The sequence below is a fragment of the Streptomyces sp. NPDC058525 genome (genome assembly GCF_042719495.1).
Lineage (GTDB): Bacteria > Actinomycetota > Actinomycetes > Streptomycetales > Streptomycetaceae > Streptomyces.
Genome location: NZ_JBHXNP010000014.1, coordinates 1 through 57671, shown reverse-complemented (window position 1 = coordinate 57671; position 57671 = coordinate 1). Strand labels below are relative to the sequence as shown.

42 protein-coding genes (1 of these 42 running past the window's edge) are annotated in these 57671 nt (G+C 71.7%); 31 read left to right on the top strand and 11 right to left on the bottom strand.

Annotation, left to right across the window (positions count from 1 at the left end; all coding sequences use genetic code 11):
- On the top strand, nucleotides 1-739 hold the 3' portion of the coding sequence (locus tag ACFWP3_RS10150) for a hypothetical protein (RefSeq protein ID WP_384218345.1). The gene continues 587 nt to the left of window position 1, outside the view; 739 of the gene's 1326 nt are visible here — the last part of the coding sequence; its start codon lies off the left edge, out of view; it ends in the stop codon at nucleotides 737-739.
- 17 nt (nucleotides 740-756) lie between these two features.
- Here the strand turns inward: ACFWP3_RS10150 and ACFWP3_RS10145 are convergent, their stop codons facing one another.
- The 4 genes from ACFWP3_RS10145 to ACFWP3_RS10130 form a co-directional block, all read right to left on the bottom strand.
- The gene (locus tag ACFWP3_RS10145) at nucleotides 757-966 is read right to left on the bottom strand and encodes a hypothetical protein (protein WP_384218342.1); all 210 of its coding nucleotides are present in this window, start codon (nucleotides 964-966) and stop codon (nucleotides 757-759) included.
- The gene (locus ACFWP3_RS10140) at nucleotides 959-1168 is read right to left on the bottom strand and encodes a hypothetical protein (RefSeq protein WP_384218340.1); all 210 of its coding nucleotides are present in this window, start codon (nucleotides 1166-1168) and stop codon (nucleotides 959-961) included. Before ACFWP3_RS10140 ends, ACFWP3_RS10145 begins: the two co-directional genes overlap by 8 nt.
- A gap of 162 nt (nucleotides 1169-1330) precedes the next feature.
- Nucleotides 1331-2062: a GntR family transcriptional regulator gene (locus ACFWP3_RS10135; protein ID WP_384218337.1), complete on the bottom strand. Its 732-nt coding sequence runs from the start codon at nucleotides 2060-2062 to the stop codon at nucleotides 1331-1333.
- Between the two features lie 170 nt (nucleotides 2063-2232).
- Nucleotides 2233-5472 carry an FG-GAP-like repeat-containing protein gene (locus ACFWP3_RS10130; RefSeq protein WP_384218335.1) on the bottom strand — a complete coding sequence of 1080 codons (3240 nt, stop codon included), beginning with the start codon at nucleotides 5470-5472 and terminating at the stop codon, nucleotides 2233-2235.
- Between the two features lie 467 nt (nucleotides 5473-5939).
- Here ACFWP3_RS10130 and ACFWP3_RS10125 point away from each other — a divergent pair, with 467 nt between their 5' ends.
- From ACFWP3_RS10125 to ACFWP3_RS10075, 11 genes are all read left to right on the top strand, one after another.
- Nucleotides 5940-13328 carry a ricin-type beta-trefoil lectin domain protein gene (locus ACFWP3_RS10125; protein WP_384218332.1) on the top strand — a complete coding sequence of 2463 codons (7389 nt, stop codon included), beginning with the start codon at nucleotides 5940-5942 and terminating at the stop codon, nucleotides 13326-13328.
- Nucleotides 13329-13363: 35 nt separating this feature from the next.
- Nucleotides 13364-13789, top strand: a complete 426-nt coding sequence (locus tag ACFWP3_RS10120; protein WP_384218330.1) for a hypothetical protein — start codon at nucleotides 13364-13366, stop codon at nucleotides 13787-13789.
- 630 nt (nucleotides 13790-14419) lie between these two features.
- Nucleotides 14420-15922, top strand: coding sequence for an AMP-binding protein (locus ACFWP3_RS10115; RefSeq protein ID WP_384218327.1), 1503 nt, complete (start codon nucleotides 14420-14422; stop codon nucleotides 15920-15922).
- Between the two features lies 1 nt (nucleotide 15923).
- Entirely contained in the window at nucleotides 15924-16187 is a 264-nt protein-coding gene (locus ACFWP3_RS10110; RefSeq protein ID WP_384218325.1) for an acyl carrier protein, read from the top strand.
- 2 nt (nucleotides 16188-16189) lie between these two features.
- Nucleotides 16190-17260, top strand: coding sequence for an anthranilate phosphoribosyltransferase (locus ACFWP3_RS10105; RefSeq protein ID WP_384218322.1), 1071 nt, complete (start codon nucleotides 16190-16192; stop codon nucleotides 17258-17260).
- A complete protein-coding gene (gene trpA, locus ACFWP3_RS10100) occupies nucleotides 17253-18101 on the top strand; it encodes a tryptophan synthase subunit alpha (RefSeq protein WP_384218320.1) in 849 nt (282 codons plus the stop codon). Before ACFWP3_RS10105 ends, trpA begins: the two co-directional genes overlap by 8 nt.
- Nucleotides 18098-18472, top strand: a complete 375-nt coding sequence (locus tag ACFWP3_RS10095; protein WP_361762034.1) for an ectoine synthase — start codon at nucleotides 18098-18100, stop codon at nucleotides 18470-18472. The genes trpA and ACFWP3_RS10095 overlap by 4 nt, the downstream gene beginning before the upstream one ends.
- Nucleotides 18473-18481: 9 nt before the next feature.
- A complete protein-coding gene (locus ACFWP3_RS10090) occupies nucleotides 18482-19621 on the top strand; it encodes an acyl-CoA dehydrogenase family protein (RefSeq protein ID WP_384218317.1) in 1140 nt (379 codons plus the stop codon).
- Nucleotides 19622-19679: 58 nt separating this feature from the next.
- Nucleotides 19680-20381 carry a transglutaminase family protein gene (locus ACFWP3_RS10085; protein ID WP_384218315.1) on the top strand — a complete coding sequence of 234 codons (702 nt, stop codon included), beginning with the start codon at nucleotides 19680-19682 and terminating at the stop codon, nucleotides 20379-20381.
- A complete protein-coding gene (locus tag ACFWP3_RS10080) occupies nucleotides 20381-21046 on the top strand; it encodes an N-(5'-phosphoribosyl)anthranilate isomerase (RefSeq protein WP_384218312.1) in 666 nt (221 codons plus the stop codon). Before ACFWP3_RS10085 ends, ACFWP3_RS10080 begins: the two co-directional genes overlap by 1 nt.
- The gene (locus ACFWP3_RS10075; protein ID WP_384218311.1) at nucleotides 21043-21732 is read left to right on the top strand and encodes an indole-3-glycerol-phosphate synthase; all 690 of its coding nucleotides are present in this window, start codon (nucleotides 21043-21045) and stop codon (nucleotides 21730-21732) included. The genes ACFWP3_RS10080 and ACFWP3_RS10075 overlap by 4 nt, the downstream gene beginning before the upstream one ends.
- A gap of 67 nt (nucleotides 21733-21799) precedes the next feature.
- On the opposite strand, the gene ACFWP3_RS10070 is transcribed toward ACFWP3_RS10075, so the two are convergent.
- On the bottom strand, nucleotides 21800-22408 hold the full coding sequence (locus ACFWP3_RS10070) for a hypothetical protein (RefSeq protein ID WP_384218308.1): 609 nt from the start codon (nucleotides 22406-22408) through the stop codon (nucleotides 21800-21802).
- A 171-nt stretch (nucleotides 22409-22579) separates the two neighbouring features.
- Between ACFWP3_RS10070 and ACFWP3_RS10065 the strand changes: the two genes are divergently transcribed.
- From ACFWP3_RS10065 to ACFWP3_RS10045, 5 genes are all read left to right on the top strand, one after another.
- Nucleotides 22580-23398 carry a TetR/AcrR family transcriptional regulator gene (locus ACFWP3_RS10065; RefSeq protein WP_384218306.1) on the top strand — a complete coding sequence of 273 codons (819 nt, stop codon included), beginning with the start codon at nucleotides 22580-22582 and terminating at the stop codon, nucleotides 23396-23398.
- Between the two features lie 175 nt (nucleotides 23399-23573).
- Nucleotides 23574-24401, top strand: a complete 828-nt coding sequence (locus ACFWP3_RS10060) for an NAD(P)H-binding protein (RefSeq protein WP_384218303.1) — start codon at nucleotides 23574-23576, stop codon at nucleotides 24399-24401.
- A complete protein-coding gene (locus tag ACFWP3_RS10055) occupies nucleotides 24398-25480 on the top strand; it encodes a zinc-binding dehydrogenase (protein WP_384218301.1) in 1083 nt (360 codons plus the stop codon). Before ACFWP3_RS10060 ends, ACFWP3_RS10055 begins: the two co-directional genes overlap by 4 nt.
- Before the next feature lie 38 nt (nucleotides 25481-25518).
- On the top strand, nucleotides 25519-25986 hold the full coding sequence (locus ACFWP3_RS10050; protein WP_384218299.1) for an ester cyclase: 468 nt from the start codon (nucleotides 25519-25521) through the stop codon (nucleotides 25984-25986).
- Nucleotides 25983-26912 carry an MBL fold metallo-hydrolase gene (locus ACFWP3_RS10045; protein WP_384218296.1) on the top strand — a complete coding sequence of 310 codons (930 nt, stop codon included), beginning with the start codon at nucleotides 25983-25985 and terminating at the stop codon, nucleotides 26910-26912. Before ACFWP3_RS10050 ends, ACFWP3_RS10045 begins: the two co-directional genes overlap by 4 nt.
- A gap of 113 nt (nucleotides 26913-27025) precedes the next feature.
- Here ACFWP3_RS10045 and ACFWP3_RS10040 read toward each other — a convergent pair whose 3' ends face one another.
- The 3 genes from ACFWP3_RS10040 to ACFWP3_RS10030 are packed head-to-tail and all read right to left on the bottom strand — an operon-like array spanning nucleotide 27026 to nucleotide 29202.
- Nucleotides 27026-27895 (bottom strand): NmrA/HSCARG family protein, encoded by an 870-nt coding sequence (locus tag ACFWP3_RS10040; RefSeq protein WP_384218293.1) that lies wholly within the window; start codon nucleotides 27893-27895, stop codon nucleotides 27026-27028.
- Between the two features lie 31 nt (nucleotides 27896-27926).
- Nucleotides 27927-28766: an SDR family oxidoreductase gene (locus ACFWP3_RS10035; protein ID WP_384218291.1), complete on the bottom strand. Its 840-nt coding sequence runs from the start codon at nucleotides 28764-28766 to the stop codon at nucleotides 27927-27929.
- A gap of 1 nt (nucleotide 28767) precedes the next feature.
- Nucleotides 28768-29202 carry a SnoaL/DnrD family polyketide biosynthesis methyl ester cyclase gene (locus ACFWP3_RS10030; protein ID WP_384218289.1) on the bottom strand — a complete coding sequence of 145 codons (435 nt, stop codon included), beginning with the start codon at nucleotides 29200-29202 and terminating at the stop codon, nucleotides 28768-28770.
- A gap of 256 nt (nucleotides 29203-29458) precedes the next feature.
- Between ACFWP3_RS10030 and ACFWP3_RS10025 the strand changes: the two genes are divergently transcribed.
- Complete coding sequence (locus ACFWP3_RS10025) at nucleotides 29459-30334, top strand: class I SAM-dependent methyltransferase (RefSeq protein ID WP_384218286.1); 876 nt, start codon at nucleotides 29459-29461, stop codon at nucleotides 30332-30334.
- 76 nt (nucleotides 30335-30410) lie between these two features.
- Here the strand turns inward: ACFWP3_RS10025 and ACFWP3_RS10020 are convergent, their stop codons facing one another.
- The 3 genes from ACFWP3_RS10020 to ACFWP3_RS10010 form a co-directional block, all read right to left on the bottom strand.
- Nucleotides 30411-31178, bottom strand: coding sequence for an SDR family NAD(P)-dependent oxidoreductase (locus ACFWP3_RS10020; RefSeq protein ID WP_384218284.1), 768 nt, complete (start codon nucleotides 31176-31178; stop codon nucleotides 30411-30413).
- A 4-nt stretch (nucleotides 31179-31182) separates the two neighbouring features.
- Complete coding sequence (locus ACFWP3_RS10015; RefSeq protein WP_384218282.1) at nucleotides 31183-32259, bottom strand: serine hydrolase domain-containing protein; 1077 nt, start codon at nucleotides 32257-32259, stop codon at nucleotides 31183-31185.
- Nucleotides 32260-32389: 130 nt separating this feature from the next.
- Entirely contained in the window at nucleotides 32390-32842 is a 453-nt protein-coding gene (locus tag ACFWP3_RS10010; RefSeq protein WP_384218280.1) for a nuclear transport factor 2 family protein, read from the bottom strand.
- Nucleotides 32843-33023: 181 nt separating this feature from the next.
- Between ACFWP3_RS10010 and fabG the strand changes: the two genes are divergently transcribed.
- The 13 genes from fabG (at nucleotide 33024) to ACFWP3_RS09945 (ending at nucleotide 57513) form a co-directional block, all read left to right on the top strand.
- Nucleotides 33024-33809 (top strand): 3-oxoacyl-ACP reductase FabG, encoded by a 786-nt coding sequence (gene fabG, locus ACFWP3_RS10005; RefSeq protein WP_384218277.1) that lies wholly within the window; start codon nucleotides 33024-33026, stop codon nucleotides 33807-33809.
- Between the two features lie 23 nt (nucleotides 33810-33832).
- On the top strand, nucleotides 33833-34795 hold the full coding sequence (locus ACFWP3_RS10000) for an aromatase/cyclase (RefSeq protein WP_384218275.1): 963 nt from the start codon (nucleotides 33833-33835) through the stop codon (nucleotides 34793-34795).
- 246 nt (nucleotides 34796-35041) lie between these two features.
- Nucleotides 35042-37546: an FkbM family methyltransferase gene (locus ACFWP3_RS09995; protein WP_384218272.1), complete on the top strand. Its 2505-nt coding sequence runs from the start codon at nucleotides 35042-35044 to the stop codon at nucleotides 37544-37546.
- Nucleotides 37547-37562: 16 nt separating this feature from the next.
- The gene (locus ACFWP3_RS09990; protein WP_215143814.1) at nucleotides 37563-38414 is read left to right on the top strand and encodes a 3-hydroxyacyl-CoA dehydrogenase family protein; all 852 of its coding nucleotides are present in this window, start codon (nucleotides 37563-37565) and stop codon (nucleotides 38412-38414) included.
- Between the two features lie 94 nt (nucleotides 38415-38508).
- Entirely contained in the window at nucleotides 38509-38763 is a 255-nt protein-coding gene (locus ACFWP3_RS09985; protein ID WP_069924400.1) for an acyl carrier protein, read from the top strand.
- Between the two features lie 21 nt (nucleotides 38764-38784).
- Nucleotides 38785-39963, top strand: a complete 1179-nt coding sequence (locus ACFWP3_RS09980) for an acyl-CoA dehydrogenase family protein (RefSeq protein ID WP_384218269.1) — start codon at nucleotides 38785-38787, stop codon at nucleotides 39961-39963.
- A gap of 3 nt (nucleotides 39964-39966) precedes the next feature.
- Nucleotides 39967-41070 carry an HAD-IIIC family phosphatase gene (locus tag ACFWP3_RS09975; protein ID WP_384218266.1) on the top strand — a complete coding sequence of 368 codons (1104 nt, stop codon included), beginning with the start codon at nucleotides 39967-39969 and terminating at the stop codon, nucleotides 41068-41070.
- A 63-nt stretch (nucleotides 41071-41133) separates the two neighbouring features.
- Nucleotides 41134-52911 carry an amino acid adenylation domain-containing protein gene (locus ACFWP3_RS09970; protein ID WP_384218264.1) on the top strand — a complete coding sequence of 3926 codons (11778 nt, stop codon included), beginning with the start codon at nucleotides 41134-41136 and terminating at the stop codon, nucleotides 52909-52911.
- Nucleotides 52904-53758 carry an alpha/beta fold hydrolase gene (locus tag ACFWP3_RS09965; RefSeq protein ID WP_384218261.1) on the top strand — a complete coding sequence of 285 codons (855 nt, stop codon included), beginning with the start codon at nucleotides 52904-52906 and terminating at the stop codon, nucleotides 53756-53758. The genes ACFWP3_RS09970 and ACFWP3_RS09965 overlap by 8 nt, the downstream gene beginning before the upstream one ends.
- Before the next feature lie 15 nt (nucleotides 53759-53773).
- The gene (locus ACFWP3_RS09960; RefSeq protein ID WP_384218259.1) at nucleotides 53774-55072 is read left to right on the top strand and encodes a cytochrome P450; all 1299 of its coding nucleotides are present in this window, start codon (nucleotides 53774-53776) and stop codon (nucleotides 55070-55072) included.
- The gene (locus ACFWP3_RS09955; protein ID WP_384218257.1) at nucleotides 55069-55623 is read left to right on the top strand and encodes an antibiotic biosynthesis monooxygenase; all 555 of its coding nucleotides are present in this window, start codon (nucleotides 55069-55071) and stop codon (nucleotides 55621-55623) included. Before ACFWP3_RS09960 ends, ACFWP3_RS09955 begins: the two co-directional genes overlap by 4 nt.
- Before the next feature lie 67 nt (nucleotides 55624-55690).
- On the top strand, nucleotides 55691-56203 hold the full coding sequence (locus ACFWP3_RS09950; protein WP_384218255.1) for a DinB family protein: 513 nt from the start codon (nucleotides 55691-55693) through the stop codon (nucleotides 56201-56203).
- A 125-nt stretch (nucleotides 56204-56328) separates the two neighbouring features.
- Complete coding sequence (locus ACFWP3_RS09945; protein ID WP_384218252.1) at nucleotides 56329-57513, top strand: macrolide family glycosyltransferase; 1185 nt, start codon at nucleotides 56329-56331, stop codon at nucleotides 57511-57513.
- Nucleotides 57514-57671: the final 158 nt, after the last annotated feature.

Sequence of the window (57671 nt, the reverse complement as noted above, 5' to 3'; positions counted from 1 at the left end):
GATGTCGATGGACGAGTCCGAGGACCCGGAAGACGACGGCGGCGAAGGGGACGGGGAGGACGGGGACTCCGGCGCGGCACCCGACACCGCGGGCCCGCCGCTGCGCGGCACCCCCGCCGCCGAGGCCTACGCCCGCCCCGCCGTGCCCCTGCCCCCGCTGCCGCCGATGCCCGCGCCCGCCACCCCGGCCGAGGACGCCGAGGCGGTCACCGGGATCGCCGCGGACCCGCTGGAGCGCCTGGTCGCCGACGCCGCCGTACGGGCCCGCGCCCTGCTCGCGTACACCCACGGCATCACCGCCGAGCCGCCCGCCCCCCTGGACCCGTGGCAGGACACCGTACGGCTCGCCGCCACCCACCCCGACCCGCGGGTGCCCGAACGGCTGCGCGCGGCCTCGGACCGGGCGGCCGAACTGGAGCGGGCCGCACAGGCCTGGCGCCACGGCGGCGCGGCCGGCCTGCGCACGCTGGAGGAGGCCTGGGATCCGCCGGCCCAGGAGACCGCGCGGGCCCGTACGGCCCTGGCGGCCGCCTGGGAGGGCGAGGAACTGCCCGGGCTGGAGGTGTCCGGCAACCACTGGACGCTGACCGGCCGCGGCCTCCAGCTGCGGCGCGGCCGGGACGGGCGCTGGTACCCGTACCGCGAGCGCGCGGGCCAGTGGTGGCCGGCCGGACCGCCCGACACCGAACAGGCCCTGGTCCTCGCCGGACTCCTGGAGGAGGACACGGCCCGAGAATAGATCCGCAAACTCGCGCATCAGGCCGGCTCGACGTTGCTAACAGCGGTGGAAATCTCGCGGCCGGAGGAGACACGGATGTAGGCGAGTTCGACCCAGTGCTCATGAACGACCGAGTCCGACACGTTTTCGTTGACGACCGCCATCAGCTCGCCCTCGGCACCGGAGGCGATGTCGCGCACCTGCCGATGGAGCAGCCGGTGCGGAACGTACTCGTACCGCTCACTCATCGGTCTGTGCCTCGCCGCTGGTGATGAAGCGTTCGAAGCCGACCAGCGCACGGTCAAGGAGTTCGGCGCTGGGCTGACGCACTGCGGCGATGCCGACGCCCGGGGTGTCCGGGGTGTCGAGGCCCAGTACGGCGCGGGCGGAGCGTTCACGGCCCGGGGGGTAGGCGGGCCTGGGCGGTGAGTCGCACTTGAGGTCGGGCATGGCGATCCCTCTGTCACTCGGTGTACCGCTGACGTAGCAGCCTGCACATGAATGGTCCACCGGTGGACCAGTCAGGTCAAGAGGGGTGCACGAAAGAGGCCCCCGCTGTTTCGGACGCTGATGGTGCGTCCGAAACAGCGGGGGCCTCCCAGCGGAACGAGATCACTCGCCCATCGTGTACTCCTCCGTCCGCGCCCAGCGCCCCGCAGGATTCACGCCCACCTCGTACGCCAGCACCTCACCCTGCGCGTCATACACCGCATGCCGGACCTCGGATACCGCCTCCGGGCCCTCCATCTGCAACAGGGCCAGTTCCGCATCCGTCGCCAGCCGCGCCGTCCACCAGTCCCGCCCCGTGTGCGGCACCCGCCCGGTCTGCATCTCGACATATCGCGTGGTGCCCTCACGTACCCGCTCGCGCGTCAGCAGCCGGGGCGCCGCCTGCCCCACCGCCATCGTGAACCAGCTCGTCGACGTGGCGACCGGCCGCTCACCCTCGAACGTCACGCGATCGCGGCGCACCACCGGCTCGCCCGCTTCGATCCCGAGGCCGGCGGCCACGTCGTCTGGGGCCGGTACGGTCTCAGCGCCGACGATCTCGGCGTACTCGCCTGCGGTATAGATCTGGCCCGTGGCCAGGGCGGTGGCGTAGCGCTCACCCGCGCTGCGAGCAAGTGGTGTGCGCTCGCGGACGGTAGAGCCGGTGCCCTGGCGGGTCTCCACCAGACCTTCCTGTCGCAGTACATCCAAGGCCTTGACGACGGTGGAGCGGGAGACGCTCCAGCGCTCCGTCAGTTCACGCTCCGACGGGAGGGCGGCGCCGGGTGCCAACTCGCCGCGGACGATGCGGCCTCGGAGGTCGGCGGCGATCTGGTCGTACTTGGGCAGTGCCATTGGCTATCCCCATGACTAGTGGACTGGTCCAGTGGTCATGCTGTGCCCTGACGCGCGTAGAGGTCAAGCCCCCGCCGGACGCACTAAAGCCTTTGCGCCTGATTCGAGAAGAGGCCGGCCGGAGATCCCGGCCGGCCTCTTGACGCTTGGTTTGACGGTGTGACAGACGGCTATCCGATGGTGAGGAACTCGTTCCATTTGTCTTCGTCGCGGCCGGAGGCGGGGCCGAGGGTGGCGGTGCCGCCCTGGTACAGCCACTGGTTGCCGAGGTTGTCGACCGCCCAGATGTCGGGGATGCCGTCGCCGGTGGCGTCGGCTGTGCCGAGGATCATGGGGATGGCGGTGCGGCCCCAGCCGGTGGTGGCGTAGGTGTAGTCCACCCCGCCTGCTGCGTTGGCTGACGCGGCGAGGGAGGCGAGGTCGACGCCGCCGTTGGTGCCCGGCTTGCCCTTGCGCAGGAGGATTCCGGCGTTCGCGTTGGCGTTGTCGCGGAAGAGGAGGTCGGGGACCTTGTCTCCGGAGACGTCACGGACGCCGATGAGGTCGCGCGGTGCCCAAACCACGCCGGCCATCTTGGTGTGGCTGGTGAAGCTGGATCCGGTGTAGCCGGAGAACGCCCAGAGACTGTCGGCGTCGAGGGCGAACATGTCGGCCAGGCCGTCGCCGTCGACGTCCTCGGTGACGATGATCTGCCGGAACGTCGCCGGGTCGGGTGCGCCGGGCGGCAGGAGGATTTCCGTGCGACGGGCCACGTCGAACTGTCCGGTGCCGATGCCCGGGTAGATGTACAGCTTGCCGTCGGGCATCCGGGCGATGAGGTCGGTCAGCCCGTCGCCGGGGAACCAGTCCGTGGAGTGCCCGATGAGCGCCGGCTTGCCGTTGGCGCCGGTCTTCCAGTAGCCGGCAGCGACGGGCAGGCCGTCCTGGACGGCGCCGGGGATGTGGACGTCGGTGTCCCCCGTGGCGTCGCCGCCGTACGTGCGGAGGTTGCCCTCCTTGTCGATGGCGAACAGGTCAGGGTGGCCGTCGCCGGTGGCGTCGCCGGGCTTGTCCAGGCCGGCCCGGGGGCTGACCAGGAACTTGTAGGTGGTCTGGGGGGAGACGTTTCCGTACTTGTTGACGGTACGGACGTAGAGGATGTTGGGCCCGGCCGTATCGACCTGGAGCACGACGGAAGCCTTGTCCGCGCCGTTCAGGGTCAGCTCGGCCTTCTTGTCGAAGAGGGGCCGGTTCAGGCTGTACTGGTACTCGCGGATATCCGCGACTTTCGCGCCATTGCCGCTGAACAGGACTCTCTGGCCAGGTGTGCCGGCCGGGTTCGCGCTCCACTCGGTGTGGTTGTCGCCGGGTTCCGGGAAATCGGCGGAGGAGACGGCAGGATTGGGCGGGACGACGTGGCTGACGGTGAAGGTGCACCAGCCACCGCCCCCGGAGTCGTTGGGTCCGCTGCCGGATCCCCACCCGTCCTTGTCACGGACGCGGGACAGCCACTGGTAGGTGACGCCCGAATCAAAGTCATCCAGGGGTACTTCGTGGAAGACGACGCCGTCGCTGTTGGGCTCATGCCAGTCGTTGTAGACCTGGGCGCCCGTGACGGTGTTCCAAACCTCGATCTGGACCTTGTCGATGGTGTCGAGGCCGTCGCGGTCGCTGGCCTTGACCTGGAAGGTGATGTTCGTCTTGCCGATACCGGTGCCCGGGCTCGTCGTCAGGCAGCGGCCGCCGGGAGTGGTCTGCATGTTCGCCGCGGTCGGGGTGTCCGGCGGGTGGTTGTACTTGACCTCGATGTACGGGGCGGTCTCGCCATTGGCGATGAACTTCTTCCAGTACCAGGAATCCGACTCGTTCGGCGCGGCGAAGCCGAGGGACAGGGCGCCCCAGCCGCTGGCGGCTGCCTCGGCGACCAGGCCCTTGATGTCGGGGGCGATCCAGTTGTCCGGGCAGGAACTGTTGTAGCCGTAGCCGGCGAGCTCGGTGGCGACCTTGCGGTTCCAGTAGGTGCCGTTGTTGGTGCTGTTCCAGGTACTCGAGGAGGTGATGTAGGGGGTCGAGTAGATGTCCATCGGCTTCTGCTCGCACGACCACGAGTACGTCTGCAGGGCGCGGACGCTGGCGGAGATGATGCCGGCGCCGTGGAGCGAACCGCCGAAGTCGAAGTTGAAGATGGAGCGGGAGGTGCCGCCGGTGGTGGACTCGTAGCCGACGCGCGCTTCGTTGGTGCCGCTCGCGTTGTAGTTCTGCCCGTTGTAGAAGCTCGAGTTGCCCTCGGTCTTGTAGAGCAGGGTCCAGGAGTGCTTGTGGCCCTTGAAGGAGGGGTCGATGAACACCGGGTACACCGTCTCCGGCGCGGTCAGCAGACCGCTGTCGGGGGTGATGGCCAGGGTGTTCTCGGTGAGGGCGGGCTTGGCGGGCTTCAGACGCGCGCCTTCCGCACCGGCCAGCCCGGACAGGCCGAGGGTGGGGTGCTGTGCGGCCTTCTCGGTGGGCTGCCAGGCGGGCTCGTTGTCGGTGGTGGCGACCTTGCCGCTGGAGTCCCACATCATCGGGGTCGGCGAACCGGCGACTTCCTCGTCCTGCGCGTTGCGTGCGCTGACCGCACCGGATTCCGCGTCGAGGCGGAAGGTGAGGTCGGGTGAGGCGAGCCGGTACTTCAGCTGGCCGAGCAGCGGGTCGGCGGCGGCCTGGCGGTCCTTGACGACCAGGACATGCGAGTAGCCGCCGTCCTGCGCGGTCATCACCAGATCGACTCCGGGGCGCACGTTCTCGTACAGGGCGCGCGGGCCGTCGATGACGGGTTCGGGGAGGGTTCCGGGCCAGGAGACGACGATGTCGTGGCCGGCGGTGTTCAGCCGGACCAGCTCAGTCCACACCTCACCCGGCGTGTCCTGCCGCAGCGCGACACGGGTGACCGAGCGAGAAGCCCGCTGGCCGCCTGCGTCGGCGGCGTGCTGCTTGGATCCGGCGCTGAAGACGACTCGGCCGTTGACGGCCTTCGCCGCGTACCCGGCCTCCACCCTGTGGAGGGTGGTGTCGATCGGCTTCCAACCACCGTCGACCTGCGCACGGACGGCGGAGCTGAAGACCTGCTTGCGGTACGTACCGTCAGGCCGCGCCCAGGTCGTGGTGTTCGCACTGCGGGCGGCCGTGACCTCGACCTCCTTGCCGGAGGCCGCGGCCAGACGCCGGGCTTCCGGCTCGGCGATCGGCGCCTGCTCGGCCTGACGGGCCTTCGGCTTCTCGTCCCCCGCCACGTGCACGCCGACCGGCAGCGCTACCGCCGCGGCGAGGAGGGCGGCCAGACCGCCCAGCGTCCGGCGGCGTCTGAACCAGCGCGTTACCGGAACGGCGGCAACTTCCTTTTCCGGAGATCTAGTTGGCGGACTTTCGTCCACGGATTCGCTGACAGACACAGGCGTACTTCTCCCCCCTCGGGCACACAACTCAGCAGCCCTCGGTACTCACAAATCGAATTTCGGCCACAGGCCGAGCAACACATGAAAGGCCGACTCCCCAGCAGGCCCTTTCACGCATATGGGTGCGAGCCGAGCATGAACCATCCCACCGACATCTGCACCCCCTAAACCTGCCCCCCACCCATGCGGTTCGGTGCTATTTGCAGTGATTGCCCCACCCTATGTGGCAGGTAAGGTGAGAAAGCCCACACCGGATATCGGAACCGTTGGTTTTCAGGCTCACCGGCCGCAGAATCAGCTGCTAATTGTCAGTTTCCTGCCGGTCGTGTGCCCTCGGCCGCGACGGCAGAGCGTGGGGGGTCCACATGTCGCCGTTCACGGCGAATTTCCGCCTGCCCGGAAACAGAAAGGCACGCGCGAAACGCGCGCGCCTCGCCGGGCGCACCGGCATCACACTCTCCGTGGTGCTGAGCGCAACACTCTTGCCCGTCCAAGCCTGGGCAGCGCCACCAGGCGACCGCACCGGCGTCGCCCTGCCAGGCCTCCAGAAGGACCTGAAGGCGAAGCGCGACGAGGTCGCCTCCGCGCAGCTGGAAGGGTGGCTGGGGGATCCGCCTACGCTGCCTGACCCCTATGCGCCGACCGCAGTGGCGCTGCCGGCGGGTGGCTCCGGCAGTGTCGCGCTGGCCGCTGGTGCCGAGTTCACCCAGGTGGGCACGCTGCCCGTCAGCATCGGCAAGGTCGAGAACACGGGTACCGCTCCGTCGGGGACCTGGTCGGCTGCGGTCTCGGACCGCGCCACGACCGAGGCCGCAGGCATCGACGGCGCCATGATCAAGATCACGCCCCCGGCCGACGCGGTGAACCCGGTCGACGTCGCGCTGGACTACTCGAAGTTCGAAGACCTGTACGGCACCGAGTGGTCCTCGCGCCTGAAGCTTCGGCAGTTCCCTGCCTGCTTCCTCGACGTGCCCCGGCCTGCCGGATGCGACGTGTCCACGGACGTCCCCAGCTCGAACGAACCCGGCAAGAAGCGCGTCATCGCAACCCTGAACCCGGCCGCGGCTCCTGTTCAGGGCATGCACACGATGACCGGTGGCAGTGCCCAGACGGTGCTGGTCGCCTCAGACAGCGGGGCGGGTGCCGGCGGTACGTACAAGGCCACGTCGCTGTCCGCTTCCGGGAACTGGACGGCCGGCGGCAGCGGGGGCGGGTTCTCCTGGACCTACCCGCTGACCGTGCCGCCCGCCCCGGCAGGCCCGACCCCTTCGATCGCGTTCTCGTACTCGTCCCAGTCGGTGGACGGCAGGACGTCGGTGACCAACGGGCAGGCGTCATGGATCGGGGACGGCTGGGACTACAGCCCGGGCTTCATCGAGCGCCGCTATCGCACGTGCTCCGAGGACCTGAAGGCCTCGTCCAAGGGCAAGCCGAACAACGACAACACCACGGACAAGAAGAAGGGCGACCTGTGCTGGGCCGGTGACAACGTCGTCCTCTCCCTGAACGGGTCGACGACCGAACTCGTCCGCGACACGGCGACCGGCAAGTGGGTTCCCGCCTCCGACGACGGCTCACGGGTCGAACTCAAGTCCGGCGGCGGCAACGGCAACGGCGCGCGCAACGACGAGTACTGGGTCGTCACCACCCGCGACGGCATGCGCTACCACTACGGCCGCCACAACGTGGGCACCCACGGCGACGGCACCTCACCGCAGAACGTCACCGACTCCGTCTTCACCGTCCCGGTCTTCGGCAACCACCCCGACGAACCCTGCTACACCACGGTGTACGCGAACTCCTCCTGCCAGCAGGCATGGCGCTGGAACCTCGACTACGTCGAGGACGTCCACGGCAACGCCATGATCATCGACTGGAAGAAGGAAGAGAACCGCTACGCTAAGAACGAGAAGTACGAGGACAAGGACGCCACCAAGGTCGGCTACACCCGAGGCGGCTACCCGGTCCGCATCCTCTACGGCCTGCGCGCCAACAACCTCAACGGACCCCCGGCCGGCCGCGTCGAGTTCGGCGTGGAGCAGCGGTGCTTCGCGGAGGTCTCCAACTGCGACGACGCCCAGTTCGGCACCAAGAACGCGCTCGGGTGGTGGGACACCCCCAGCTCCCTGCACTGCAAGATGGCCGCCACTCGCTGCGACATCGCCTCGCCGACCTTCTGGTCGCGCATGCGCCTGAAGACCGTCACCACTCACGGTCAGCGCACCGAGGGCTCCACAGCCCTGACCAAGGTCGACCAGTGGGCGCTGAAGCAGTCACTGCCCAAGCACCGCAGCGACACCAGCCCCCCGCTGTGGCTGGACTCCATCACCCGCACCGGCTACAGCCCCTCGAACAGCGAGATCGGCGAGACGCTTCCCGAGGTGTCCTTCATTGCCAACGGCAAGGACATGCCCAACCGCGTCGTCAAGCCCAAGGACCCGGTAACCGGCAAGCCCGACGCCGCCCCGGACTTCGACCGTCTCCGGGTGGAGACGATCCGCACCGAGACCGGCGGCGACATCCACGTCACCTACTCCGCCCCCTGCGACCTCGGCACCACGATCCCGGATCCGGCGAAGAACACCAGCCGCTGCTTCCCGGTCCGCTGGTCGCCGGACCCGGACCTGGCGCCGGAGAAGACACCCACGGAGGTGTTCAACAAGTACGTCGTGGAGCGCGTGGCCGAGAGGGACCGCGTCGCCCAGCAGCCGGATGTCGTCACCACGTACACCTACGAGGGCGGCGCGGCCTGGGCGAAGGACGACGACGAGCTCTGCAAGCCGGAACTGCGTACCTACAGCCAGTGGCGCGGCTACGGCAGTGTTCTCACCACAACGGGCAAGACCGAGAACGAGGGCAAGTCCACCGCGACCGAGCAGTCCCAGACCCACACCCGCTACTTCCGCGGCCTGTCCACCGCTGGGAACACGGTCACTGTCAAGGACTCCACCGGCACCGACCTCGGCGAGGACAAGCCCCGCTATCAGGGCCAGGTCGCCGAGACCATCACCTACAGCAAGGCTGGCGACAGGGCCGAAGACCGCCGCGTCGAGAACCGCCACATCACCCGGCCCTTGGACTCCGGCGCACCCACTGCGAGCCGCGCCAGAATCGACGACGCGGGGCGAAAGGTCGAGGCGTACCGCGCGGGCGTCGAGTACACCGAGGAGATCCAGGCTGTCAGCGGCGGCAAGTCACGGATGGTGCGCACCGACCATACCTACGACGCCGCCTACGGCCTGCCGCAGACCACGCAGACCGCGGTCAAGGAAAGGACCGGAAGCGGCGCCTGGACCTTGGTCAAGCAGGCCTGCAGCAAGCCCACCTACGTCCACAACACCGCGAGCAACCTGATCGGCCTGCCCGCCGAAGTCAGTGAGACGACCGGCGACTGCACGGAAGCCGGGATCAAGGCCGGAACCGTCCTGAGCGCCGCCCGTACCTCCTACGACGCAGTCAACGCCTTCGGCACCGCCCCCACCAAGGGCCTGCCGTACCAGGTCGACAGCCTCGACGGGGCGGGCACCGGCTGGATCACTTCCGGGCGCAGCGAGTACGACGCGCTCGGCCGCACGATCAAGACGTACGACGCGCTCGGCAACCCGTCGACCACGACGTTCAACCCCGCGACCGGACCCGCGTTCACGGTCACGGCGACCAATGCTCTCGGGCACACGGTGAGCACGAAGCTGGATCCCGCCCGCGGCAGTGTCCTCGAGGCGACCGACGCGAACGGCCGCAAGGTCACCACCGCCTACGACGAGCTCGGCCGCAGCACCAAGGTCTGGACCCCGTCGCAGAAGCCCGCCGACAGCCCGGCCTACACGTTCGACTACCAGATCGAGGCGGAGAAGAAGCCGGCCGTCACCACCCGTGCGCTGAAGGACGACGGCACCTACAGCACCTCGATCGCGATCTACGACGGCCTCCTGCGGCCCCGCCAGACCCAGACCGAAGGCCCGGGCGGCGTACGCGTCATCACCGACACCCTCCACTCCGCGAACGGAACCGTCGAGCAGACCAACAACGCCTACCTCGCCGAAGGCGCCCTGGACACGGAACTCTTCGTCCCCGCCTCAAACACCGAAGTCCACAACTCCACCCGGACCGCCTACGACGGCCTCGGCCGCGCCATACGCACCACCACCGTCGAGAAGGGCACGGACAAGCACTCCGCCACCACCCAGTACGGCGGCGACTGGACCCTCACACGCAGCGCCATGTCCGCCACCGGGGCGACGCCGCTGCCCGGCAGCCGCGCGGTCAAGACGAGCACCGACGCCCTGAACCGCACCACGATGGTCGAGCACTACACCTCCACGGCCGCCACGGACGTCGACCCATCGGTGGCCAACAATCCCGCGACGACCAAGACCCGGTACGAGTACGACGCCCGGGGCAAGCTCGCCAAGGTCACCGACCCCGCCGGCAACAACTGGACCTACGCCTACGACACCCGCGGCCGGATGACCTCATCCACCGACCCCGACATGGGCAGCAGCACGTTCGCCTACAACAACCTCGACCAGCAGATCACGGCCACCAACGTCTACGGGCTCGCCCAGCACACCAAGTACGACGCACTGGGCCGCAAGACCGAACTGCGCAACGACAACCCCACCACCGGGTGGCTCGTCGCCACCTGGACCTACGACACCCTCCCCGGTGCCAAGGGCCAGCCCGTCTCCGCCACCCGCAACTGGGGCGAAGGCCGCTTCTACAGCAGCGAGGTCACCGGCTACGACAGCGAGTACCGGCCCACCGGCTCGAAAATCACCATCCCCGACCTGCCGAACGCCCAGACCACCAAGGGCCTGGCCGGCACCTACGCCTACAGCACCACCTACACACCCACCGGCAAGGTCCAGTCGACGACCCTCCCGGCCACCGCCGGCGGTCTCGCGGCCGAGAAGCTGATCACCCGGTACAACAAGGACGGCATGGTGCAGACCATGTCCGGGCTGACTTGGTACACCGCCGACACCGTCTACAGCCCCTTCGGCGAGGTCCTGCGCACGGCCACCGGCAACGCACCCCACCGCGTGTGGACCACCAACACCCACGACCCCCACACCGGCCGGGTCACCACAGCCGAAAGCCACCGCGAAACCCGCGACCCGTACTCCCAGTCCCACCTCCTGTCGTCCCTCACCTACACCTACGACACGGTCGGCAACCCGACCTCCATCACCGACGCCCAGCCCGACACCCGACCCACCGCCACCAAGGACTCACCGCTCCTGGTGGACCGCCAGTGCTACACGTACGACAACGTCGGCCAGCTCACCCGAGCCTGGACGGGCAAAACCGCAGGCTGCCCCACCAGCCCCGCAGGCCCCGCCCGCTCCGACATCGGATCCGCCCTCCCGGTTGACGCCTACTGGCAGGACTACGAGTTCGACACGATCGGAAACCGCACCAAGCTCACCGACCGCGACCCCGCCGACAGCAACCTCGACGACGTCACCGGCTACACCTACGGCGTCGACATCGGCGGGCCCCAGCCGTCACCGAAGAAGCAGCCCCACGCCCTGACCAAGGTCAACAAGACCACCAAGACCGCCGGCTCCACCATCGACTCCCTGTCGGCGTACACCTACGACCAGGCCGGCAACACCAAGACCCGGACCATCGACGGCGACACCCAGACCCTGAACTGGGACCGCAGCAGCAAACTCCAGTCCGCCACCACCCCCGGCTCCATCGGCTCCGTCGCCGTCACCGGTCTGGCCGGCAAATGCCTCGACGTCCAGGACGGCCAGACCGCCGACGGCACCCCCGTCCAGCTCCTGACCTGCAACGAGACCAAGCCCCAGCAATGGCGCATCACCGGCGACACCATCCAGGCCCTGGGCAAGTGCCTCACCGCCGACGGCAACAAGGCACGCCTGCACCCGTGTGACGGCAGGACCACCCAGAAGTTCACCTACAACGCCACCCACAAGTCCCTGGTCACCGGCACCAACCAGTGCCTGACCGTCCCCAATGACAACCCGGCCGACGGCAACGACCTCGACCTCTACCCCTGCGCCAGCCCCGCCCCCACCACCGCCCAGCAGTGGAACTTCGGCAACACCACCAGCTACCTCTACGACGCCTCCGGCAACCGCGTCCTCCAGGACACCGGCAGCTCACGCACCCTCTACCTCGGTGAAACCGAGATCACCGTCAACAAAGCCGGCCAAGCCCTCGACACCGTCCGCTACTACAGCAGCCCCGGCGCCCCCACCACCATCCGCCGCACCAACGGCAAAGCCACCGGCCACACCCTGTCCCAACAACTGGCCGACCACCACAACACCGCCACCACCAGCGTCGAACAAAAGGACGGCCAGGCCGTCATCCGTCGGAAGACCGACCCGTACGGGAACCCCCGCGGCACCCAGCCCCCGAACTGGCCCGGCGACCGCACCTTCCTCGGCGTCGGCACTGACGACAGCACGACCGGGCTCACCCACATCGGCGCCCGTGAATACGAACCCCAAACCGGCCGCTTCATCACTGTCGACCCCATCATCGACATCACCGACCCCCTCCAGATGAACGGCTACACCTACGCCAACGGCAACCCCATCACCAACTGGGACCCGAGCGGCCTCAAAAGCGAAGAATGCGGCACCCTCTACAACTGCAACGGCAACACCGTCATCACCGCATCCAACGCCAACGAGATCGAGTACTCGAACTGGGGCGGGCAGTCTAGTCAACGACGGTACTACCAGACACATGCGCCGGCCCGATTCAACATAAAGAAGCAACTTGGCAAAAACCTGATCCAGGGATATAAGGACAAGCAAAAGAAGAAGCAGAAACCGAAGGTCACTTCCACCTTCGTCGATCAAGCCTTCTACGGAATCATCAGCAGCGTCGCACACGCGTCATCGCTATTCGGCGGCGTGCTGGGGGATGGTGACTGCTGGAATGGCGGCGCTGGCGCTCCCGGGTGTGACTACGGCGGCTCATTCGACAACTGGATTGCCGGCCAAGGCGTCAACACCGAAGCAGATGCGTACCAAATCCCTGGGTTCCTTGGTGCACTCTGGGCACACGGAAAGACCGGAGCCGGAGGAGGTCCCGGCTTGCTCCGCGGCAAGGGAGGTTGCAACAGCTTCATAGCGGGCACCGAGGTCCAATTGGCAGACGGAACCAGCAAGCCCATCGAGGAGCTGAAGACCGGCGACGAAGTACTCGCCACTGACCCCGAAACCGGTGAAACCGGGGCCAAAGCAGTCACAGCCACTATCTTCACTGAAGATGATAAAGAGTATGTAGACCTCGTCATCCAGACCGCTGACGGCGTCAACACCATCACCACAACCGACCACCACCCGTTCTGGTCCGAATCGGACCAGTCCTGGAAGGACGCCGGAGAGCTCACACCCGGCACCACCCTCCGCGCGGACGATGGCTCACAAGCAGTCATCGCCCAGACCCGCACGTACCGAACCGCGAACGAAACCCACAACCTCACTGTCGCCGACCTCCACACGTACTATGTGCTGGCGGGCCGGACCCCGGTTCTCGTACACAATACGACTCCCATTCCGCCCACTCCTCCAGGCGTCATATACCTGAGGACTGATTTGATTACCGGCGAGGAGTATGTCGGTCAAGCAAAGAGTTGGGATCGATACTTGAAGCGCCAGCGTGAGCATGCGAAGGACTATCCCAACAAATCGTTCACATTTGAAGTCCTCGGCAGGGCAAACCCTGGGCAAGATCTTGACGTCCTAGAGGAGAGCTGGATGCGCGCCGGCGGCGGGAAAAAGGCCGTGCCTGGAAGTGTTCTTGAGAACAGTCGAGTGCAGATGAATGATACCCGCTACAAAGCTGCCGGAGGGACCGTATGCTAGGGAAATATAGAAACGGCGATATTATCGCCATCTCGGTGACCGGCCGGCAGATTGCCTTGGCGCAGGTAATCGAGAAGCTGCGCGGGAATGTGCTGCTAGCAGTGTTCTCCGATCTCCTGAATGTCGACGACTCTCGCGACACGGAGCTACTCGAACTCGGCACGCCAATCTTCCTTCTGGAGACCATGGACATCCGAATCAAGGACGGCACGTGGCCAATCATCGGGAATCAAGAAGTGGTTAACGGGATTCCGACTCCCGAATACAAGGTTTGGGTTGAGCCGCCTGGAGAATACCGAATTCAGGATGTGCATGGAAATTTGGGAGCCTCGATTTCTCCGGAGCGGGCGAGCGGGATGAAGCTCCAGAAATCATTTTCTCCTGCCGTCGTCGAAGCGGCCCTCCGTGGATTCCATGGGCTCGGCCCATGGCGCCCGGCTTTTGACGAGCTGGCATTCTGACCCGTAGGTCAGGATTTTCGCGGCTTATGCCGCAGGGATCGCACCGCTGAAGCCCTACTGCAAGGGCGTGTGGCAGGGCTTCAGCGGTGGCGGCAAGGTCATCACCGACTTCGCCGCGGTGCCGCCTTGACGCGCACCACCTCCGCCGGCTGCGCCGTCCAGACCGATCACGTGGCGTCGACAGCGCGGACCTGAGCTCAAGAGAGGTCGGGCGTTGGCGGTGCTGTTGATCCGAAAACCCTTGGTCTACCCCGTCCGCGGAAGCATCACTGCAGGTCACGGTGCTTCAGCAAGGAACTCGAAGAGTTTCGGTTCAATAGGGATCGTCGCAACACGTGATCACTGACGTGTGGTGGAAAGAAGTTTTGCGTCGGCGGCCGTTCAGTTCGGCTGCGACCGCAGCCAGGTGTTCACGGCTGTGAACCGAGTGGTCGGTGCCCTTGGGTGCCTCTGTGTTTGTCAAGCCCGCGGGCCTGGGTCCGCTGCACCCTCGACGAGAGCCCTTTGAGTTTCTGATCAATAGCCCCACCTGCGAACGGGCCGCCAGCGGGACTCCGATGATCCTCCAGTCGCCGAAACCACGATCGGGACGAGAGGTTCGATCGTGAGGACCGGAAGGAGTCCAGGCCCGTGAAGAGCGCCGGTACCACGGCCGTCCGCGCAGCCCGCTCCCTCGCCGACGGCATCCTCGACCAGGCCCGGCGCCGCCCCGGGGCGCCCGCGCTGGTGTGGCGCGGCCAGGAGATCGGCTACGGCGCCCTGCTGCACCGGGCGGACGCCGAGCGGGCCCGGCTCGCGCGCGTCCCGGCCGGCGCACCGCTGGGCGTGTCCGCCGTCAAGACTCCGGCGGTCATCGCCCTCGTACTGGCCGCCCTGCTGGAGCGGCGCCCCGTACTGCTGTCCTCGCCGCAGCTCGGCGCCGAGGTCACCGCGCGGCTGTACGCCCAGGCGGGCGTGGAGCACGTCCTCGCCCCGCTCGACGAGCCCTTCGAGGAGTCCGGTGCCGGGCCGCGGTTCGCCGACGCCGCGCCGCTCTCGGACGGCGCTCCCGCTCTGCTGCTGACCACGTCCGGCTCCACCGGCACCCCCAAGATCGTGCCGCTGTCGGCGGGAGCCGTCCACCGGTTCACCCGGTGGGCCGCCGACTCCTTCGGCATCGGCCCCGGCACCACGGTCCTCAACCACGCACCGCTCAACTTCGACCTGTGCCTGCTCGACGTGTGGGCCACGCTCGCCCACGGCGGGCGCGTCGTGCTCACCGACACCGACCGGGCCGCCCAGGGCGGCTACCTGCTGGACCTGCTGCTGCGCCACCGGCCCGAGATCGTCCAGGCCGTCCCCCTCTTCTACCGGCTGCTCGCCGATGCCGCCCGCGAGCGCGGCACGGCCGTACCCGGCGTACGGCACGCGCTGTCCACCGGCGACGCCCTGCCCGCACCGCTGCGCGCGGAGCTGCCCGGGCTGCTGCCCGGCGCCCGGCTGTACAACCTCTACGGCTGCACGGAGACCAACGACAGCCTCCTGTACGAGCTGACCGGCGCCGAGGACCCCGCCCTGCCGCTCCCGCTCGGCTCCCCGCTGCCCGGCGTCGGCGCCCTGCTCGTCGACGCCGAGCAGGGGGTGCTCCACGGCCCCGGCACCGGCGAGCTCTATGTCAGCACCCCCTTCCAGACCGAGGGCTACCTCGGCGCCGCGGCCGGCTCGGCCGTGTTCACCGGCCATCCGGCCGGCGCCGACGGCCGCCGCTGGTTCCGCAGCGGCGACCTCGTGACCCGCGACGGCGACGGCACGCTGCGGCTGGCCGGCCGCACCGACTTCCAGGTGAAGGTGCGCGGCGTGCGGATCAACCCGCAGGAGACCGAGCACGTCCTGCTCGAACACCCCGGAGTCCTCGAGGCGGCCGTCGTCGCCCTGCCCGACCCGGTGGCCGGGCGGCTGCTGCACGCGGTGGCCCGCCGGGCGCCCGGCTCCGGCCTCAACAGCCTCACCCTGCGCGGGCACCTGGCCCGGGGCCTGCCCCGCGCCGCCGTCCCCTCGGTCCTGCGGATCACCGACGCCCCGCTGCCCCGGACCTCGACCGGCAAGGTCGACCGCGACCAGGTCGCCCGAACCCACTTCACCAAGGAGAACTGACATGTCACGCATCCAGGCCATCCAGGAATTCATGGTCCGCGAGTTCCTGCCGGACGTTCCGGCCGGCGAGCTGGACGCGGACCTCGACCTCCTGGAGAACGGCGTGGTCGACAGCCTCGGCCTGCTCAAGGTGATCGCGTGGTTGGAGGAGGTCCACCACATCAACACCGACGAGTTCGACCTGGACCCGGAGTTCTTCCGGTCGGTCGCGGCCATCGACGAGTTCATCACGGACGCGTCCCGGCAGCAGGCGGAGGCCGCGTAACCATGCACGACGCCGTCGCCGCCGTCATCGGGCAGGACCGGCCGGTGGACCTGCCCCTGTGGCGCTCGTTCTGGGACGCCCTGCACGAGCGCGGAGCCCAGCACGAGCGGGGGCTGCGCCGGGGCGAGGCCATCGCCCTGCTCGCCTCGCTCTCCACCGCGATGCCCGGCCGCACCACCCTGACCGCGCTGCTCGACTCGCTCGCCGAACGCCGCCCGGGCCACAGGGGCCGCGCGGGGACCGGCCCGGGCGCCTTCGACGGCGCGGTCAACATCGTCGGCACCGGCGGCGGCCCGGCCACCTTCAACATCTCCACCGCGGCCGCGCTGGTCGCCGCCGCGGCCGGCACCCCCGTCGTCAAGACGGGCTCGCGCGCCTACACCTCCTCGATGGGCTCCGTCGACCTGCTGGAACGCCTCGGCATCCCGCTCACCCGCTCGTACGAGGAGACCCACGAGACGCTGGAGGGCTGCGGCATCGCCTTCGCCGGACCCTTCGTCTACCCGGCGGAACTGGCCCTGCTGGCCCGCACCGTCCTGCCCCTCGACATCCGCGGGCTCGGCCGCTGCATCAACGCGCTCGGCCCTTTCCTCGCCGACATGCCGGTCTCCGCGCAGGTCACCGGCGTCTCCGACGCACGCCTCGCGCCCGCGCTGCGCACCGCCGCCGCGCACACCGCCCGCACGGCCCGGCGCCGGGTGTGGCTGGCCGCCAACGACCCGGGCGCCGACGAGCTCCTCGGCTGCGCCGCCAACCGGGTCCACTCCTACGAGCCCGGCGGCGAGGACGAGTTCACCCTCGAGCCGGCCCTGCTCGGGCTGCGCCCCGGCACCCTGGAGGGCCTGCGCCCGCGCGGCGCCGACCCGGTGGCGTACTTCCTCGCCGTCCTCGGCGGCGAGGGGACCCGCGACGCCGAGGACACGGTCTGCCTCAACGCCGCCGCCCTCACCGTCGCCGCACACACCACCGGCGACTGGCACGAGGCACTGGCCCGCGCCCGGGCGGTGATCCACGACGGGGGCGCGCTCGCGCTGCTGGAGCGGCTGCGGACCCGGGCGGCCGTCCATGCCTGAGCCGGACGCCTTCTTCGCCCGCCGCCGGCCCGGCCGGCCCGGCCTCGCGGTCTTCCTCAACGCCGGGGACCCGCCGCTGGAGCGGCTGCCCGAACTCGCCGCGATGCTCGACGAGAACGAGGTCGACTGCCTGGAACTGGCCGTCCCGTTCCCCGACTCCGTCACCGACGGCCCCGTCGTGCGCCGCTCCGCCGACCGGGCCCTGGCCACCGGGGCCGGCCTGGAGCAGACCCTGGCCGCGGTGGCCCGGATCCGCCCGGGCCTGCGCCGGCTGAAGATCGCGCTGCTCGCCGACTGGAGCCACACCGTACGGGGCACCGCGGCCGAGGACTTCGCGGCCGCCGTACGCGACGCCGGCTGCGACGGGCTGCTGCTGCACGGCGTACCGCCGCGGCTGCGCACCGCCCACTACGAGGCCGCGCACCGGGCCGGGCTGCCCCTGGTCACCACCTGCTACGCGGTCTCGGGCCCCGAGGCCGTGGCCGAGGCGGCCCGGCACGCCACCGCCTACCTCTACCTGGTCGCCCACTACGGGCGCAGCGGCACCTCCGCCGCCCCCGACCCCGCCCGGCTCTCCCGGGCGCTGGCCACTCTGCGCGCCGCGAGCGACGCCCCCGTCGCCGTCGGCTTCGGGGTCAAGACGGCCGGGGACATCGCGCACCTGGCCGGCCTGGGCGCCGACGCCGCCGTGGTCGGCAGCGCCGGGGTGGCCCGTATCGAAGCGGCTCTCACCCAGGGCCGCGACCCCGTCGAGGAGTTCGCCTCCTTCGTACGGGAACTGCGCACGGCCGGCGGGACCGTCCGCCTGCCCGACCCAGACGCAAAGGAGACCCACTCATGATCGTCCGCAAGCTCGACGAGGTTCCCACCGTCGACTGGGGCAACGGCCTCAGCCGCCGCTTCCTCACCCAGCAGGACGGGGTCGGCTACACCGTCACCGACACCATCGTGCGCGCGGGCACCAAGTCCCGCCTGGAGTACCGCAACCACATGGAGAGCTGCTACTGCATCGAGGGCAGCGGCGAGGTCATCGACACCGCCGGCAACTCCCACCCCATCACCCCGGGCACCCTCTACGCGCTCGACCGCCACGACGCCCACTGGCTGGTCGCCTCCCCGCACGAGGACCTGCGCCTGGTCTGCATGTTCACGCCCGCCCTGCGCGGCGACGAGGTCCACAACCTGGACTCCGCCGAGTACTCCCACTACTGAGCCGGGCCGATGACCAACTGGACCGCGGACCAGCAGGCCCTGCGCGACGGCCTGGCGCCCTGGCTGGAGAAGCTGAGCGCCGGGCACGTCGAACGGGACGCCGAGGCGGCCTTCTCCCGGGAGAACTGGGCGGCCGTGGCGCAGACCGGCATCCTGGGCCTGCCCTTCGACGAACGGTGGGGAGGCCTGGGCCAGTCCCTGCTCACCACCATGTACGTACTGGAGGGGCTCGGCGAGGGCTGCCGGGACGCCGGCCTGAACTTCTCGGTGTGCACGCACATCGTCTCCACCGGGGTGCCGCTGCACCGCTTCGGCTCCCCGGAGCTCAAGGACCGCTTCCTGCCGGGCATCTGCTCGGGCGAGCTGATCGGCGCGCACGCCATCAGCGAGCCGGACAGCGGCTCCGACGCGCTGGCCATGCGGACCCGCGCGGTGCGCGACGGCGACCACTTCGTGCTGAACGGCAGCAAGGCCTTCGTCAGCAACGGGCCGGTCGCCGACCTGCTGACCGTGTACGCCCGCACCAGCGACCGCCCGGGCCCGCTCAGCATCACCGCGTTCCTGGTGGAGCGCGACACCCCGGGCCTGACCGTCGGCGGCCCGATCGCCAAGATGGGCCTGCGCACCTCGCCGCTGAGCGAGCTGTACTTCGACGACTGCCGGATACCCGCCTCGCAGGTCGTCGGGCGGGTCGGCGGCGGGTTCCTGGTCCTCGACCACGTGATGCGCTGGGAGATCCTGTGCTCCTTCGTGATCAACGCGGGGGAGATGCGGCACCGGGTCGCGCGCTGCGTCGAGTACGCCCGCGGCCGCACCCAGTTCGGGCAGCCCATCGGCTCGTACCAGGCGGTGTCCCACAAGATCGTGGACATGGAGGTCGGCGTGGAGACGGCCCGCCACTGGCTGTACGCGACCGCCGGGAAGATGGCGGCGGGCGAGAACGTCACCCGCGACATCGCCATGGCCAAGCTGGTCACCAGCGAGGCCAACGTCGCCTCCGCGCTGAACGCCGTACAGATCTTCGGCGGCAACGGCTACATGGCCGAGTACGGCATCGAGAAGGAGCTGCGCAACGCGGTCGCCGGGACCATCTACTCCGGCACCTCGGAGATCCAGCGCAACCGCATCGCCTCCCTCCTCGGCCTGTGACCCGGGCCGCGCCCGGCGCAGGCAGCCCCCGCCCCCGCAACGGAAGCAGAGTCCACCCATGAGCACGACCACGAGCCTCGCGACCGGGCACGCCACGCTCGCCGAGACCGAGTTCATCGACCACCGCTCGCCCGAGGTCCGCGAGTTCGTGGCGCGCGCCGTGCCGGCCGACGCCGCCACGCCCACCGCCCGCGCGGTCGCGCTGTACTACGCGGTGCGCGACAAGATCCGCTACGAGGTCTACGGGGCGGACCTGTCCCGCACCGGGCTGAAGGCCAGCAGCGTGGCCACCGCCCGCTCCGGGATGTGCCTGCACAAGTCGGTGCTGTACACGGCCGGGCTGCGCTCGCTGGGGATCCCCGCGCGCCTGGTGCTGACCGACGTGCGCAACCACCTCGCGTCCGACCGCCTCAAGGAGCTGCTGGGCGGCGACGTCTTCCACCAGCACTGCCTGACCTCGGTGCGGCTGGAGAACGGCTGGGTCAAGGCCACCCCGGTGTTCAACAAGACGCTGTGCCGGCTCTACGGGATGGCCCCGCTCGACTTCGACGGCTCGGCCGACAGCCTGCACCACCCCTTCGACCTCCAGGGCAGGCGCCAGATGGAGTTCCTGCGCTTCCACGGGGAGTTCGACGACCTCCCGTACGAGGCGGTACTGGCCGACCTGCGGGCCGGCCACCCCGGGCTGATCGGCCCCGACGGCACGGCGTTCGCCTCGGGCTCGCTGGTGCGCGACGCGCGGCGGACGGCGGCGGCGTAGTGCTCGTCAAGTTCTGCGGGGCCACCACCGCGGCCGAGATCGGCGACATGGCCGAGGCCGGCGCGGACCTGGTCGGGCTCTGGTACCGGGTGCCGGGCGGGCCCGCGGAGCTGGGCTCACGGCAGCTGGCCGAGCTGGCCGCCGCCGCCCACGAGCGGGGCACGGCCCCGGTGCTGGTCACCTTCGCCACCGATCCCGCGCCGCTGCTGGCGGCGGTCGCCGCGGCCGCGATCCCCTGGGTCCAGCTGCACGGCTACCAGCCGCCCTCGGTGGTGCGCGCGCTGCGCCGGGACGGGCCGCCCGGGCTGAAGATCGCCAAGGTGCTCCACCTGAAGGACGGCGCGTGCATCGAGCGCGGGCTGACCGCCGCGTACGAACGGGCCGGCGCCGACTGCTTCCTGTACGACGCGGTCGCGTCCGACGGCCGGATCGGCAGCACCGCCCGCACCCTGGACGACGGCGCCGTCACCGCGCTGGCCGACCGCACCGGCCTGCCGTTCCTGCTGGCCGGCGGCCTGCACGCGGGCAACCGGGACGCGTTCGCGGGAGCGGTGGCGCACCCCCGCTTCCTCGGCATCGACGTCGACTCGGCGGCCCGGGCGGCCGGCGGCCTGCTGGACCCGGACCGCGCCGCGGCCGTCGCCCGATCCTGGAGAACCCGATGACCGCCTTCACCGACGCACTCGCCGCGGCCCGCCGCCCCCTGGTCATGGAGGTCAAACGGCAGGACGCCGACGGCCGGGACCTGACCCGGGGACGCTCGGTCGCCGAGATCGTCCGCGGCTACGAGGAGGCGGGCGCGCCCTGCGTCTCGGTCGTCACCGGCCGCTGGTTCGGCGGCACCGAGGACCTGCTGGCCGAGGTCGCCGCACTCACCGCGCTCCCGCTGCTGCGCAAGGACTTCCTGACCAGCCGCCGCCAGCTCGAGCGCAGCCGCGACCTGGGCGCCTCCGCCGTCCTGCTGACCGCCAAGGTGCTCCCGGCGGGCTCGCTGGCCCGCCTCACCGACCACGCCCTGGACTGCGGCCTGACCCCGTTCGTGGAGGTGGCCGACGCCGCCGAGGCGGCCGCCGTGCACCGCGGCGAGCAGTGCGTGGTCGCCGTCAACAACAAGGACATCGCCACGCGCGAGCGCCTCCCGGGCGACGTGGACCGCGGCGCGGCCCTGCTGCCCGCCGTACTGCGCACGGGCACCCGCTTCCCGGTCAGCGCCAGCGCCATCGACACCCCGACCCGCGCGGCCGCCCTCCTCCACCAGGGCTTCGCCGCCCTCCTGATGGGCACCACCCTCCTGACCACCCCAAGCCTCCCGACGTGGTGCACCGCTTTCGACGAGGCCCGCACCCGCTGACGCACCGCTGCCCCTGACACCGCATGGTGTCAGGGGCAGCGTCAGCAGCAGCGCGAGCCGGCCCGGATCAGGCGTTCCTGGGGCGCCGCCCCGCCGGCTGGGCCGCCTTGCCGCGGGAGGTTCGGCCCCAGGGCTTGTAGACCGAGACCACCGCGGCCACCGTGAGCAGGACGAACAGGGCGGGCACGCTCCAGGCCAGGAAGTCGCCTGCGGCGCCCGGGTCCGGGGCGCCGCCGCCGGCCGTGGCCGTGCGCTCGCTGGCCTCCATGACCGTCGGGTGGATCACGAACCAGGCGAAGAACGTCATGAAGAGGGTGATGACCCACTTGACGATGATCCACCAGTGCAGCAGCAGGCCCCACTTGGTCCCGCACGACAGCAGGATGCCGGTGATCGCGGCGGCGAGGCTGAAGACGGTCACGCTCGTGTCGTCGAAGACGTACATCGCGTAGTAGACGCCCTTGGCGATCGCCGCGTCCTCCGTGGTCACGCCCATGACGGCGAGCACCACCATGGACAGGGAGAGGCCGACCCAGCCGACCGAGGTCACCACGTGGATGGCCAGGGTCAGCTTGCGGGCGCCCCTGCCCAGTTCGAACTTCTTGCCCTTCGGGCGGGGAGTGGTCTCGCGCGCCGTCTCGGGGGCAGCGGCGCCGTGGTCGGTGGTGGAGGACAAGGGCGGCTCTCTCTCTGCTGCGTATGGGAAAGTCACTGCCGCGGCCGCCGCGGGGGAATGACCACCGCGGCAGTGACTCTGTACACCGTACAGAGTGAATCTGTACGGTGTACAGAGTTACCTCTTCAGGAAGGGGCTAAACCAGCCATGGGCAGAGAAGTTGGCCGAAAGATGGACCCTGCGCGGACGTTGGCCCTGCTGTGGCGCTCCCGCGACACCGACCCGGCGGCCGCCCCCGCCCGCCCGGCCCCCGGACCCCGCCAGCAGCTGACCGTCGACCGCGTCGTGCGGGCCGCGATCGGGCTGGCCGACGCCGAAGGGCTGGAGGCGCTGTCGATGCGCAAGGTGGCCGAGCCGCTGGGCGTCTCGACCATGTCGATCTACACGTACGTCCCGGGCCGCGCCGAGCTCGTCAACTGCATGCTCGACGAGGTCCTCGGCGAATCGCCCTCCCTCGCGGGCGCCGCCCACTGGCGCGAGGCCCTGGAGACCTACGCCCGCGGCAGCCGGGACATCGCCCGCCGCCACCCCTGGGTACCGCCCCTCTTCTCCTCCCGGATGCTGATGGGCCCTCACGAGACGGCCGTCTGGGACGCGGTGCTCGGCGCCGTCGCCACCACCGGCCTGCCCGAGAAGGACATGCTCACCGTCGTGCACCTGGTCAACGGCTACGTCCGCGGCGCCGCCCAGCAGTCGGCCGACGCCGAGGGCGACGAACGCCGCTCCGGGCTCAGCTACGAGGAGTGGTACGAGCAGAGCGGCCCGCTGCTGGAGCGGCTGATCCCCTTCGACCACTACCCCCACCTCACCCGTGTGTGGCTGTCCGGGGTCTTCGAGGAGCCCGGCGCGGGCCTCGGCGCCGACGAGGGCTTCGAGTTCGGCCTGCAACGCGTCCTCGACGGCATCGAACAGTACGTCGACCAGCGGGTGCCGCAGCCCTCGCGGAGCGGCCCTCGCGGAACCGGAACGACCGGTACCAGCACACCCTAGCCACGGACCGGCCCCCGCGCGGACGCCCTCGACCCGCCCTCCAAGCCCCCTCCAAGAACCCTCCAGAACCCCGCCCGAGGCTGGCAGCACAACCGACGGAGACACCCGGGGCGACCGGGTGCGAACAGGGTGGAGCAGACGAGTGACAGTTCTGGTGACAGGAGCCACGGGTTCCGTGGGCCGCCACGTGGTCGGCCGCCTCGTCTCCGCGGGAGTGCCGGTACGTGCGCTCACCCGCACCCCCGCCACCGCGGGACTGCCGGACGCCGTCGAGGTCTTCGAGGGCGACCTCGACCGGCCCGAGACGCTGCGCGCCGCGCTGGCCGGCGTCGAGCGCCTCTACCTCTTCCCGGTCCCCGAGACCGCCCGCGAGGTCGTCGCCGCGGCCAAGGAGGCCGGGGTCCGCAGGATCGTCGTGCTCTCCTCGTCCTCCGTGCTCGACACCTCCGGCGACAACCACAGCGGTGAGCACCACCGCGCCGTGGAACGCGCCGTCGAGGAGTCCGGCATCGAGTGGACCTTCGTGCGCCCGGACGAGTTCGCCACCAACGTGCTGTGGAAGTGGGCCCACTCCATCCGCACCGAGGACGTCGTCCGCACCCCGTACGGCAACGCCCCGCGCGTGCTGATCCACGAGGCCGACGTCGCCGCCGTCGCGGCGGCCGCACTGCTCGAGGACGGCCACGCCGGCCAGGCCTACGTGCTCACCGGCCCCGAGGCCGTCACCCAGGCCGACCAGGTCGCGCAGATCGCCGAGGCCATCGGCCGCCCGGTCGCCTTCCAGGAGATCACCCCCGACCAGGCCCGCCACTTCATGGGCCAGGCCATGCCCGCCCCGGTCGTCGAGATGGTCCTCGGCTACCTCGCGGACGCCGTCGCCAACCCGCCCGTGCCGGTCGACACCGTCGAGAAGGTCACCGGGCGCCCTGCGCTGACCTTCGCCCGCTGGGCCGCCGACCACGCCGCCGACTTCGCGCCGCTCGCCCAGGAGGCGGCCGCATGAGCACCGCCTCCGCCGAGCGCACCGCTGCCGCCGCCGCCCCGGCGGCGCCGGCGGCGGGCGCCGCCGAGGCCAACGTCCTGGTGCGGATGACCGGCAGCGGCGAGCCCGAGCAGCACATCGCCCGCGCCGAGGGCCCCCGCCCGACCGCGGGCAAGGGCAAGGTCGTCGTCGAGGTCGAGGCCGCCGGCGTCTCCTACGCCGAGGTGCAGATGCTCCAGCACCTGCACCCCTTCCCGCCCAAGTTCCCCTTCGTGCCCGGCTACGACCTCGTCGGCACGGTCACCGAGGTCGGCCCGGGCGTCACCGGCTGGAAGAAGGGCGACCGGATCGCCGCCATGCCCCGGCAGGGCGCCTGGCAGCGGTACGTCGAACTGCCCGCCAAGACCCTGGCCCAGGCGCCCGCGGAACTGGACGCGGCCGTGGCCGTCTCGCTGGTGACCAACGGGGTCACCGCCTACCAGATGCTGCACCGCCTGACGAAGCTCACCGCCGGCCAGACCGTCCTCGTGCACGGCGCCAGCGGCGGCGTGGGCGCGCTGCTCACGCAGCTCGCCGTCCACCACGGCCTGCGCGTCATCGGCACCGCCTCGCCCGCGAAGCACGACACCGTACGGGAGTTCGGCGCCGAGCCGCTCGACTACCGCACCCCCGACCTCGCCGCGGCCGTGCGCCTGCTCGCCCCGCGCGGCGTCGACGCCGTCTTCGACCACATCGGCGGCTCCGGACTGGACGTGGCCTGGAAGGTGCTCGTCGAGGGCGGCACCCTCGTCTCCTTCGACTCCTCCGTCGCCGGGTACCGGCCCGGCCAGTGGTTCCGGCCGCACGTCCCGGCCCTGCGCCGCACGGTGGCCCGCTGGTTCACCCGCCACCTCGGCCTGACCGGCGGACGCCGCATGTCGATGTACTACGTGAAGCCCGGCAAGGACTTCAACACCGACTACGCCGAGCTCTGCCGGCTGACCGCCGAGGGCGTGCTGCGACCGCAGATCGCCGGCCGCCACCCGCTGGGCGGCGCCGCCGCCGCGGTCCGGGCCCTGCTCGACGGCGCCACCGTCGGCAAGCACGTCCTCGTCCCCTGACCACTCCCCGTACGCGTACCCACAGAAGGAATCCGGCCATGTCCCTCACCCTGACCGAGCCCACCGCCGGCGCCACCGCCACGCAGAGCGTCCAGGACCGCAACAAGCAGATCGCGCTCGACTGCGCCGCCGCCTGGAACCGCTGGGACCTGGACGGCATCCTCAAGCACTGGTCCCCGGAGATCCGGCACTTCTCCGAGGACCGGCCCGTCGACACCCAGCAGATGATCGGCGCCATGCAGGGCGGCCTCGCCGCCTTCCCCGACCTCCACCTGGACGTCAAGAGCGCCGTCTCCGAGGGCGACCGTGTCATCCTGCGCATCACGGTGACCGCGACCCACCTCGGCCAGTTCTTCGACAAGGCCCCCACCGGCAAGAAGGTCACCTGGTTCATGCTCGAGGAGCTCCGCTTCGACGAGGCAGGCCTGATCATCGAGCACTACGACGTCTTCAACTACCTTCCGATGCTGAAGGAGCTGGAGTTCGTCCCGGCGGACGTGATGTGACCTTGACTCCCCTCGCCACCGACGCGCGGGCCGTCACCACGGAGATCGCGGACGGCGTGTTCGCGTACGTGCAGGGCGACGGCGGCTGGTGCCTGAACAACGCGGGCCTGGTCGCCGGCGGGAACGGGCAGAGCCTGCTCGTCGACACCGTCGCCACCGAGCGGCGCGCCCGCGACCTGCGCGCCGAGGTGCTGCGGCTCGTCCCCGGGCCGCCGCGCGCCCTGGTCAACACGCACTTCCACGGCGACCACACCTTCGGGAACTACCTCTTCCCCGAGGCCGTGGTCATCGCCCACGAGCAGACCCGCACCATGATGGACCTGGCCGGACTGCACCTGACCGGCCTGTGGCCGGACGTCTGCTGGGGCGACCTGGAGCTCGCGCTGCCCGACGTCACCTACCGCGACGCGCTGACCCTGCACATCGGCGGCGTACGGGCCGAACTGCTGCACCTGGGACCGGCCGCGCACACCACCAACGACACCGCCGTGTGGCTGCCGGAGCAGCGGGTGCTGTTCGCCGGCGACCTGGTGATGTCGAACACCGCCCCGTTCTGCCTGATGGGCTCCGTCTCCGGGTCCCTCGCCGCGATGGAGCGGCTGCGCGCCCTGGGCGCCGAGACCGTCGTCCCCGGCCACGGCCCGGTCGGCGGACCCGAGCTCATCGACGCCAACGAGGCCTACTTCCGCTGGATCGCCGAGACCGCCCGGAGCGGGGCGGCGGCCGGCCTGACCCCGCTCGAACTCGCCGCCGAAGCGCAGCCGGGCCCCTTCGCGGACCTGCTCGACGCGGAACGGCTCGTACCGAACCTGCACCGGGCGTACGCCGAGCTGGCCGGGGCCGCCCCCGGGGCCCCGCTCGACGGCGGCGCCCTCTTCCGGGAGATGGCCGAGTTCAACGGCGGGCTGCCCGCCTGCCACGCCTGATCCTCCCGCGCCACGGGAACGCCCGCGGGGCCGCAGCCGCTGATCGCGGCTCCGGCCCCGCAGGTGTTTCCCGCCTCGTCCTTCCGCCCGTACGCCCGCACGCGTACGCCCGGTCAGGCCGAGGGGACCTCGATGCCCTTCAGGTACGTCGCGAACGACTGAAGGGCCGGGTGCTCGGCCCGCAGCGCGGCGATGTCCGCCTCGTAGCCGTGGTACTGGAACCACTCGAACATCAGGGCGATCTCGGGCCCGTTGGGGATGTACGGGTTGTTCGCGACCGCGTCCAGCGGGATCTCCTCGAAGCGCGCCGGCAGACCGCTGCGCTCCGCGAAGGCCTGCGCCACCTCGGTCGCGGTCAGCTCGTCGCCCGCGATCTCCACGGCGCGGCCGGCGTACTGCTCCGGCTTGTCGAAGGCCTCGGCGGCGAAGAAGCCGATGTCGTCGACGGCGATGAACTGCACCCGGGTGTCCGGCTTCAGCGCCAGCTGCACCACCAGCGTGCCGTCGACCACCTGCGGGCCGTGCGCCGCGAAGTTGTCCATGAAGAACGTCGGGCGCAGCACCGTCAGCGGCATGCCCTTGCTCTCCAGGTACCGCTCGATGCCCCGCTTGGAGTCGAAGTGCGGGATGCCGCTGTGCCGTTCGGCGCCGCCCACCGAGCTGTAGACCACGTGGCCGATGCCGGCCGCCTTCGCGGCCCGGGCCAGCGCGCGGCCCTGGCGGACCTCGCCGCCGAGCCCGGCCGGAGTCATGAAGTTCTGCACGGAGAACAGTCCGTGGAAGCCCTCCAGCGCCGGTCGCAGCGAGGCCTCGTCGTCGAGGTCGCCGCGGACCAGGTTCACGCCGAGCTCGGCCAGCGCCCGCGCCGGCTCCGACTCCGGGTTGCGCACCAGCGCCGACACGGAACGGCCGCGCCGCACCAGCTCGCGGGCCACGGCGCCGCCCTGCAGACCGGTCGCTCCGGTCACCAGGATGTCAGTCATCTCAATCCCCCTGAGGTTCGGTTCCGGCTGTTCAGCCGAAGAGGGCCGCGTTCTCCACGGCCCATTCGCGGTAGGGGCGCGGCTCGCGCCCGGTCAGGTCGCGCACCGCGGTCGTGGGCTTGGCCCACGGCACCTCGGGGCTGTGCAGGGCCGCGACGTTGGTCTCGGCGGCGGGACGGTCGCCGGTGATCCCGGTGAACACCTCCACCACCTCGTCGGCGGGTGCCACCGAGAAGTCCAGCTCCCGGCCCAGCACCTCGCCCAGGATCCGCGCCTGCTCCTCGGAGCTGAGCGTCTCGGGACCGGTGAGCAGGTACGAGCGGCCGGTGTGGCCCTCCTCGGTCAGCGCGACCACGGCGACCGAGGCGATGTCGTACTCGTCGATCGGGGCGCCGGGGTTGTTGCCGATCCAGCAGCGCACCGCGCTGTCCTCGCGCACCGTCCTGATCCACCAGGAGGTGTTGGCGTGGAACGGGCCGGGGCGCAGGAAGGTCCACGGCACGCCGGACTCCTCGATCGCCACCTCGGCGGCCCGGTGCTCGTCGGCGATGCCGTGCGGCAGCGGGTGCTCGATGCCGCCCGAGGAGAGCAGCACGATCTTGGAGGTGCCGGCCGCGCGGGCCGCGGCGGCGACGTTGGCCGCCTCCCCGCCCACGTCGCCCGAGAGCACCACCAGTGCGGCGCTCACCCCGTCGAACGCCGCGGTGAGCGATTCGGGGTCGGCGGGGCTGCCCGCCACGACCTCGACGCCCTCCGGGAGGTTCGCCTCCTCGGGGGTACGGCTGAGGGCGCGGACCGGGTGGCCCAGCGCGAGCAGCTGGTCGACGGCCTCGCGGCCGACCTTGCCGGTGGCTCCGGTGATCAGCAGCACGTCAGTCCCTCCAGCCCTGCGGCTCGGGCCACGGGGAGCCGAGCTGACGGTAGGTGCCCTGGTAGTCGGGCCAGTCGCGGTGGTCGCGGATCTTGCCGTCGACGAAGCGGATCAGGTGGATCTGCTCGCCGGAGAACACCCGGCCGGTGGGGGCCATGCCGACGAGCTCGCCCACGTGGCGGCCGTACAGCACGAGGTAGGCGCGCACCCAGTCGCCCTGCTCCTCCAGGTGCACGGTCTCCAGGCGCGCCTCCTCGGAGAAGGTCATCCGCAGCCACTTGACGGCCATCGCGAAGGAGTCGGGGCCGCGCAGGTCCATGTGCTCCATGGCCGCCGGATTGAGGTAATCCGGGTGAATGTATTCCGCCACGTCCGCGGTATTTCCGGTGTTGTACGCCTCGACCATCCGGCGTACCGCGTCTATCTGGGCGCTCATCGAATTCCCTCCACGGAATTTCTCCAGCTGTGCGGTTCCCGTGCAATCTTGCTGCGCAAGACCGTGGCCGGACAAGCTCTGGATTTCCGAAAAGTCCCCACCGCCAGTGGTTTTCGAAGCATTCCGGAAAAGAATTCAACGGCCTCCGCACCAGGCGTCGAGCAGGTCTCGAAGAAAGCTCCACCGCCACCCGGGGCGCCCCCCGGACGATGGGTGCGCATGGCCGAACGGCCGCCCGACCACCCCGGAGCTGAATGTGGAAACCGCCACTGCCACCGACACCTACAAGACGAAGGTCACCGCTGCCTTCAACGGGGCGGCGGCCACCTACGACCGCCTCGGCGTGGAGTTCTTCACCCCCATGGGCAGCCGGCTCGTCGAGCTGGCCGCGCCCGGCCCGGGGGAGCGGGTGCTGGACATCGGCTGCGGCCTGGGGGCCACCCTGCTGCCCGCCGCGCGGCTGGTCGCCCCGGCCGGCACCGCGCTGGGCATCGACATCGCCGACGCGATGATCGAGGAGGCGGGCCGCGAGGCGCAGCGCCAGGGCATCGACAACGTCGAACTGCGCGTGATGGACGGCGAGCACCCCGACCTGCCGGCCCGCTCCTTCGACCTGGCGCTCGGCAGCTACAGCGTCATCTTCCTGCCCGACGCGCGCGCCGCGCTGGCCCGCTACGCGCAGCTGCTCGCCGACGGCGGCCGGATCGCCTTCACCAGCCCGGTCTTCACCCGCGACACCTTCCCCTTCCTGCCGCCGCTGTTCACGCCGCTGATCCCGTTCGAGCTGCTCCAGCACCTGCCGGAGGCCTGGCACCCCGAGCAGCTCCACCGCCAGCTGCACTCCTGGCTCGAGGACCCGCGCGACCTGACCGCGGCGCTGGAGAAGGCGGGCTTCACGGACGTCGAGATCACCGACGAGCCGGTCCTGATGACGGCCGAGTCCGGCGAGGCCTGGGTCAACTGGTCGCACACGCAGGGCATGCGGCTGCTGTGGCAGCACCTGCCGCAGGAGGAGGCGGCCGCCCTGCGCGAGCGCCTGATCACCGCCCTGGACGCGCTGCGCGCCGCCGACGGCGGCCCGGTCGTCATCGAGGTGCCGGTCCGCTACGTCACCGCCACCGTCGCCCGCTGACGGGCGCGGCCAACACGGCGGAAGGGGCCGCCCGCGCAGTGCGCGGGCGGCCCCTTCCTCGCGTCCAGCGGTGCCGTCAGGTCACCGACAGGGCGCCGTCCACCGCCAGTACCGTGCCGTTGGCGTACACCGCCTCCGGACGGGTCAGCTGGACGATCCACCAGGCGATGTCCTCGGGACGGCCGACCCGGCCCGAGGGGATCTGCCCGGCCACCTGCTCCAGGAAGCCGCGGTACGCCTCCTCGGGCATCCCGGCCCGGACGCCGACGCCGGTGTCCACGACGCCCGGCGCGATGCCGACGGAGCGGATGCCGCGCGGCGCGAGCTCCACGGCCCAGGTGCGGGTGAGGAAGTCGAGCGCGACCTTGGCCATGCCGTAGACGGAGTTCTCCGGCCAGGCGCGGCGGCCCAGCGAGCCCGCCGAGCTGACGTTGACGACCACGCCCTTGGTCGCCTCCAGGGCGTCCAGGGCGGCCTGGGTGAGGAACACCGGCGCGATCAGGTTCGTGCCGAGCTGGGCGCGCACGGAGTCCCGCTCCAGCCCGTCCAGGGCGGCGAAGCCGGTCACGGCCGCGTTGTTGACCAGCACGTCGAGCCGGCCGAACTCGCGCAGCGCGGTCTCGACGATCAGCCGCGGCGCGTCGTGGTCGTGGATGTCAGCGACGAGCACGCGGATGCGCTCGTGGCCGTCCGCGGTCTCCTTCAGCGTGGCCTCGCTGCGGCCGACGACCAGTACGTGTGCGCCGTCCTCGGCGAAGGCGCGGGCGGTTGCCGCGCCGATGCCCGTACCGCCGCCGGTGACGACGACGGCCTTCGTGACGGAAGCGTGGATGTCCTGGCTCATCGGCTCAGAAGCCCAGCGCGATGTTGACGCCGCGGATGACGGCCTGCTCCGCCTCGTGGCCGAAGTCCTTGTCGCCGATGGTGAACGACAGCTGGACGCGGTGCTTGAGGTCGCGGGTGGTGGCCGCGAAGGTGGCGTAGCCGGGGATGCCGGCGCCGTGGCCCCACAGGTCGAGGTCGCCGTCGTTCTCCAGCTTCATGATGCCGAGGCCGTAGCCGATGCCCATCGGCAGGTTCTCGATCATCTCCGGCGGGAGGGGCGTGGTCATCTCGGTGAACTCCGCCTCGGCCAGCAGCTTGCCGCTGAACAGGGCCGAGAAGAAGGTGTCGAGGTCACGGGTGGTCGAGATGATCTCGCCCGCGCAGCCGGCCTCCGACGGGTTCATCAGCGTGACGTCCTCGGGACGGCCGCCGATCGTCATGTAGCCGCGGGCGTGCGGCTCCGGGATGTTCGGGTCGTCGCCCGGCAGGACCGTCTCGGTCAGCTCCAGCGGCTCCAGGACCCGCTCGGTGATCTCGGTGCGGTACGAGCGGCCGGTGACCTTCTCGATGAGCAGGCCGACGATGAAGTAGTTCGTGTTGCAGTACGCGAACTTGCTGCCCGGCTCGAACTCCAGCGGCTTGGCCGCGGCGATGGCGATCAGGTCGGTCGGCTCGTAGTGCTTGTAGCGCTCGGTCAGGAAGCGGTCGCCCGGCTTCTGGAACGAGTCCATGTAGTTGTACAGGCCGCTGGTGTGCTGCATGAGGTTGCGGATGGTGATCTTCTCACCGTACGGCAGCAGGCCCGGCAGGTAGCTCTCGACCGTGTTGTCGAGGACGATCTTGCCCTCGGCGACGAGCTGGAGCACCACGACCGAGACGAACGGCTTGGTGATGCAGGAGATGCGGAAGCGCCCGTTCTCCGGCACCGGGCGGTCGGAGCCCAGCTCGGCGATGCCCGACGTCACGACGAAGGCGTCGTCCCCTCCGGCGACCCGGAACTGGACTCCGGCGGCGCCGGCCTCGACGAGGCGGTCCGCTGCGCCCTGCACAGCCGTCTGAAGGGCCGAGACCTCCGGCCGGGCGATCGTCGTCTGCGACATTTCGGCAAACCTCCAAGGTGGCACTTCGGTTGGGATGCGGTGGTCGTGGAAGGCGCTGACGCGTCCCACATACGCCCCAGAGCCTGCTCATGGGGGATGGAGGTACGGCGGGGCGCGGCTGGAGTGCGGGTCAGGCCAGGTCGTCGCGGGTCACCCGGCGGGTCGCGACCTGCAGGGCGCCCTCGACGCGGACCAGGACGTCCTCGCAGACGCACACCCGGTGCACCTGGGAGTCGCCGCCGATGACGGAGGCGTAGACGATCGCGTACGAGCGGACGTCCACGGTGCCGTCGGGCCGCTCGGAGACGTCGAACATGCCGATGAAGTGTCGGTGGCGCTGGCCGGCCTCGGCGAGCTGGGCGGCGGTGCGGCTGGTCGCGGCGACCAGGCCCGGACGGCCGCGCACCGGCTCCGGCAGCGTGGGCACGTCGAAGGTGGCGTCCTCGGTGAAGGTCTCGGCCCAGCGCTGGGACTCGCCGAGGTCCAGCAGCTGCATCTGGTGGGCGTAGAACTGCTGGACCTCGGCGTACAGGGCGCCGAAGGCCGCGGCGGCCTGCTGTCCGATGCCGGCCTGGATGGTCATGGAGGACTCCGATCTGGTGGGTGCGCCCACCCTTGCCGCCGCGGGTCGAGCGGGATTCGAAGACGTCTCGAACCGGCCGCCGGGCCGGACCGGCCGCGACCCCTCCTCAAGCGGGGTTCGTGCGGGCGTCAAGGGGTCCAGGACACGGTCGGAGCATCAACGCCGTTCTGGAGGTACACCGATGACGACAGAGACGAAGCCGGTAGCCCTGGTCACCGGGGGTACGAGCGGGATCGGGCTGGCCGTGGTCCGCGATCTCGCCCGCCGCGGACACCGCGTCTTCCTCTGCGCTCGCACCGAGCAGCAGGTCAAGCAGACGGTCGAGGACCTGCGCGCCGAGGGCCTGGAGGTCGAGGGATCCGCCGCGGACGTCCGCGACGCCGACTCCGTCAAGGCGCTGGTCGCCGCCGCCGTCAAGACCTTCGGACCGATCTCCGTCCTCGTCAACAACGCCGGCCGCAGCGGCGGCGGTCCGACCGCCGACCTCACCGACGAGCTCTGGTACGACGTCATCCAGACCAACCTCAACAGCGTCTTCCTGCTGACCCGCGAGGTCCTCAAGAACGGCGGCCTCGAGGGCGCCTCGTACGGCCGGATCATCAACATCGCCTCCACCGCGGGCAAGCAGGGCGTCGTCCTCGGCGCGCCCTACTCCGCCTCCAAGCACGGCGTCGTCGGCTTCACCAAGTCCCTCGGCAACGAGCTCGCCCCCACCGGCATCACCGTCAACGCGGTCTGCCCCGGATACGTCGAGACCCCGATGGCGCAGCGCGTGCGCACCGGCTACGCGACCGCGTACGACACCTCCGAGGAGCAGATCATGCAGAAGTTCACCTCGAAGATCCCGCTCGGCCGCTACTCCACCCCCGAAGAGGTCGCCGGCCTGGTCGGCTACCTGACCACCGACGTGGCCTCGTCCATCACCTCGCAGGCGCTCAACGTCTGCGGCGGCCTCGGCAACTTCTGATCCGGAAAGCAGGAACTCCTACGATGTCCGCTGAGCGTGTGCACCGCACGACGCACGAGGTGACCGTCGCCGCCCCCGCCGGAGTGGTCTACGGCCTGATCGCCGACGCGGCCAAGTGGCCGCTGTACTTCCCGCCCAACGTCCACGTCGAGCAGCTGGAGTCCGACGGCTCCCGCGAGCACCTGCGCATGTGGGCCACCGCCAACGGCCAGATCAAGTCGTGGACCTCGCGGCGCACCCTGGACGTGGCGCAGCGCCGCATCGAGTTCCGCCAGGAGGTGCCCGCCTCCCCGCTGGAGTCGATGGGCGGAACCTGGATCGTCGAACCGCGCGGCGCCGCCGCCTGCCGGCTGGTCCTGCTGCACGACTTCACCGTCGCCGGTGACGACGCCGACTCCGTCGCCTGGGTGGAGAGCGCCACCGACACCAACAGCCGCGCCGAGCTCGGCAACATCAAGCAGCTCGCCGAGGGCTGGGAGCGCCTCGACGACCTGGTGATGTCCTTCGAGGACTCGGTACGCGTGGACGGCCCGGCCGAGCACGTCTACGAGTTCCTGCACCGCGTCCAGGACTGGCCCACGCTGGTCCCGCACGTCTCGCGCCTGGACCTGACCGAGCCCGAGCCGGGCGTGCAGATCATGTCCATGGACACGCTGACCGCCGACGGCAGCGCGCACACTACCGAGTCGGTCCGCGTCTGCTTCCCGCACGCCCGGCGCATCGTCTACAAGCAGACGGCGACCCCGCTGCTGATGTCGGCGCACACCGGCGAGTGGTCGCTCGTCGAGGACGAGACCGGAGTGACCGTCACCTCGCAGCACAGCGTCGTGCTGCGCGAGGAGAACATCACCCGCGTCCTGGGCCCCGAGGCCGGCATCGCCGAATGCCGCCGCTACGTCCGCGAGGCGCTCGGCCGCAACAGCACGGCGACCCTCAACCTCGCCAAGGCCCACGCCGAGTCCCGGGTCCCGTCCCGCGCCGCCTAGTCCCCCCGGCCGCGTCCACCGCTGCTCCGGCTCTGCTCCGGCTCTGCTCAAGCAGTCCTGGCCAGGCTGGTCACGACGGAATCCTCGGACAGATACCAGGGCGGCACGCGGGCGCTCCTCACACATGTGCAGCCCCGGTCACCCAGGCCGGGGTTGCTTTGCGTGCACCTGCGGCACCCGCTGTTTTGGCCTGAGCGGCCCTACCCCGGCCGCTCGCCCGGTTTTCCGACACACCCAAGGAGAGGTATGACCCCCAACACGATCACCGCCGAGGAGAGGCACGAAGCGGCAGGTCCGCCGACCGGTCCGCTCCCGTTCCACCTCGACCTGGTCAGCGGGACCAACGGTGCCTCCCTCGACGCGGGACTCGCCGCCCTCAAGGGCGCGGCCGCCGCCCCGGCCGCCGCCCCGGTGACCCGGCGCTCCGTCGGCGCGGGCGCCGGCTCCGGCGCGCACCGCGGCGCCGTCCTGACGGGCCCCGAGGGCCCGGCCGAGCTGGGTGCCAAGGAGACCGGCGCCACCGCCGCGCCGCTGGCCTTCCTCTTCCCGGGCCTGGGCGACCACTACCTGGGCATGGGCCGCGACCTGTACCGCGACTTCCCGGTCTTCCGCGCCGAGGTCGACCGCTGCGCCGAACTGCTCGCCCCCGACCTCGGCCTGGACATCCGCGAGGTGATCTTCCCGGCCGGTGCCGGGCAGGCCGCCGAGCAGCCGGCCGGCGACGGCGCGAAGGCGCCCGCCATGGACCTGCGCCGCATGCTCGGCCGCGACAGCGGTCCGGTCAGCGCCGAGGAGCGCCGGCTGAACGCCACGAAGCTGGCCCAGCCCGCCCTCTTCGTCATCGAGTACGCCCTCGCCGGACTGTGGCGCAGCTGGGGCGCCCGCCCCGCCGTCCTGACCGGCTACAGCCTGGGCGAGTACGTGGCCGCGACGCTGGCCGGGGTGCTCTCCCTCAAGGACGCGCTGACCCTGGTCGCCCGCCGTGCCGCGCTCATCGACGCGCTGCCGCAGGGCGCCATGCTCGCCGTCATGCTGCCGGAGCAGGACGTACGGGCCCTGCTCGGACCGAACCTGTCGCTGTCGGCCGTCAACGGCGACGCGTTCTGCGTGGTCGCGGGCCCCGAGCAGGACATCGCCGCGCTGGAGGCCTCCCTGCGCACGCGCGAGGTCGTCAACCGCCGCGTCACCACCACCCACGCCTTCCACTCCACGATGATGGAGCCGATCGCCGACGAGCTGACCGCGCTCGCGCGGACCCTGACGCTCAACGCGCCGAGCATCCCGTACGTCTCGAACGTCACCGGCGAGCTCATCACCGACGAGCAGGCCACCGACCCGCGCTACTGGGCCCGCCACCTCGTCAGCCCGGTCCGCTTCGCCGACGGCCTGCGCGCCATCGGCGAGGAGCACGTCCTGCTGGAGGCCGGCCCGGGCCAGACCCTGGCCAGCCTCGCCACCGAGGTTCGCGGCGTCGGCAACGGCGCCGTCATCGCCTCGATGCGCCACCCGCTGGAGCGCCGCTCCGACACCGCCGTCGCCCTCAAGGCTCTGGGCCGGCTGTGGCTGGCCGGCGGGGCCGTGGACTGGACGGTCCACCCCGCCCAGGACCTCGCGACCGACGGCGTCACCGCCCCGGCCCCGGCCGCGGCCGCCGCCGCGGGCGAGCCCGGCGCCACCGAGCAGGAGCTGCACGCGCTGTGGGCCCGGCTGCTGAAGACCGAGGAGCAGCTCCCGCGGGACGTCTCCTTCTTCGAGCTCGGCGGCAACTCGCTGCTGGCCACCCGCCTGATCCTGCGCATCACCCGCGCCTTCTCCGTCGAGCCGACGCTGCGCCAGATCTACGAGTGGGCCACGCTCGCGCGGACCGCGACCGCCATCGACGCGCTGCGCGAGGGCCGGGACCCGCAGGAGGCGCTGGCCGGGGACGGATCCGGCTCCTCGCACACCGGAAGCTCCCTCGCCCGCTTCCGGCTCCCCAACGGCCTGATGGTCTCCCACCAGAACGAGGCCGAGACCCTCCACTTCTACGAGGACATCTTCGACCACCGCGTCTACGCCAAGAACGGGATCACCCTCCCCGACGGCGCGACCGTCGTCGACGTCGGCGGCAACATCGGCCTCTTCACGCTCTTCGCGCACTACGAGGCCAAGGACGTGACCGTCTACACCTTCGAGCCGGCCCCGCCGCTGTTCGAGCTGCTCAGCCGCAACGTCGCCGAACACGGCGCCGACGCCCGCCTGTTCAACATCGGCATCTCCGACACCGAGTCCGAGGCCCGGTTCACCTTCTACCCGCGCAGCTCCGGCATGTCCTCCTTCCACCCCGACGAGGCGGAGGAGAAGCACAACCTGCGCACGATCATCGCCAACCAGCGCGAGGCCGGCGGGGACGAGGCGGCCGACCAGCTCGCCGAGTACACCGAAGAGCTGATGGACGTGCGCTTCGAGGCCATCGAGTTCACCGCGAAGCTGCGCCCGCTGAGCGCGGTCATCCGCGAGCAGAACATCGAGCGCATCGACCTCATCAAGATCGACGTGCAGAAGAGCGAGCGCCAGGTCATCGACGGCATCGCCGACGAGGACTGGCCCAAGATCCAGCAGATGGTGCTGGAGGCGCACGACGCCGACGGCGAGGTCGCCCGGCTCGTGGCGCTCCTGGAGAGCCGCGGCTTCACCGCGCACGCCGAGCAGGACGAGCTGTACGCCGGCACGGACATCCACAACATCTACGCCGTTCGCGGCGCACGCTGAACGGAGTCGACCACCAATGGAATTCACGACAGCAGGAGTCGTCGGAGCCGGCGTCATGGGCGTCGGCGTCGCGCAGAACCTCGCCCAGACCGGCCACCGCGTCGTCCTGGTCGACGTCTCCGAGGAGATCCTTGAGAACGCGCGCAAGGAGCTGCGCAGCAGCCTGCGGGCCTTCGCGATGTTCAACCGCAAGGCCGCGGTGGACCCCGCCGAGGTCTTCGAGAAGATCGAGTTCACGACCGACTACGAGCTGCTCGCCAAGGCGGACTTCGTCGTCGAGAACGTGACCGAGGAATGGGCGATCAAGGAGAAGGTCTACAAGGAGCTCGACCGGATCTGCCGGCCCGAGGTCGTCTTCGCCGTCAACACCTCGGCCATCTCCATCACCCGGGTCGGCTCGGTCACCAGCCGCCCCGAGCGCGTCGTCGGCATGCACTTCATGAACCCGGTGCCGCTCAAGCCCATGGTCGAGGTCATCCGCGGCCACCACACCACCCCCGAGACGATCGACACCGCCCGCCGCTTCCTCGCGGAGCTGGGCAAGGAGTGCATCGTCGTCGAAGACGTCCCGGGCTTCGTCTCCAACCGCGTCCTGATGCTCACCATCAACGAGGCCGTCTTCCTGGTGCAGGACGGGGTCGCGCCGCCGGCCGACGTCGACCGCATCTTCAAGACCTGCTTCGACCACAAGATGGGCCCGCTCGAGACGGCCGACCTCATCGGCCTCGACACCATCCTGAAGTCGGTCGAGGTGCTCTACGAGAGCTTCAACGACAGCAAGTACCGGCCGGCGCCCCTGCTCAAGAAGATGGTCGCCGCGGGCCTGCTGGGCCGGAAGAGCGGCCAGGGATTCCACACGTACCGCTGACCGGGCGCCGCGCGGGCCCCGGCTGCGGCCGCCCGCGCCCGCGCACCCTCCCCCCGCCCCCTTCCCCGTACCGAAGACGACAGGACGGAACGAGATGAGCACGGACAACAAGGCCAGGATCGCGGAGTACCTCTCCCGCTTCATCCCGGTGCAGGACCTCAAGGACGACCAGGACATCTTCGAGCTCAGCTTCGTCAGCTCGATGTTCGCGATGCAGCTCGTCTCCTTCGTGGAGCACGAGTTCGGCATCACCGTCGAGAACGAGGACCTGGAGCTGGAGTACTTCCGCTCCATCAGCGCCCTCGACGCGTTCGTCAGCCGCAAGCTGGCCGCGTCGGTCCCCCAGTAGGCCGAGCGGAGCCGACCCCAGATGACGACGATGCTCACCGCGGAGCAGGCGCAGGCCCAGAAGGAGTTCCGGGCCTTCGCCGACACCCGTGTCGCCCCGTACGCCGACGCATGGCACCGGGCCCAGCGCACCCCGCCGGAGGCCGTCCGGCTGCTCGCCGACGAGGGCCTGCTCGGGCTGCCGGTCCCGGCCGAGTACGGCGGCGGCGGGAGCGACGCGGTGACGCTCGGCCTGCTCGCGGCCGAGCTCGGCCGTGCCTGCTCCTCGCTGCGCAGTCTGCTGACCGTGCACACGATGGTGGCGCACGCCGTCGCCCGCTGGGGCACCCGCGCCCAGAAGGACCTCTGGCTGCCCCGGCTCGCCCGCGGGGAGCGCGTCGCCGCGCTCGCCGTGTCCGAGCCGGGCACCGGCAGCGACGCCTCCGCCGTCACCACGCGGGTCACCCGCGACGGCGAGGACTGGATCCTCGACGGCCACAAGAAGTGGATCACGTACGGCGAGACCGCCGACCTGTTCCTCGTCGTCGGACGCGGCGAACAGGGCCCCACCGCCCTGCTCGTCGAACGCGACACCCCGGGCCTGCGCACCGAGCTGATCGAGGACATGATCGGCATCCGCGCCTCGATGACCGCCCACGTGTACTTCGACAACTGCCGCGTCCCCGGCGAGAACCTGCTGGCCCGCCCGGGCCTGGGCGTCTCCCACGTGACCGGCGCGGCCCTGGACCTCGGCCGGTACACGGTGGGCTGGGGCTGCGTCGGCATCCTCGACGCCTGCCTGGACGCCAGCACCGACTACGCGGCCGAGCGCGTCCAGTTCGGCGTACCGATCCGGGAGCACCAGCTGGTCCGCCGCATGATCAGCGAGATGTACACCTCCGCGCGGGCGGCCCGGCTGCTGAGCCTGGAGGCCGGCCGGCTGCGCGACGCCCGCGACCCGGGGGCCCTGGCCGCCACCTCGACCGCCAAGTACTTCGCCTCCACCGCCGCGGCCCGCGCCGCCACCGACGCCGTGCAGATCCACGGCGCGAACGGCTGCGGCCCCGACTACCCCGTACAGCGCCTGCTCGGTGACACCAAGGTCATGGAGGTCATCGAGGGCAGCTCCCAGCTCCACCAGGTCGGCCTCGCCGAGTACGCCTTCCAGGAGCGGGCCCCGTTCCGCCGCACCCCCGCCGCCGCAGCCCGTGGAAGTGAGTGACCGATGACGACGACCACCGAGACGACGACCACCGAGACGACGACCGGCGCCGCCGAGACGACCGCCGCCGCGCCGAAGGCGGCGACCACCGTCAAGTGCGTGGTGTGGGACCTCGACAACACCGTCTGGGACGGCGTCCTGCTGGAGGACGCCCAGGTCACCCTGCGCCCCGGCGTGGTGGAGACCCTGCGGATCCTCGACGAGCGCGGCATCCTGCACTCCGTCGCCAGCCGCAACGACCACGCCGCGGCCATGGCCAAGCTGGAGGAGTTCGGCATCGCCGAGTACTTCCTCTACCCGCAGATCAACTGGGGCAACAAGTCCGAGTCCGTGCAGGCCGTCGCCAAGGCGATCAACATCGGCATCGACACGCTCGCCTTCGTCGACGACCAGCCCTTCGAACGCGACGAGGTCGCCTTCGCCCACCCCCAGGTGCGCTGCATCGACGCCCTCGACGCCGCCGGCATCCCGGACCTGCCCGAGATGCACCCCCGGTTCGTCACCGCCGACTCCCGCGAGCGCCGCCACCTCTACCGGGCCGACGCGCAGCGCAACGCCGCCGAGGAGTCCCACGAGGGCACCTCGGAGGAGTTCCTCGCCTCGCTCGGCATGCGCTTCACCATCGACCCCGCCGAGGAGCGCGACCTCCAGCGCGCCGAGGAGCTGACGGTCCGTACGAACCAGCTCAACGCCACCGGCTACACCTACTCCTACGAGGAGCTCGACGCCTTCCGCCGCTCCCCGGACCACGACCTGCTGGTCGCCGGCCTGGAGGACAAGTACGGCACCTACGGCAAGATCGGCCTCTCGCTGGTGGAGCGCGGCGACGGCGTGTGGACCGTCAAGCTGCTGCTGATGTCCTGCCGCGTCATGTCCCGCGGGGTCGGCTCCGTCCTGCTCGGCCACCTGATCCGCGAGGCCCACCGGGCCGGGGCCAAGCTGCGCGCCGAGTTCGTGCCCACCGACCGCAACCGGACCATGTACATCACCTACAAGTTCGCCGGCTTCCGCGAGATCGCGAAGAAGGGCGACATCTCGGTGCTGGAGAACGACTTCTCCCGGATCCCCGAGTTCCCCCCGTACATGGACGTCACGCTCGGGAACTGACCCGGCCCCGCACCCCCTCCCCTTCCCCCAGACCCCTTACGGCAGTGCCACAGAACGAGACGGATGGCCAAGATGAGCGCCCAGGCGAACGAGGACCGGCTCCGGCGGGCCATGGCTGCGGTGATCCAGCTGCAGCAGCGCAACGCCGAGCTGGAGAACGAGCGGCACGAGCCGGTGGCGGTCGTCGCCATGGCCTGCCGGCTCCCGGGCGGCGTCACCACGCCCGAGGAGTTCTGGGAGCTGCTGGCCGCCGGCCGTGACGCCATCGGCCCGCTGCCCGCGCGCTGGGACGGGCTGGACCTGTACGACCCGGACCCGACGGCGACCGGCAAGAGCTACGCGCAGGAGGGCGGATTCCTCGACGGGCTCGAGGAGTTCGACGCCGACTTCTTCGGGATCTCCCGGCGCGAGGCCGTCTCCATGGACCCGCAGCAGCGGCTCGTCCTGGAGGCCTCCTGGGAGGCGCTGGAGCGGGCCGGGCTGCGCCCCGACGCGATGGCCGGCAGCCGCACCGGCGTCTACCTGGGCGCCATGCGCTCCGACTACGACACCGGCAACGCCCCCCTGGAGGTCCTCGACGGCTACCAGGGCACCGGCATCTCCGGCAGCGTCGTCTCCGGCCGGATCAGCTACGCGCTCGGCCTGCAGGGCCCGGCCCTGACCATCGACACCGCCTGCTCCTCCTCGCTGGTCGCCATCCACTCGGCGGTCGCGGCGCTGCGCGGCGGCGACTGCGAACTGGCCCTGGCCGGCGGCGTCACCGTGATGAGCTCGCCCGCCATGTACGTGGAGTCCAGCCGGCTCGGCGCGATGGCGCCCGACGGGCGCTGCAAGAGCTTCTCCGCCCAGGCCGACGGCGCCATCTGGTCCGAGGGCGTCGGCATCCTCGTCCTGAAGAAGCTGTCCGCGGCCCGCCGCGACGGCGACCCGGTGCTCGCGGTGATCCGCGGCTCGGCCGTCAACCAGGACGGCCGCAGCCAGGGCCTGACCGCCCCCAACGGGCCCGCGCAGCAGCGGGTGATCCGCGACGCGCTCGACTCCGGCCGCCTCACCCCCGCCGACATCGACGCGATCGACGCGCACGGCACCGGCACCCCGCTCGGCGACCCCATCGAGGCCGGCGCCCTGGCCGAGGTGTTCGGTCCCGGACGCGACGGGGAGCGGCCCGTGTGGCTCGGCTCCTCCAAGTCGAACCTCGGCCACACCCAGGCCGCCGCCGGTGTCGTCGGCGTGATGAAGATGATCCTCGCGCTGCGCCACGAGGCGCTGCCGCCCACGCTGCACGCCGCCGAGCCGAGCCCGCAGATCCCGTGGGAGGACAGCGGCCTGCGGCTCGTCCAGGAACTGCGGCCGTGGCAGCGCGGCGAGCGGGTGCGCCGGGCGGGCGTGTCCTCGTTCGGCATCAGCGGCACCAACGCCCACGTCATCGTCGAGGAGGCCCCCGCCCCGGCCCCCGCCGAGGCCGAGCCCGAAGCCCCCTCCGCCGAGCCCGCCCCGGCCGGCGCCCCGGCCACCGCGGGCCCCCGCCCGCTGCTGCTCTCCGGCTTCGACACGGCGGCGCTGCGCGCCCAGGCCGGCCGCTGGGCCGACTGGCTCACCGCCCGCCCCGACGCGCACTGGCCCGACGTGCTGCGCACCGCGGCCCTGCACCGCACCCCGCTGGAGGCCCGTGCCGGCGTCCTGGCGGCCGGCCCGGCGGAGGCCGCCGAGGCCCTCACCGCCCTCGCCGCGGGCCTGCCGCACCCCGCCGTCACCTCCGCGACCGCCCGCGAGCGCGGCAAGGCGGTCTTCGTCTTCCCCGGCCAGGGCTCGCAGTGGCTCGGCATGGGCCGCGAACTCCTGGAGCAGAGCCCGGTGTTCCGGGACGCCGTCCAGGAGTGCGACGAGGCCCTCGCCCCGTGGACGGGCTGGTCCGTCGCGGACTTCCTGCGCGGCGAGGCCGACCCCGAACTCACCCTGGAGCGCATCGACGTACTCCAGCCCGCCCTGTTCGCCGTGATGATCGGCCTGGTCGCCGTCTGGCGCTCGCTCGGCGTGGAGCCGGCCGCCGTGGTGGGCTCCAGCCAGGGCGAGGTCCCCGCCGCCGTCGTCAGCGGCGCCCTCTCCCTCGCCGACGGCGCCCGGCTGACCGCCCTGCGCTCCCAGGGCCAGCTGCGCCACTGCAGCGGCCGCGGCGCGATGGCGCTGGTCGAGCTGCCCGTGGCGCGCACCCGCGAGCTCATCGAGCCGTACGGGGCCGCCCTGTCGGTGGCCGTGGTCAACACCGCCGGTTCCACCGTGGTCTCCGGTGACGTGGACGCCGTGGAACGGCTGCTGGCCGAGCTGGAGGGCGGCGACGTCTTCTGCCGCCGCATCCAGTCCGACACCGCCGGGCACAGCGCGCACATCGACCCGATGCTGCCCTGGCTCGCCGAACAGCTGGCCGACCTGCGCCCCGGCGCGGCCACCGTGCCGTTCTACTCGACGGTGACCGGCGCCGTCGTCGAAGGACCCGCACTCGACGGCGGCTACTGGTGCCGCAACGTGCGCGAGACCGTCCGCATGGACCTCGCGCTGGCCCAGCTCGTCGCCGACGGCCACGGCGTGTTCGTCGAGATATCCCCGCACCCCGTCCTCGGGATGCCCCTGACCAGCGCCACCGCCGACAGCGACGGCGCCGTCGTCGGCAGCCTGCGCCGCGACCAGGGCGGCCTCGACCAGCTGCTGCGCTCGCTCGGCGCCCTGCACACCCAGGGCTACGAGGCCGACTGGACGCGGGTGTTCGCCCCCGCCGACGGCTCCGCGGCCCGGCTCGCCGACCTGCCGACGTACGCCTTCCAGCGCAAGGCCTACTGGACCGACGTCCCCGGCTACCGCCGCCTCGACGAGGCCGAGATCGCGGCCCTGGGCCGCGCCGGCCAGGACACCGCGGCCGAGGACGCCACCGGCCCGGCCGCCCTGCGCGCCCGCCTCGCCGCCCTCGGCGACGGCGAACGCCTCGAAGCCCTCACCGACCTCGTCCGGCGCGAGGCGGCCGCCGTCCTCGGCGCCACCGAGCCCGTCCCGGCCGGGAAGCGGCTCCAGGAGCTCGGCCTCGACTCGATCATGGCGCTCCAGCTCCGCAACCGGCTGACCGAGCTGACCACCGCCACCCTGCCGGCGAACCTCGCCTTCCAGCACCCCACCGCGCAGGACATCGGCGCGTATCTCATCGAGCACGCCCTGGTCGCGCACGCCCCCGGCGTCCTGGAGAGCGCACCCACCACGGCCCTGGCCCGCTCCGAGGGACGCGGCGAGCACCCGGCGACCGACGGCCAGCGCCGGCTCTGGTTCCTGGAGCAGCTGCGCCCCGGCAGCGCCGAGTACCACACCCCCCTCGTGCTGCGCACCGCGGAGCGGCTCGACCCCGCCGCCCTGCGCTCCGCCCTGACCTGGGTGACGGCGCGCCACGAGGCGCTGCGCACCTCGCTGGCGGCCCGCGACGGGGCCCTGGTCCAGGTCGTCCGGGCCGCGGAGGAGCCGCCGTTCACCCACGAGGACCTCAACCACCTCGACGCGCGGGAGCTCGACGCCCGGGTGCGCGAGGAGGAGCGCCGGCCGATGCCGCTGGACGGCCCCGGCCTGCTGCGCTGCCTGCTCGCCGACACCCACGACGGCGGCCAGCTGATCGGCATCTTCCTGCACCACGCCGTCACCGACGGCTGGTCCCTGTCCGTCTTCACGCAGGAGCTCTTCGCCGCCTACACCGCCTACGCGGCCGGCACCGCCCCCGAGGTCCCCGAACCCGCCTTCCAGCTCGGCGACTTCGCCGCCTGGGAGCAGCGCGCCCTCGACGAGGGCCACTTCGCCGAGGGCCTGCGGGTGATCGGCGAGCGGCTCACCGGCGCGGGCCGCCTCGAACTGCCCGCCGCCGACGGCGAGAGCGAGGGCGGCACCACCGGATTCACCCTGCCCGCCGCCCTGCGCACCCGCGTCGAGGAGCTGGCCACCCGTACCGGGGTCACCCCCTACACCGTGTACGCGAGCGCCTTCGCGGTCCTGCTGGCCCGCACCACCGGCTCGTACGACTTCGGCCTCGGCACCGTCTGGGCCAACCGCCAGCTCCCCGGCACCGAGGGCCTGCTCGGCTTCCTCGTCACCACCCTGCCGCTGCGCTGCGAGCTGACCGGCGACCCCGCCTTCGAGCAGGTCCTGGCGGCGACCGGGCCGCGCGTCCTGGAACTGATGGAGCACCAGGACCTGCCGCTGACCGAGCTGGTCAAGGCCGTCGGCGGCGAACGCACCGGCGAGGACAACCCGCTGTTCAGCGCCGTCTTCAACTACCGGGCGAGCGCGCTGCCCCCGCTCGGCGAGGGAAGCGCCGCCTGGCTGCCGTCCGGGGACGCCGCCGTGGGCGGCGGCCCGCGCGGGGTGGCCAAGTCGGCCGTCGGCCTGACCCTGGCCCCCGACGGCGAGGGACTGGTCGGCGAGGTGGAGTTCCTGCCCGGCGTCCTCGGCGCCGGGGCGGCCGCCCGCCTCGCGGACAACTTCCGCACCCTGCTGGAGTCGGCCGTCGCCGATCCGGCCCTGCCGATCGGCGAGCTGGAGCTGATCTCCGGCGAGGAGCTGGCCTGGCTGGAGGAGCGCGGCGGCCGGGTGACGGGCGGGGCCGCCGGCCCCACCGCCCTGGAGCGGATCCTCGCCCAGGCCCGCCGCACCCCCGACGCGCCCGCGCTCGTCGACGGCGGCCGCACCCGGACCTACCGGCAGGTCGTGGCGCGGGCGGCGGCGATGGCCGGCCACCTGCGCTCCGCCGGAGCCGGCCCCGGCACGCTCGTCGGCATCCACCTGCCGCGCTCGGCGGACCTCGTGGTGTCGGTGCTCGCGACCTGGCTCGCGGGCGGCGCGTACGTACCGCTGGACCCGGAGTACCCCAAGGCCCGCCTGGAGCACGTGATCCGCGACAGCGGCCTGTCGCTGGTGGTCTCCACCCGCGACGGCTCGCCCGAGATCGCCTCCGACGACGTCGCCGTACTGCTGGCCGACGCGCTGGCGGAGGACACGGACCGGGGCGGCATCCCGGAGGACCCGGACACGCTCCCCGGCCTGTCCGGCCTCGCGTACGTCATCTACACCTCGGGCTCCACCGGCCTGCCCAAGGGCGTCCAGCTGGAGCACGCCCAGTTCGCCACCTTCTGCACGGCCATGGACGAGCGGGTCGGCGGCGGCCCCGGCGACACCTGGCTCGCCGTCACCAGCCTCTCCTTCGACATCTCCACGCTGGAACTGCTGTGGACCCTGACCCGGGGCTACCGGGTCGTCGTGGGCCGCGGCGGCCCGGCCGGCTGGGCCGACTACCTCCCGTACGCGCCCACCCATCTGCAGTGCACGCCCTCGCTGGCCCGCATGCTGCTGGCCGACGCCGACGGCCGCTCCCTCGTCCAGGGCCTGAACCGGATGCTGGTCGGCGGCGAGGCCCTGGACCGGGGCCTGGCCCGCAAGCTGGACCGGCTGTGCCCCGGCGGCCTGATGAACATGTACGGGCCGACGGAGACCACCGTGTGGTCGGCGGCCTGGGACGCGGTACCGGGCGAGGTCTCGCTCGGCCGGCCGCTGCACGGCAACCTGCTGTACGTCCTGGACGCGGCCGGACGCCGGGCGCCGCGCGGCGCCCGCGGCGAGCTGTTCATCGGCGGCCTCGCCGTCGCCCGCGGCTACCTCAACCGGCCCGAGCTCGACGCCGAACGCTTCCTGCCCGACCCGTTCGCCGGGGACGGCGCCCGCATGTACCGCACCGGGGACGTCGTGCGCTACCGGGCCGACGGCTCCCTGGAGTTCTGCGGCCGCGCCGACGCGCAGGTCAAGCTGCGCGGCCACCGCATCGAACTCGGCGAGATCGAGGCCGTCGCCGCCGAGCACACCGCCGTCGCCGAGGCCGCCGCGGTGGTCCGCGAGGACGTACCGGGCGACCCCCGGCTGTGCCTGTACCTCACCGCGGCCCCGGGCCGCACCGTCGCCGACGAGGAGCTGCTCGCCGCGCTCGCCGGGCGGCTGCCCGCCTACATGGTTCCGTCCCGGCTGGTCCACCTCGCCGAACTGCCGCACACGCCCAACAAGAAGGTCGACCGGAACGCCCTGCTGCGCCTGGACGCCCCGGCGCCGGCCGCCGCGGCCGCCCGCGCCGCCGACGGCCGGGAGGCGGCGGGCGAGGGCGGCATCGAGTCGCTGGTGTCCGGTGCCTGGGCCGACGTGCTCGGCATCCCCGCCGTCGACCCCGACAAGGGGATCTTCGACCTCGGCGCCAACTCCATGAGCGCCCTGGAAGCCCACAAGCTCATCTGCGCGGGCCTGGGCCGGGAGTTCCCGCTCTCCACCCTCTTCCGCTACCCGACCGTCCGCCAGCTCACCGCCTACCTGCGGGACGGCTCCCACGCCACGCTCGCCCGGCTGGGGGTACCCCCAGCGGTAGCTGGGGGAGCCTCCGCGGCGCACCGCGAACGCTCCGGCGAGGACGCCGTCGCCATCGTCGGCATGGCCTGCAAGCTGCCCGGCGCACCCGACATAGACACCTTCTGGCGCAACCTGCGCGACGGCGTCGAGTCGATCACCCACTTCACCGACGAGGAACTGCGCGCGGCCGGCGCCACCGAGGAGGAGCTCGCCGACCCGGCCTACGTCCGCTCCCGCGGCCTGATCGACGGCGCCGACCTCTTCGACGCGGCCTTCTTCGACTACTCGCCCGCCGAGGCCGAGGTCATGGACCCGCAGCACCGGCTGTTCCTCGAAGCCGCCTGGCAGGCCCTGGAGCACTCCGGGATCGTGCCGTCCGCGTTCGACGGCAACGTGGCCGTCTTCGGCGGCACCGGCTTCGGCGGCTACCACCAGGACGCCTCGGGCGACCTGTCCTCCTTCTACCGCTCGATGATCGGCAACAAGAACGACTACCTGGCCACCCGCGTCGCCCACAAGCTCGACCTGCGCGGACCCGCCCTCTCCGTCCAGACCGCCTGCTCCACCGGCCTGGTCGCCGCCCACCTCGCCCGCGAGAGCCTGCTGCGCGGCGAGTCCGACGTCGCCCTGGTCGGCGCCTCCTCGCTGACGATCCCGCTCAAGCGCGGCTTCGTCCACCAGCCGGGCCTGGTCGTCTCCCCGGACGGCAAGTGCCGCGCCTTCGACGAGAAGGGCGCGGGCACCGTCTTCGGCAGCGGCGTCGGCATGCTCGTCCTGCGCCGGCTCTCCGACGCCGTCGAGGCCGGGGACACCGTGTACGCCGTACTGCGCGGCAGCGCCGTCAACAACGACGGCGCCGCCAAGGCCGGCTTCACCGCGCCGAGCGTCCAGGGACAGGCGTACGTGATCGCCGAGGCCCAGGCCTCGGCGGGCGTCACCCCGGACAGCGTCGGCCTGATCGAGGCGCACGGCACCGCCACCTCGCTGGGCGACCCCATCGAGGTGCAGGCCCTCCAGCAGGTCTTCGGCTCCGCCGAGCGCACCGAGCCCTGCGCGATCGGCTCGGTCAAGACCAACATCGGCCACGCGGACGCCACCGCGGGCATCGCGGGCCTCATCAAGGCCGCGCTGGCCGTGCACCACGGCGAGCTCGTGCCCAGCCTCAACTACGAGCACCCCAACCCGGAGATGGGCCTCGACCCGAACCTCTTCTACGTCAACACCGAGACCAAGCCCTGGCAGGAGGACGGACCGCGCCGCGCGGGCGTGTCCTCCTTCGGGATCGGCGGCACCAACGCCCACGTCGTCCTCGAACAGGCCCCGGACACCACCCCGGACACCACCCCGGACACGCCGCAGAAGGCGGCTGGAGCGGTCCCCGTCGTCCTGTCCGCCCGCACCGACGCCGCCCTGCGCGAGCAGGCCGGCCGCTGGGCCGACTGGCTGGAGCAGCACCCGCAGGTCCCGCTCGCCGACGTCGCCCGCACCGCGGCCCTGCGCCGCACCCACTTCGGCCACCGCGCCCTGGTCACCGCCGCCACCGCCGACGGGGCCGCCGCCGCGCTGCGCGCCCTCGCCGAGGACCGCTCGCACACCGACGCCGTCCGCGCCACCGCCCGCGGCCGCGGCCGCACCGTCTTCGTCTTCCCCGGCCAGGGCAGCCAGTGGGACGGCATGGGCGCCGCCCTGCTCGACCAGTCACCCGCCTTCGCGCGGACCGTCCGCGACTGCGACGCCCTGCTGGCACCCCAGCTCGGCTGGTCGGTCACCGACGTGCTGCGCGGGGCCGGCGGTCCCGAACTCTCCGCCCGCCGCCTGGACGTCGTACAGCCCGTCATGTTCACCATGTACGTCGCCCTCGCCGCCGCCTGGCGCGAGCTGGGCATCGAGCCCGACGCCGTGACCGGGCACAGCCAGGGCGAGGTCGCCGCCGCCGTCGTGGCCGGCGCGCTCACCCTGGACGAGGGCGCCCGGATCATGGCCGTGCGCAGCCGCGCCCTCCAGGCGGTCGCCGGGGTCGGCGCCATGGCCGTCGTCGAACTCCCGCTGGCACAGGTGGCGGAGCGGATCGCGCCGTACGGGGACGCCGTCTCCGTCGCCGCCGTCAACACCCCCACCTCCGTCGCCCTGTCCGGCGACGCCGACGCCATCGAGGACCTGCTCTTCGCCCTCGACGACGAGGACATCGTCTGCGGCAAGCTGGAGGCGCCCGTCGCCTCGCACAGCCACTGGATGGACGCCCTGCTCCCCGGCCTCGAGGCCGACCTCGCGGACCTGGCGCCCGCCTCCGGACGGCTGCCGTTCTACTCCACCGTCACCGGCACCCTGCTCGACGGCCGGGAGCTCGGCGCCGCCTACTGGTGCCGCAACCTGCGCGAACCCGTCCGCCTCGACCTCGCCCAGCAGCAGCTGATCGAGACCGGCCACGACGTGTTCATCGAGGTCGGCCCGCACCCCGTCCTCGCCATGCCGCTCACCGAGGGCAGCGCGGACGCCCTGGTGGCCGGCACCCTGCGGCGCGGCCACGGCGACCGCTCCGAACTCCTGCGCACCCTGGGCGAACTGCACACCCACGGCCACCGGGTGCCCTGGGAGCGGGTCTGGGCCGGCGACGGCGCCGCGAAGGCCGCCGCCAAGGTCGCCGAACTGCCCTCGTACGCCTTCCAGCGCCGCTCCTACTGGATCGACCCGCCGAAGGCCGAAGATGCCCCGCGCGCCGCCGCCGACCAGGCCTTCTGGGAGGCCGTCGGCGAGGAGGGCCCGGCCCGGCTGGCCGAGCTGCTCGACGCGCCCGACCGCCTGCGGGACGGCATCGGGGAACTGCTCCCGCTGCTGTCCGCCTGGTGGCAGCGCCAGGAGTCCCGCGAGACCGTCGCGGGCTGGCTGTACGAGGACGCCTGGGAGCTGTCCCCGGCGCCCGAAGGCCGGGCCGCCGCCCTGGCCGGGCCCTGGGCGCTGGTGACAACCGACGCCGAGACCGCGACGGCCGACGCCGTCGAGGACGCCCTGCGCGCCGCGGGGGCCACCCCCTACCGCATCGGGGCCACCGCCGACCGGGCCGCGCTCGGCGCGGCCCTGACCGCACTGCCCGAACCGCCCGCCGCCGTCCTCACCCTGGGCTCCCTCGACGCCGCCCCGGACGGCTCCGGCTCCACGGCGGGCTTCGCCACCACCCTCACCCTGCTCCAGGCCCTCGGCGACCTCGGGCTCGACGCCCCGCTGTGGGCGCTGACCCGCGGCGCGGCCGACACCGACGGCTCCGGCACCCCCGCACCGCTCCAGGCGCTGGTCACCGGCCTCGGCCGGGTCGCCGCCCTGGAGGACCCGCTGCGCTGGGGCGGCACCGTCGACCTGCCGGCCGACCCGCACCCGGGCTGGGCCGCGGCCCTGGTGGCCTGCCTCGCGGCGGGCGACCACGAGGACCAGGTGGCGCTGCGCGCCGACGGCCGCCACGTACGCCGCCTGCGGCGCACCGCCCCGCGCCCGGCGGGCACGTGGTCCACGGGCGGCACCGCGCTGATCACCGGCGGCCAGGGAGCCCTCGGCCTGCACCTGGCCCGGCGGCTCGCCGACCGCGGGGCCGAGCACATCGTGCTGGCCTCCCGCCGGGCCGCAGCCGCCCCCGAAACGGAGCTGCTGCGCACCGAACTCGCCGCCCGCGGCGTCGAACTCACCTTGGAACAGGCCGACATCAGCGACCGCGAGCAGACCGCCGCGCTGCTCGCCCGCACCGGCGACGCACGGCGCCCGCTGCGGACCGTGGCCCACCTGGCGGGCCTGTCCCGCCCGGCCGCGCTCGCCGGCCTCACCCCCGAGGCCGCCGCCGAGGAGAACGCGGCCAAGGTGCACGGCGCCTGGCACCTGCACGAGGCCCTCGCGGGCCGCGAGCTCGACGCGTTCGTGCTGTACGGCAGCGGCGCCAGCCTGTGGGGCGGCGCCGGGCAGGCCGCGTACGGAGCCGCCAACACGGCGCTCGACGCGCTTGCCCGCCACCGCAGGGCCCAGGGGCTCACCGCGACCGTCCTGCACTGGGGCGGCTGGGCCGGCGGTGGCATGGTCACCGCCGAGGCCGAACGGGCCGCCCGCTCCCGCGGCCTGCGCACCATGGCACCCGAACTCGCCCTGGACGCCCTCGACATCGCCCTCGGCGCGGGCCTGCCCGCGCTCGGCGTCGCCGACATCGACTGGACGGCGTTCGCCCCCGCCTACCGGGCGGCCCGCCCGCGCCCGCTGCTCGACACCCTGCCCGAGGCGCGCGAACCGGAAGCCGAGCAGGCCCCGGACGCCTCGGCCGGAGCGGAACTGCGCACGACCCTGGCCGGGCAGAGCCCCGAGGAACGCCAGGCCACGCTGACCGCCCTGGTCAAGGGCGAGGTCGCACCCGTCCTCGGCATGCCCGAGGCGGAACTGGACCAGGAGCGGCCGCTCCAGCAGCTGGGCCTGGACTCGCTGATGGCCGTCAAGGTCCGGGGCGGACTGACCCGCCGCACCGGCCTCGCCGTCACCACCGAGGCGATCCTGCGGCACGCCACCTGCGAGGGCATCGCCGCCCACCTCGGCGCCACCCTCGCCCCCGAAGGCAGCGCGCCCCAGGCCCCGGCCGCGGGCCGCGCAGGCCAGGACAACCCCTGGCTGCGCGTCCTCAAGCCGGCCGAGAACCCGCGGGCCCGGATCGTCTGCGTCGCCGGCATGGGCGGCACCACGGGCGGCCACGTGCCGCTGGTGCGCCACCTGCCCGACGACGTCGAACTCCTCGGCGTGCAGCTGCCGGGCCGCGAGGGCCGCGCCGACGAGGCACCCGTCACCGACATGATGGCCCTCGCCGACCAGGTCGTCGCCGCCCTCGCCGGCCGGCTCGCCCCGGACGCGGGCGGGGCGCCCGTCGTCCTGTACGGGCACAGCCAGGGCTCCTGGCTGGCCTGGGAGGTCGCCCACCGGCTCGCCCACCGGCCGGCCGTACCGCCCCTCGCCCTCGTCGCGGCCTGCGCGCTGCCGCCGCTGGCCCCGCTCACCCCCGGCCTCGACCGGCTCGGCGAGCTCACCGGGGACCTCGACGGCGCCGACCCGCGCGAACTGGCCGCGCTCCTGGAGGGGCTGCTGCCCGACGAGGTCCTCGCCAGCGAGGAACTGCTCGCCGAATACGTCCAGCGGCTGCGCACCGACACGGTCCTGGCCGAGAACCACCGGGCCGTGCTGCGCGGCACCACCCGCCCGGCCCTGGACGTACCGCTGTTCGCGGTGTCGGGCACCACCGACCCGGTGCTGCCCGAAGGGTCCATGGAGGTGTGGCGCGAGCTCACCGGCGCCCTCTACGTGCCCCGCGCCATCGAGGGATCCCACGCCGCGCCGATCACCAACCCCGAGGCCATGGCGGCCGAACTCATGAACGCGATCACCACGATCGCCACCAGCCTGGAGGAGAACCATGCCTGAGACCGTGCGCCCGGACGGGGCGCGGATCCACTACGAGGTGCGCGGCACCGGCTTCCCCGTCCTGCTCATCGGCCCCGGCGAGATCCCCGGCCAGTGCGACACCGAGCGGGCCGCCTTCACCGAGACCGCCGACGCCCTCGCCGGGCGGTTCCAGGTGATCACGGTCGACGCGCGCCACCAGGGCTCCAGCACCGGCCCCGCCGAGCCCTTCTGCTACGGACGCACCGCCGCCGACCTGATCGCCGTCCTCGACGAACTCGGCGTCGAGCGCGCCCACATCGCCGCCTCCGGCGCCGGCACCGCCCAGGCCTGGCGGCTGGTCCAGGACGCCCCCGAGCGGATCGCGTCCGTCGTCGCCCACGCACCCGTCGGCCTCGCCGAGGGCAACGGCTTCGGCGACTTCCTGGCGACCTTCGACGAGCCGATGCGCCTGCCCCGCGCCGAAGGCATCGAGGGCGTCATCGAGGAGGCCGGCCGCGGCGGCTTCGCGGACCGGCCCGGCGCCGGACCGTACGCCCGCCAGCTCCACGGCCTGCCCGAGTTCCGCGAGGAGATCCTGGCCCTGCGCCGGGAGCGCTACATCGTGCGCGTCGTCCGGTTCCGCGACGGCCTGTGGCCGCAGGGCTCCGCCTACTTCTCCGTACCGGAGGAGTGGATGACGGGCTTCCCCGCCCCGCTGCTGGTGCTGCCCGGCGACAGCACGCTGGCCCCCGCCGCGCTCGCCAAGCGGCTCGCCGCCGACGTGCCCGGCGCCCGCCTGCTCGACGGCGCCGCCGACACCGCCGACCGCCGGACGGAGACCCTTGCGGCGGTCGTCTCCTTCCTCCTCGAGACCACCGCACGCTGAAGGAGACGTACCGTCATGCTCACTCTCGACACGCTCGACATCACCGATGAGACCGCGTACGCCGCGAACGGCGGCTACCCGTACGCCGAGTTCGACCTGCTGCGCCGCGAGGAGCCGGTGTTCTGGTACCGGCGCCCCGGCTTCGAGCCGTTCTGGGTGCTGACCCGGCACGAGGACGTCGCGTACGTCTCGCGCAACCCGAAGCTCTTCTCCAGCGCCCAGCGCGTCACCCTGGACACCCCCGAAGCCGTGGAGATGTTCGAGGCCCAGCTGGAGGCGCGGGCCGAGATGTTCGGGCACGCCCCCGACATGCCGCCGGCCCTGTCGTACATGGACGCGCCGCGCCACCGCCACCTGCGCCAGGTCATGGCCCCCTGCTTCACGCCCAAGGCGATCAAGGAGCTGGAGGAGCGGTTCCACGAGCTCGCCGCCGAGTACGCGCAGGCCTTCACCCGCCTGCTCGACGAGGACGGCAGCACCGCGGACGTGGCCAAGAGCCTGTCCGCGCGGCTGCCCGTCGCGGCGATCTGCGAACTGGTCGGGGCGCCCCTGAAGGACTGGGACGACATCTTCGAGTGGACCGAGGGCACCACGGCCCCCGGCGACCCCGACAACCAGCGCGACGGCGAGGACGCCGAGGCCACCTTCGCCCGCAACATGGGCGCCCTCAACGGCTATGTCGCCGGCCTGGTCCAGCAGCGCATGGCCGAGATCGACGGCACCGGCACGGACGTCCTCAGCCGGCTGGCCCGGGCGCGCATCGAGGGGGAGGCGCTGTCCTTCCACGAGATCCTCTACACCATCTTCAACCTGCTGGTCGCGGGCATCGGCACCACCCGCAACGCGACGACCGGCGGCATCCAGGCCCTGCTGGAGCACCCCGACCAGGTGCGCAAGCTCATCGAGGACCCGTCGCTGATCGACGGCGCCGTCGAGGAGATCCTGCGCTGGACGTCGATCGCCGTGAACTTCGTGCGCACCGCCACCCAGGACACCGAGATCGGCGGCAAGCTCATCCGCAAGGGCGAGACGGTCGCCATGTGGTACCCGGCGGCCAACCGCGACGAGGCGGTCTTCGAGGACCCGTACCGCTTCGACGTGACCCGCGACGCCAGCGACCAGATCGCGTTCGGCGGACACGGCGAGCACGTCTGCCTGGGCCACCACCTGGCCCGGCTGGAGCTGCGGGCCGTCCTGCACGCCGTGCTGCCGCTGCTCCCGGAGCTGGAACTCGTGCGCAAGCCCGAGTTCGGTGTGCTCCACCTCCAGGCCGCGGAAATCAAGCGGCTTGTCGTACGACGCAAGGATCGGTGAAACACCCCATGTCCGAGACTTCAGCACCGCAGCCGCGGCCGGTACCGGTTTCCCTCCGGGAATTCGCGGCCGGGGACGAGTCCGACCTCAATGTGGTCGCCCCGTGGGTGGGCCCAGCGGTCGACGAGGAAACCGGAAAGCTGAAGGAGCCGCTGCGCAAGCGGCACCTGATCGCCACGTCCGTCGGCTGGCCGAAACCCGGACACGAGCCCGCCGCAATCGCCCTGAACGAGGCCATTCTCGCCGAGCTGTACGTCCGCCCCGGCCTGCTGGCCGTGACGCTCGCGATATCCGAGAAGAACTTCAACAGCACGCGGAGCCTCAGCATCTGGGAAGACGAAGAGGCGCTGAAGGGATTCCTGAAATCGGGTCCGCACATCGCGGCGGCACGTCAGGTGCGAGAGCTCATGTACGACTGGGAAGGTGCGAACTGGGAGTCCGAGGAAACCCTCGAACTGCCGACCTTCGACGATGCGAAAGCAAAACTCGACGAGGTCCGGGCGCCCGGCCCCAGCGCATTCGAGTCGTACGACGGGCACCGTCCCGCCTGAGATCACCGAGGACCGCTCGAGAGTCACTCGAGCCCCACTCGAGAACGACAAGACAAGGAGCAACCGCATGACCCTTACCGCCGAGGCGCCGGCGCAGCCGCTCACCACCCATTTCCTGCACCATTTCGACCTCGCCTACGGCATGGTGCTGGAGCTCGCCGAGGACTTCGACAACGAGACCGCGCGCCTCGCGCCGGCCCCGCACAAGCCGCTGGTCTGGTTCCTGGGGCACCTCATCTGCGCCACGGACTACTTCTCCACCCTGCACCAGGGCACCGAGTCCCTCGTCACCGAGGAGTTCTCCCGGCACTACGCGGGCAACGACAACAACGACTGGTCCTGGGGGCCTTCGCTGGCGGAGATGATCGAGCTCTACCAGCAGGTGCACGCGCGGATGCGGGCCTTCGTGGCCGGGCTGCGCCCCGAGGACCTCGACAGCGAGTCCCCGCTGGAGCCGTTCGGCGACGACCGGCTGAAGAACCTCGGCAAGGCGCTGTCCATCATCCAGATGCACGACGCCTACCACTGCGGGCAGATCGGCTGCCTGCGCGTCGCGCTCGGCAAGCCGGTGCCGTTCTAGCCACATCTCCGCCGGCTGGCCGGAAAGCTCCGGTATCCCGGATCCGCACGGATTCGGGATACCGGAGCCACTGCTACCGTGGCACACGGTTCGCCCGTACCGCGGTTCCAGGAAGAGGGGTTTTCATGCCTTCGCACATTGCGTTCTTCAATTTTCCGGCCATCGGCCACGTGAATCCGACGCTCGGCGTCGTCGAAGAACTGGTCAAGCGGGGGCATCGGGTCACCTGCACGGTGACCGACCACTTCGCACCCGCCATAGAAGCGATCGGCGCCGAGGCCGTCCGCTATGACTCCGTATTCGGTGAATTCTACCGCTCCCCCTACACGGAGGAGGCGAATGCGGGCGAGGGAATGCGCTGTCTCGACGACTCGACCGGTCTCGTCGAGCAGGTCGGCCCCTTCTACGAGAAGAACCGTCCCGATGTCATCGTCCACGACTTCATGTCGTGGGGCGCGCGTTTCTACGGCGCCAAGAACGACATCCCGCTCGTCCGGCTCTACCCCACCTACGGGGCCAATGAGCACTTCTCCATCCAGGAGAAGTTCCCGCTGGCCACATACGCCGACCCGCAGGTCATGGAAATGTTCGGCAAGCTCGCCGGCCTGCTCCCGGAATTCAACCTGCCGGCCGACCCCATGGCCTTCTTCCAGAACATCGAGAAGCTCGGCATCATCTTCCTGCCGCGCGACTTCCACTACGACGGCGACACCTTCGACGACCGGTTCGTCTTCGCGGGCCCCAGCCTCGGCGACCGCTCCTTCCAGGGCGCGTGGGAGCCCGCCTCCGCGGACCGCCCGGTCCTGCTGATCTCGCTCGGCACCGCGGCCACCGGCTGGGCCGAGTTCTTCCGCACGGCCGTCGCGGCGTTCGGCGACACCGAGTGGGACGTCGTCATGGCCGTCGGCGACCACATCGACGCCGCCGACCTCGGCCCGCTGCCCGCCAACTTCGACGTGCGCCGCCACGTGCCGCAGCTCGAAGTCCTGCGCCACGCCAAGCTGTTCGTCACGCACGGCGGCATGAACAGCGTCATGGAGTCCCTGTACAACGGGGTGCCCATGGTCGTGATCCCGCAGATGAACGAGCAGAAGGCCAACGCCCTGCGCGTCGACGAGCTCGGCCTGGGCCGCCACCTCACCAAGGAGGACACCACGGTCGACACCCTCCGCGAGGCCGTCGCCACCGTGGCCGCCGACACCGAGGCGACCGCCCGCGTCGCGAGCCTGGGCGAGGTCATGCGCCAGGTAGACGGCCCGGCGGTAGCCGCCGACGCCATCGAAAAGTTCCTCGCACAGCACGCGGGCTGACCTTCCGTCCCACCGCGCCCCAGCCCCCGGCCGTCCTTACGATGCTGTTGGTTTATTCGGGGTTCTACTTCGCCCCGTCGAGCTTCGGCTCGGCGGGGCGAAGTGCTGCGAAGTGGCTGGTGCGGGTGCGGGCCCTGCGTGTGTCGGTGAGGTGGGCG

What these genes read in the sequence shown, in the direction of transcription:
- ACFWP3_RS10145 (WP_384218342.1), bottom strand. Translation starts at nt 966, where the DNA reads ATGAGTGAGCGGTACGAGTACGTTCCGCACCGGCTGCTCCATCGGCAG.
- ACFWP3_RS10140 (WP_384218340.1), bottom strand. Translation starts at nt 1,168, where the DNA reads ATGCCCGACCTCAAGTGCGACTCACCGCCCAGGCCCGCCTACCCCCCG.
- ACFWP3_RS10135 (WP_384218337.1), bottom strand. Translation starts at nt 2,062, where the DNA reads ATGGCACTGCCCAAGTACGACCAGATCGCCGCCGACCTCCGAGGCCGC.
- ACFWP3_RS10110 (WP_384218325.1), top strand. Translation starts at nt 15,924, where the DNA reads ATGTCACGCATCCAGGCCATCCAGGAATTCATGGTCCGCGAGTTCCTG.
- ACFWP3_RS10105 (WP_384218322.1), top strand. Translation starts at nt 16,190, where the DNA reads ATGCACGACGCCGTCGCCGCCGTCATCGGGCAGGACCGGCCGGTGGAC.
- trpA (WP_384218320.1), top strand. Translation starts at nt 17,253, where the DNA reads ATGCCTGAGCCGGACGCCTTCTTCGCCCGCCGCCGGCCCGGCCGGCCC.
- ACFWP3_RS10095 (WP_361762034.1), top strand. Translation starts at nt 18,098, where the DNA reads ATGATCGTCCGCAAGCTCGACGAGGTTCCCACCGTCGACTGGGGCAAC.
- ACFWP3_RS10090 (WP_384218317.1), top strand. Translation starts at nt 18,482, where the DNA reads ATGACCAACTGGACCGCGGACCAGCAGGCCCTGCGCGACGGCCTGGCG.
- ACFWP3_RS10085 (WP_384218315.1), top strand. Translation starts at nt 19,680, where the DNA reads ATGAGCACGACCACGAGCCTCGCGACCGGGCACGCCACGCTCGCCGAG.
- ACFWP3_RS10075 (WP_384218311.1), top strand. Translation starts at nt 21,043, where the DNA reads ATGACCGCCTTCACCGACGCACTCGCCGCGGCCCGCCGCCCCCTGGTC.
- ACFWP3_RS10065 (WP_384218306.1), top strand. Translation starts at nt 22,580, where the DNA reads ATGGACCCTGCGCGGACGTTGGCCCTGCTGTGGCGCTCCCGCGACACC.
- ACFWP3_RS10055 (WP_384218301.1), top strand. Translation starts at nt 24,398, where the DNA reads ATGAGCACCGCCTCCGCCGAGCGCACCGCTGCCGCCGCCGCCCCGGCG.
- ACFWP3_RS10050 (WP_384218299.1), top strand. Translation starts at nt 25,519, where the DNA reads ATGTCCCTCACCCTGACCGAGCCCACCGCCGGCGCCACCGCCACGCAG.
- ACFWP3_RS10040 (WP_384218293.1), bottom strand. Translation starts at nt 27,895, where the DNA reads ATGACTGACATCCTGGTGACCGGAGCGACCGGTCTGCAGGGCGGCGCC.
- ACFWP3_RS10030 (WP_384218289.1), bottom strand. Translation starts at nt 29,202, where the DNA reads ATGAGCGCCCAGATAGACGCGGTACGCCGGATGGTCGAGGCGTACAAC.
- ACFWP3_RS10020 (WP_384218284.1), bottom strand. Translation starts at nt 31,178, where the DNA reads ATGAGCCAGGACATCCACGCTTCCGTCACGAAGGCCGTCGTCGTCACC.
- ACFWP3_RS10015 (WP_384218282.1), bottom strand. Translation starts at nt 32,259, where the DNA reads ATGTCGCAGACGACGATCGCCCGGCCGGAGGTCTCGGCCCTTCAGACG.
- ACFWP3_RS10010 (WP_384218280.1), bottom strand. Translation starts at nt 32,842, where the DNA reads ATGACCATCCAGGCCGGCATCGGACAGCAGGCCGCCGCGGCCTTCGGC.
- fabG (WP_384218277.1), top strand. Translation starts at nt 33,024, where the DNA reads ATGACGACAGAGACGAAGCCGGTAGCCCTGGTCACCGGGGGTACGAGC.
- ACFWP3_RS10000 (WP_384218275.1), top strand. Translation starts at nt 33,833, where the DNA reads ATGTCCGCTGAGCGTGTGCACCGCACGACGCACGAGGTGACCGTCGCC.
- ACFWP3_RS09995 (WP_384218272.1), top strand. Translation starts at nt 35,042, where the DNA reads ATGACCCCCAACACGATCACCGCCGAGGAGAGGCACGAAGCGGCAGGT.
- ACFWP3_RS09990 (WP_215143814.1), top strand. Translation starts at nt 37,563, where the DNA reads ATGGAATTCACGACAGCAGGAGTCGTCGGAGCCGGCGTCATGGGCGTC.
- ACFWP3_RS09985 (WP_069924400.1), top strand. Translation starts at nt 38,509, where the DNA reads ATGAGCACGGACAACAAGGCCAGGATCGCGGAGTACCTCTCCCGCTTC.
- ACFWP3_RS09980 (WP_384218269.1), top strand. Translation starts at nt 38,785, where the DNA reads ATGACGACGATGCTCACCGCGGAGCAGGCGCAGGCCCAGAAGGAGTTC.
- ACFWP3_RS09975 (WP_384218266.1), top strand. Translation starts at nt 39,967, where the DNA reads ATGACGACGACCACCGAGACGACGACCACCGAGACGACGACCGGCGCC.
- ACFWP3_RS09970 (WP_384218264.1), top strand. Translation starts at nt 41,134, where the DNA reads ATGGCCAAGATGAGCGCCCAGGCGAACGAGGACCGGCTCCGGCGGGCC.
- ACFWP3_RS09965 (WP_384218261.1), top strand. Translation starts at nt 52,904, where the DNA reads ATGCCTGAGACCGTGCGCCCGGACGGGGCGCGGATCCACTACGAGGTG.
- ACFWP3_RS09960 (WP_384218259.1), top strand. Translation starts at nt 53,774, where the DNA reads ATGCTCACTCTCGACACGCTCGACATCACCGATGAGACCGCGTACGCC.
- ACFWP3_RS09950 (WP_384218255.1), top strand. Translation starts at nt 55,691, where the DNA reads ATGACCCTTACCGCCGAGGCGCCGGCGCAGCCGCTCACCACCCATTTC.
- ACFWP3_RS09945 (WP_384218252.1), top strand. Translation starts at nt 56,329, where the DNA reads ATGCCTTCGCACATTGCGTTCTTCAATTTTCCGGCCATCGGCCACGTG.